Origin of the sequence: Martinezella lusitana (assembly GCF_014207095.1) — a bacterium.
Lineage (GTDB): Bacteria > Pseudomonadota > Alphaproteobacteria > Rhizobiales > Rhizobiaceae > Rhizobium > Rhizobium lusitanum_B.
Genome location: NZ_JACHBG010000006.1, coordinates 1 through 57,671, shown reverse-complemented (window position 1 = coordinate 57,671; position 57,671 = coordinate 1). Strand labels below are relative to the sequence as shown.

Annotated in this window: 45 protein-coding genes (1 of these 45 running past the window's edge); 14 read left to right on the top strand and 31 right to left on the bottom strand. The window is 59.3% G+C overall.

Annotated features, from left to right (window positions below; translation table 11 throughout):
* Positions 1-1,920 carry the 5' portion of a bifunctional aldolase/short-chain dehydrogenase gene (locus GGD46_RS14930; protein WP_184705129.1) on the bottom strand. The gene continues 138 nt to the left of window position 1, outside the view, so the window shows 1,920 of its 2,058 coding nt (coding positions 1-1,920); the start codon lies at positions 1,918-1,920; its stop codon lies off the left edge, out of view.
* A 227-nt stretch (positions 1,921-2,147) separates the two neighbouring features.
* On the opposite strand from GGD46_RS14930, the gene GGD46_RS14925 reads away from it, so the two are divergent.
* The gene (locus GGD46_RS14925; protein WP_184705127.1) at positions 2,148-3,128 is read left to right on the top strand and encodes a sugar-binding transcriptional regulator; all 981 of its coding nucleotides are present in this window, start codon (positions 2,148-2,150) and stop codon (positions 3,126-3,128) included.
* 39 nt (positions 3,129-3,167) lie between these two features.
* Here GGD46_RS14925 and GGD46_RS14920 read toward each other — a convergent pair whose 3' ends face one another.
* The 5 genes from GGD46_RS14920 to GGD46_RS14900 all read right to left on the bottom strand — a co-directional run bounded on the left by GGD46_RS14920 (position 3,168) and on the right by GGD46_RS14900 (position 8,955).
* On the bottom strand, positions 3,168-4,112 hold the full coding sequence (locus tag GGD46_RS14920; RefSeq protein ID WP_184705125.1) for a carbohydrate kinase family protein: 945 nt from the start codon (positions 4,110-4,112) through the stop codon (positions 3,168-3,170).
* 71 nt (positions 4,113-4,183) lie between these two features.
* Positions 4,184-5,215: an ABC transporter permease gene (locus GGD46_RS14915; RefSeq protein ID WP_184705122.1), complete on the bottom strand. Its 1,032-nt coding sequence runs from the start codon at positions 5,213-5,215 to the stop codon at positions 4,184-4,186.
* Positions 5,212-6,780, bottom strand: coding sequence for a sugar ABC transporter ATP-binding protein (locus GGD46_RS14910; protein ID WP_184705120.1), 1,569 nt, complete (start codon positions 6,778-6,780; stop codon positions 5,212-5,214). The genes GGD46_RS14915 and GGD46_RS14910 overlap by 4 nt, the downstream gene beginning before the upstream one ends.
* A 93-nt stretch (positions 6,781-6,873) precedes the next feature.
* On the bottom strand, positions 6,874-7,872 hold the full coding sequence (locus tag GGD46_RS14905) for an autoinducer 2 ABC transporter substrate-binding protein (protein ID WP_184705118.1): 999 nt from the start codon (positions 7,870-7,872) through the stop codon (positions 6,874-6,876).
* 93 nt (positions 7,873-7,965) lie between these two features.
* Positions 7,966-8,955, bottom strand: coding sequence for an ABC transporter permease (locus GGD46_RS14900; RefSeq protein WP_409527685.1), 990 nt, complete (start codon positions 8,953-8,955; stop codon positions 7,966-7,968).
* Positions 8,956-9,508: 553 nt separating this feature from the next.
* Between GGD46_RS14900 and GGD46_RS14895 the strand changes: the two genes are divergently transcribed.
* Positions 9,509-10,264, top strand: coding sequence for a sterol desaturase family protein (locus GGD46_RS14895; protein WP_184705116.1), 756 nt, complete (start codon positions 9,509-9,511; stop codon positions 10,262-10,264).
* A gap of 58 nt (positions 10,265-10,322) precedes the next feature.
* On the opposite strand, the gene phnX is transcribed toward GGD46_RS14895, so the two are convergent.
* From phnX to GGD46_RS14880, 3 genes are all read right to left on the bottom strand, one after another.
* Entirely contained in the window at positions 10,323-11,126 is an 804-nt protein-coding gene (phnX, locus tag GGD46_RS14890) for a phosphonoacetaldehyde hydrolase (protein WP_184705114.1), read from the bottom strand.
* Complete coding sequence (locus GGD46_RS14885; protein ID WP_184705596.1) at positions 11,123-12,277, bottom strand: TIGR03364 family FAD-dependent oxidoreductase; 1,155 nt, start codon at positions 12,275-12,277, stop codon at positions 11,123-11,125. Before GGD46_RS14885 ends, phnX begins: the two co-directional genes overlap by 4 nt.
* Before the next feature lie 119 nt (positions 12,278-12,396).
* On the bottom strand, positions 12,397-13,299 hold the full coding sequence (locus GGD46_RS14880) for a LysR family transcriptional regulator (RefSeq protein WP_184705112.1): 903 nt from the start codon (positions 13,297-13,299) through the stop codon (positions 12,397-12,399).
* A gap of 327 nt (positions 13,300-13,626) precedes the next feature.
* On the opposite strand from GGD46_RS14880, the gene GGD46_RS14875 reads away from it, so the two are divergent.
* From GGD46_RS14875 to GGD46_RS14865, 3 genes are all read left to right on the top strand, one after another.
* Positions 13,627-14,952 (top strand): MFS transporter, encoded by a 1,326-nt coding sequence (locus GGD46_RS14875; RefSeq protein ID WP_184705110.1) that lies wholly within the window; start codon positions 13,627-13,629, stop codon positions 14,950-14,952.
* A 242-nt stretch (positions 14,953-15,194) separates the two neighbouring features.
* Positions 15,195-16,412 (top strand): lipase family protein, encoded by a 1,218-nt coding sequence (locus GGD46_RS14870; RefSeq protein ID WP_184705108.1) that lies wholly within the window; start codon positions 15,195-15,197, stop codon positions 16,410-16,412.
* Between the two features lie 112 nt (positions 16,413-16,524).
* A complete protein-coding gene (locus GGD46_RS14865) occupies positions 16,525-17,151 on the top strand; it encodes a LysE family translocator (protein ID WP_184705106.1) in 627 nt (208 codons plus the stop codon).
* A 6-nt stretch (positions 17,152-17,157) separates the two neighbouring features.
* On the opposite strand, the gene GGD46_RS14860 is transcribed toward GGD46_RS14865, so the two are convergent.
* On the bottom strand, positions 17,158-17,964 hold the full coding sequence (locus GGD46_RS14860; RefSeq protein ID WP_184705104.1) for an AraC family transcriptional regulator: 807 nt from the start codon (positions 17,962-17,964) through the stop codon (positions 17,158-17,160).
* Between the two features lie 79 nt (positions 17,965-18,043).
* On the opposite strand from GGD46_RS14860, the gene GGD46_RS14855 reads away from it, so the two are divergent.
* A complete protein-coding gene (locus tag GGD46_RS14855; protein ID WP_409527684.1) occupies positions 18,044-19,255 on the top strand; it encodes an MFS transporter in 1,212 nt (403 codons plus the stop codon).
* Between the two features lie 51 nt (positions 19,256-19,306).
* On the opposite strand, the gene GGD46_RS14850 is transcribed toward GGD46_RS14855, so the two are convergent.
* A complete protein-coding gene (locus GGD46_RS14850) occupies positions 19,307-19,987 on the bottom strand; it encodes a GNAT family N-acetyltransferase (protein WP_184705102.1) in 681 nt (226 codons plus the stop codon).
* Positions 19,984-20,478: a MarR family winged helix-turn-helix transcriptional regulator gene (locus tag GGD46_RS14845; RefSeq protein WP_184705099.1), complete on the bottom strand. Its 495-nt coding sequence runs from the start codon at positions 20,476-20,478 to the stop codon at positions 19,984-19,986. The genes GGD46_RS14850 and GGD46_RS14845 overlap by 4 nt, the downstream gene beginning before the upstream one ends.
* A gap of 793 nt (positions 20,479-21,271) precedes the next feature.
* Here GGD46_RS14845 and GGD46_RS14840 point away from each other — a divergent pair.
* Positions 21,272-21,913, top strand: a complete 642-nt coding sequence (locus GGD46_RS14840; RefSeq protein ID WP_184705097.1) for a transglutaminase-like cysteine peptidase — start codon at positions 21,272-21,274, stop codon at positions 21,911-21,913.
* A 104-nt stretch (positions 21,914-22,017) separates the two neighbouring features.
* Here GGD46_RS14840 and GGD46_RS14835 read toward each other — a convergent pair whose 3' ends face one another.
* The 4 genes from GGD46_RS14835 to GGD46_RS34250 all read right to left on the bottom strand — a co-directional run bounded on the left by GGD46_RS14835 (position 22,018) and on the right by GGD46_RS34250 (position 23,997).
* Positions 22,018-22,362: a type II toxin-antitoxin system RelE/ParE family toxin gene (locus GGD46_RS14835; protein ID WP_184705095.1), complete on the bottom strand. Its 345-nt coding sequence runs from the start codon at positions 22,360-22,362 to the stop codon at positions 22,018-22,020.
* Complete coding sequence (locus GGD46_RS14830) at positions 22,349-22,624, bottom strand: type II toxin-antitoxin system ParD family antitoxin (RefSeq protein ID WP_184705093.1); 276 nt, start codon at positions 22,622-22,624, stop codon at positions 22,349-22,351. Before GGD46_RS14830 ends, GGD46_RS14835 begins: the two co-directional genes overlap by 14 nt.
* A gap of 252 nt (positions 22,625-22,876) precedes the next feature.
* The gene (locus tag GGD46_RS14825) at positions 22,877-23,287 is read right to left on the bottom strand and encodes a hypothetical protein (protein WP_184705091.1); all 411 of its coding nucleotides are present in this window, start codon (positions 23,285-23,287) and stop codon (positions 22,877-22,879) included.
* Between the two features lie 575 nt (positions 23,288-23,862).
* Positions 23,863-23,997 carry a hypothetical protein gene (locus GGD46_RS34250; RefSeq protein ID WP_281414640.1) on the bottom strand — a complete coding sequence of 45 codons (135 nt, stop codon included), beginning with the start codon at positions 23,995-23,997 and terminating at the stop codon, positions 23,863-23,865.
* Between the two features lie 36 nt (positions 23,998-24,033).
* On the opposite strand from GGD46_RS34250, the gene GGD46_RS14820 reads away from it, so the two are divergent.
* Positions 24,034-24,843, top strand: coding sequence for a WecB/TagA/CpsF family glycosyltransferase (locus GGD46_RS14820; protein ID WP_184705089.1), 810 nt, complete (start codon positions 24,034-24,036; stop codon positions 24,841-24,843).
* Complete coding sequence (locus tag GGD46_RS14815; protein ID WP_184705087.1) at positions 24,840-26,072, top strand: FAD-dependent oxidoreductase; 1,233 nt, start codon at positions 24,840-24,842, stop codon at positions 26,070-26,072. Before GGD46_RS14820 ends, GGD46_RS14815 begins: the two co-directional genes overlap by 4 nt.
* Before the next feature lie 54 nt (positions 26,073-26,126).
* Here GGD46_RS14815 and GGD46_RS14810 read toward each other — a convergent pair whose 3' ends face one another.
* From GGD46_RS14810 to GGD46_RS14795, 4 genes are all read right to left on the bottom strand, one after another.
* Positions 26,127-27,011, bottom strand: coding sequence for a hypothetical protein (locus tag GGD46_RS14810; RefSeq protein WP_313206299.1), 885 nt, complete (start codon positions 27,009-27,011; stop codon positions 26,127-26,129).
* Positions 27,012-27,107: 96 nt separating this feature from the next.
* Complete coding sequence (locus tag GGD46_RS14805; protein ID WP_184705085.1) at positions 27,108-28,661, bottom strand: hypothetical protein; 1,554 nt, start codon at positions 28,659-28,661, stop codon at positions 27,108-27,110.
* A 1-nt stretch (position 28,662) separates the two neighbouring features.
* The gene (locus tag GGD46_RS14800; RefSeq protein WP_184705083.1) at positions 28,663-29,796 is read right to left on the bottom strand and encodes a glycoside hydrolase family 5 protein; all 1,134 of its coding nucleotides are present in this window, start codon (positions 29,794-29,796) and stop codon (positions 28,663-28,665) included.
* 2 nt (positions 29,797-29,798) lie between these two features.
* Positions 29,799-31,964 carry a GumC family protein gene (locus GGD46_RS14795; RefSeq protein WP_184705082.1) on the bottom strand — a complete coding sequence of 722 codons (2,166 nt, stop codon included), beginning with the start codon at positions 31,962-31,964 and terminating at the stop codon, positions 29,799-29,801.
* A 238-nt stretch (positions 31,965-32,202) separates the two neighbouring features.
* On the opposite strand from GGD46_RS14795, the gene GGD46_RS14790 reads away from it, so the two are divergent.
* Entirely contained in the window at positions 32,203-33,615 is a 1,413-nt protein-coding gene (locus tag GGD46_RS14790) for a lipopolysaccharide biosynthesis protein (protein WP_246806317.1), read from the top strand.
* Positions 33,612-34,754, top strand: a complete 1,143-nt coding sequence (locus GGD46_RS14785) for a glycosyltransferase family 4 protein (RefSeq protein WP_184705080.1) — start codon at positions 33,612-33,614, stop codon at positions 34,752-34,754. Before GGD46_RS14790 ends, GGD46_RS14785 begins: the two co-directional genes overlap by 4 nt.
* Here the strand turns inward: GGD46_RS14785 and GGD46_RS14780 are convergent.
* The 8 genes from GGD46_RS14780 to GGD46_RS14745 form a co-directional block, all read right to left on the bottom strand.
* Positions 34,707-36,176: a hypothetical protein gene (locus GGD46_RS14780; protein WP_184705078.1), complete on the bottom strand. Its 1,470-nt coding sequence runs from the start codon at positions 36,174-36,176 to the stop codon at positions 34,707-34,709. The two genes, GGD46_RS14785 and GGD46_RS14780, sit on opposite strands and share 48 nt — an antisense overlap.
* Positions 36,177-36,287: 111 nt before the next feature.
* Complete coding sequence (locus tag GGD46_RS14775; protein WP_184705076.1) at positions 36,288-37,490, bottom strand: ABC transporter permease; 1,203 nt, start codon at positions 37,488-37,490, stop codon at positions 36,288-36,290.
* 4 nt (positions 37,491-37,494) lie between these two features.
* The gene (locus tag GGD46_RS14770) at positions 37,495-38,637 is read right to left on the bottom strand and encodes an ABC transporter permease (protein WP_184705074.1); all 1,143 of its coding nucleotides are present in this window, start codon (positions 38,635-38,637) and stop codon (positions 37,495-37,497) included.
* Positions 38,637-39,344 carry an ABC transporter ATP-binding protein gene (locus GGD46_RS14765; RefSeq protein ID WP_184705072.1) on the bottom strand — a complete coding sequence of 236 codons (708 nt, stop codon included), beginning with the start codon at positions 39,342-39,344 and terminating at the stop codon, positions 38,637-38,639. Before GGD46_RS14765 ends, GGD46_RS14770 begins: the two co-directional genes overlap by 1 nt.
* The gene (locus GGD46_RS14760; RefSeq protein WP_246806316.1) at positions 39,341-40,267 is read right to left on the bottom strand and encodes an efflux RND transporter periplasmic adaptor subunit; all 927 of its coding nucleotides are present in this window, start codon (positions 40,265-40,267) and stop codon (positions 39,341-39,343) included. The genes GGD46_RS14765 and GGD46_RS14760 overlap by 4 nt, the downstream gene beginning before the upstream one ends.
* Positions 40,268-40,560: 293 nt before the next feature.
* A complete protein-coding gene (locus GGD46_RS14755; protein WP_184705068.1) occupies positions 40,561-41,592 on the bottom strand; it encodes a helix-turn-helix domain-containing protein in 1,032 nt (343 codons plus the stop codon).
* Between the two features lie 191 nt (positions 41,593-41,783).
* Positions 41,784-43,241 (bottom strand): HAMP domain-containing sensor histidine kinase, encoded by a 1,458-nt coding sequence (locus GGD46_RS14750; protein WP_184705066.1) that lies wholly within the window; start codon positions 43,239-43,241, stop codon positions 41,784-41,786.
* On the bottom strand, positions 43,238-43,912 hold the full coding sequence (locus GGD46_RS14745; protein ID WP_184705064.1) for a response regulator transcription factor: 675 nt from the start codon (positions 43,910-43,912) through the stop codon (positions 43,238-43,240). The genes GGD46_RS14750 and GGD46_RS14745 overlap by 4 nt, the downstream gene beginning before the upstream one ends.
* Before the next feature lie 322 nt (positions 43,913-44,234).
* On the opposite strand from GGD46_RS14745, the gene GGD46_RS14740 reads away from it, so the two are divergent.
* Positions 44,235-45,008: a L,D-transpeptidase gene (locus GGD46_RS14740; protein WP_184705062.1), complete on the top strand. Its 774-nt coding sequence runs from the start codon at positions 44,235-44,237 to the stop codon at positions 45,006-45,008.
* A gap of 169 nt (positions 45,009-45,177) precedes the next feature.
* Here GGD46_RS14740 and greA read toward each other — a convergent pair whose 3' ends face one another.
* Positions 45,178-45,660: a transcription elongation factor GreA gene (gene greA / locus GGD46_RS14735; RefSeq protein WP_184705060.1), complete on the bottom strand. Its 483-nt coding sequence runs from the start codon at positions 45,658-45,660 to the stop codon at positions 45,178-45,180.
* 150 nt (positions 45,661-45,810) lie between these two features.
* On the opposite strand from greA, the gene GGD46_RS14730 reads away from it, so the two are divergent.
* Both GGD46_RS14730 and GGD46_RS14725 read left to right on the top strand, forming a co-directional pair.
* Positions 45,811-46,269, top strand: a complete 459-nt coding sequence (locus GGD46_RS14730; RefSeq protein ID WP_184705058.1) for a DUF1801 domain-containing protein — start codon at positions 45,811-45,813, stop codon at positions 46,267-46,269.
* Positions 46,270-46,402: 133 nt separating this feature from the next.
* Positions 46,403-48,055, top strand: coding sequence for an alpha/beta hydrolase (locus tag GGD46_RS14725; RefSeq protein ID WP_184705056.1), 1,653 nt, complete (start codon positions 46,403-46,405; stop codon positions 48,053-48,055).
* A 184-nt stretch (positions 48,056-48,239) separates the two neighbouring features.
* On the opposite strand, the gene GGD46_RS14720 is transcribed toward GGD46_RS14725, so the two are convergent.
* Together GGD46_RS14720 and GGD46_RS14715 are read right to left on the bottom strand one after the other, a co-directional pair.
* Positions 48,240-56,744, bottom strand: a complete 8,505-nt coding sequence (locus tag GGD46_RS14720) for a GH36-type glycosyl hydrolase domain-containing protein (RefSeq protein ID WP_184705054.1) — start codon at positions 56,742-56,744, stop codon at positions 48,240-48,242.
* Between the two features lie 348 nt (positions 56,745-57,092).
* On the bottom strand, positions 57,093-57,671 hold a 579-nt coding region (locus GGD46_RS14715), incomplete at its 5' end, for a dihydrodipicolinate synthase family protein (RefSeq protein ID WP_184705052.1).

Sequence of the window (57,671 nt, the reverse complement as noted above, 5' to 3'; positions counted from 1 at the left end):
ATAGACGTCAGGTGTCACACCCCGCGCCCGCGCTCGTTCCTCGACCATTTCATCCGTCATCAGCCCGGTCCTTATCCGATCCGGATTGACCGCGTTGACCGTGATGCCGTCGCCGGCATGTTCCAGTGCATATTGCCGCATCAGCGCCATCAGCGCCGCTTTCGACGTCCCATACGGGCCAAAGTCCGGCCCCGGGTTTACGGCCTGCTTGCTGACATTGAAGACGAGCGAACCGCCCGTGCCCTGACGCTGCATCACCTTGACCGCCGCACGGGCGATATAATGGTGGCTCCAGAAGTTTAGGTCGAAAGCTGCTTTGAACAAGGCGTCGTCCACCGCCGTCAACGCGCCCTGGAAAGCGGCGCCGGCATTTGACACCAGGATATCGACGCCGCCGAACTCTGCGGCTATCCGGGCAAGTGCGCTTTCCGCCGCTGAAGGATCCGTCAAATCGCACGCGACAGCGAATGCGCCCAAGCGTTTGGCCTCAGCTGCGACCCGTTCGCCGTCGATATCGATCAAGGCAACTTCAGCACCCTGGCTTTTCAGAAGCGCGGCTATGGCAAGGCCAAGGCCGCCTGCGCCGCCCGTCACCGCCGCCACCTGCCGCGTCAGCGGCTTTTCCGTCTGCTTGCTAAGCTTCACCTGCTCCAGAGACCAATATTCGATATCGAACAGATCTTCTTCCGAAAGCGCCTCGAAACGGTCAATACCCTCGGCGCCACGAATGACCTCGATGGTCGCTTCAGCAACATCGGCGCAAATGCGTGCCGACTTCTGCGTCGCAGCCGCGGCGAACAGACCGATACCGTCCACATAGAAAACGCGCGGCATGGGGTCGAGCATCGTCTTACCGCCGCCGACGCGGGCGTTGTTGCGCTCGAAATAGGCTTTGTAGTCTGCGGCATAGGAGGCCACTGCTGCCTTGACCGTTGCGACCCAGCCTTCGATATCGTCCGCCCTCGGCGGCGGAAGAGCAATGCCGTAGCGCTTGATGTGGATAACATGCTCCGGCGTCGCATTTCCGCGACGAACGAGATCGGCCACATTGGGGGCACCGCAGAAATCGAGAATATCATCGTTCGAACGATGCTCGATCACAAAGCGACGCGGACGCCCCTCACCCTTGCCGGGAAGCGCTATCGCACCGCGCAGGATGGGGGCGATGTCCGAAACAGACGCGAGGTTCGTGCCCGGCTGCCCGGCGCTTGCCGTTCCGAAGGGACGGGGCCGTCCTTCCGCGATGCGCTTCTCGGCCCGATCGATCGCCGCGATCATATTCTCATAGGCTTCGCGCGGATCATCCGACCAAGTGAAGATACCATGCTTCAGCAAGATCATTCCCGCCGCATCCGGCCGAGCGGAAAATGCCTTCAAACACGCCTTCGACAGATCGAAGCCGGGCATAACATAAGGCACGATGATCATTTCCGGGAAAAGCTCTCGAATGATCTCCTCGCCGCGGGGCTGGTTGGTCAGCGCCACAATGGCATTCGCATGCGTATGGTCGACATGCTTGAAAGGCAGAATGGCGTGAAGGATGGCCTCGACAGACGGATTGGGTGACGCCGGATCAAGCAAGAGCCGACGCTGCAACATCACCATGTCGTCGTCCGAGAGGGACTCGTACCTCACCATGGCTTTCAACGGTTCAAGATGCAGCGCCGGCAAGCCGGCAGGTTCGATCTTGCCCATATCCCAGCCGCTCCCCTTTACACAAAGCACCTCAACGGCGCTGCCGTCATGATCGACCAACGTCGTCTTGACCGAGGTGTTGCCGCCGCCATGCAGCACGAGTTTGGGCTCAGAGCCAAGCAGGCGCGTTGTGTAGGTGCGAATGGCAACATCGCGACCGATCCCGGCTTTCTCATAGGCGCCGACAATCGTAGCGAAGTCCGCTTCTGACCATTTAGATTTCATCTGCCATTTCCTTAGCTGACAAGCTGCGGCCGCCGCACGCAGACATGAGGATACATTCACAGAAAATCCTAATTTTCCTGTGGTATAACAAAGACTTCCAGAGGTTCCCCCTCGCGTCTGAAACAATTGACACCATTGATTGACATTCGTCAACATCAATGAGCGACTTGTTGATTAAAAGCTTTTTCTGTGCAACTCAGGCACATCGCAGACATCAGGAATCGAGTATGACCTCGGACGATTTGACGCCGTCTACGCATGCCATCCCAGCAGAGTTCGACGACGCCATCGTCTGGGCGGCCTGGCTCTATTACGAGAACCAGCTCACACAGAATGAGATAGCGGCGATGATCGGCGTTTCGCGCGCCACCATCGTCAATTATCTGCAGGAGGCACGGCAGAAGGGCGTCGTCAGGATCCTGATGAACCCCGAAATCGTCACCCGCACCAATATAGCCCGCAAGCTGGCGGCCAAGTTCAGCCTGGCGGAAGCGCTTGTCATTCCGACGGAAAAATCCGCCACGCCGGATGCGCGCCTGAAAGCTCTGGGAGCGGGCGGAGCGCGGCTGATCGAGCGCATGGTTTCGCCCGGGGATACGATCTGCGTTTCGTGGGGACGCACCGTTCTGGCGATTGCGGACGCGATTGCCTTGCCCCGGCCGCTGGAGGGGCTTTCCGTGGTTCAGGTGACGGGCTCGTCAAGCGGGACTCGCGAATTTTCAGCGGAGCTTTGTGCGTCGATCATGGCCCGTAACATGGGTGCCGCCAGCGTCAACATGATGGCGCCTACCGTGCTGAGCACACCTGAACTTCGCGATGCCTTGATGGGCGAACCGGTGCTCAAGCGCCAGTTCGAGCGGATCGGCAAGGCCGATATGATCGTCTTCGGCGTCGGCGGCCTTGCCGCTGAAAGCACGATGCGCCTTGCCGATGTGACCAGCGACGAAGAGATCGACGCCTATGCACAGGAAGGCGCGGTTGCGGTGCTGATCTGCCGCTTCCTCGATCAGCATGGCAAGCAAATCGTTCGTGATTTCGACAAGCGCGTCATCGGTATAGAGCTGGATGGGCTGCGCAGCCTACCGCGCAGGCTCTGCGTCGCAGGTGGCGCACAGAAGGTGGACGCGATCCGTGCCGTTCTCGCCGGCGGATATGCGACTCATCTCGTGACCGACATAGAGGTCGCAGAGCAGCTGCTGGCCGAATGAAAAGGCCGGGCCGGAAGACCCGGCCCGCACCGCCTTCGATCAGCGCTTGATGGGCGCCGTATTCATGAACGCCAGCGTATCTTCGAACGAGCGGATGCCTGCATCCGAGCCTAGACCCGTCGCAACAAGCGCGGCCGATGCCTGCGCGAAGTTCAAAGCGGTTTTCAGGTCCATCTTGCGATGCAATGCGGTGATGAAACCAGCGTCGAATGCGTCGCCGCATCCCGTTGTGTCCACCACCTCGATCTGGAACGCCGGCTGCCGTACGATCTCGCCGGAAGCATCGGCAAAGCATACGCCGTCGCCGCCAAGCGTGAAGACGCAATGCTTGACGCCACGATCCAGGAAGAAGCGGCTGGCGCCCTCGACATCCGACGCCCCCGAAATCTGGCGCGCTTCTTCGATAGAGGGCATGAAATAGTCGATATGCGGAAATAGAGGCGCGATCAGATCGAGCGTGCCGTCATTCGCTCCCAGCAGGTCGAATGTCGTCGTACGCCCCCGCGCCTTGGCCTCGGCAAGCAACTTGCGACTTGGCTCGCCATCAAGCTTTGCCAGCAACCCTGTACCGCCCAGGTGAATGATCGGCGGCGCCAGCACCGCATCGAGGGCACTATCGGCAATCTCGAAATGATCGGACGCGCCACGGGCATGAAGCGCGGGACGATCGCCGTTGCGGCGGATATTGAGAATGGTCGACGACGTCGGCACGCCCTTCAGCCGCTGCATCTGCGCGGTATCGATGCCGAAGCGCTGAAGTGTCGCGAGCACGAAATCGGCTTTCTCATCATCGCCAACGGCGCCGACAGCGAGGCAGTTCAGACCAAGCTTAGCGAGATCCACAACGGTTCCACCCGCCGTGCCCGCAACAGTCAGCCTGATTTCGTCGATGAACTCGACATTGCCGCCCGGCGGAATGGCATCGACCGGCCGACCAAGCACGTCAAGAATATAGAGCCCGACGACCGATACATCATGAGACATGGAAACCTCCCAAAGAACTGCACTTAGCTATGGCGCGCCAACTTATGTGACGCTGCACGACAGATGTTTAACTAGCTGCGCTCGCGCAGGGCGAATGTCGCCCCAGCCAGCAGGATGAAGATGCCGATGATGGCAAGCTGCAACGTGCTTGGAATGCCGACGAAGATCAACACGTTGCTGACCAGCGTTATGAGGAGCACTCCCAACAGCGTCCCTATCACCGACCCGGAGCCACCGGTGATGCGCGCGCCACCCAGCACGACGGCGGCAATGATTTCAAGCTCCATACCGGCCAGATCGAAAGGATTGGCGAGACGGTTGCTCGAGACATGAATCACGCCGGCGATACCCGCGAGCAAACCGGCATAAGCAAATACGAAGATCCGCACTCGAAAGAGATTGATGCCAAGACGCTCGGCAATCGACGGATTACCGCCAACGGCGAAGATGGCACGTCCCATCAGGGTACGCTCGAGAATGAACCATGTCACAAAGGCGGCCGCAACCAGAACCAGGACAGAGGCGGGCAGCACGGATACAACGCCATTCGATGCATGATGTGTAAAGAGCGAGGCTTTACCGAAGGCATCCATCGCGGACGGAATATTCATAAACAATGCTGTGCCGACAAAGGTCAGTAGAAAGCTGCGGATGACATATTGCGTGCCGATGGTGACAATCAGCGACGGCGCCTGCAGCTTCTGTACCAGAACACCGTTGAGCGCTCCGAAAGCCGCGCCCCCGAGAGCCGCGAGAATGAGCACGATCGTCATCGGCGTTTCCGGAAACCAGTCCGTGACGAGCATGGTCAGCACGTACATCACAAAAGCCGCAATCGCCGTAAACGAAACGTCGATCCCGCCTGAGGCCAGAACCACCAGCACGCCCATGGCAAACAGCCCGCGCACCACCGAAGCCCGCAGAATGTCGACAACATTGCTCATCTGAAGAAAATCGGGATTGGCCGCGATCACGATAAGGCAGGTAGCGACGGTTAGAAGCAGTGTGAAGAGCTCCGGCCGGCGCCCCATCAAATCCCACAGGCGAGGCCTCAACCCTTTGCGCTGCCGGCTGAAATTGGTCGCGGATGCGATCTCGCTCATTGCGCGATCTCCTTCGAAGTGCTGGCCATGGATTGATAGATTGCGTCTTCAGTCAGCCCATCAGCTTTGTGGGCTGCCACGACGCGGCCCTGACGCATAACGAGAATGCGATCGCAGTTCTGAAGCAGCTCCGGCAGATCGTCGCTGATGATGATGACGCCCATACCATCGTCAGCCAGCCGCTGAATGATGCGGAAGATCGTATCCTTCGATCCGACATCCACGCCAACGGTTGGACCGTGCAGGATGAGCAGCTTGGGATTGATCGTCAGCCAACGGCCGATCAGGACACGCTGCTGATTTCCGCCGGAGAGCGACTGGACCGGAATGGTAACGTCGGGCGCGACGATCTGGAGATCGCTGACGCTTTCCTCCGCGCGCTTGCGCGCCCTGCGGGGACTGATCATCCCGAATGCGTTGCGCAGGCGATCGAGGATGGGGAGCGTGATGTTGTCCTGTATCGGCTTTTCCAGAAACAAGCCTTCGGTGAGCCTGTCTTCCGGCACATAGCCGATGCCGTGCTGGATCGCCTCGGCAGTCGACCGCGGCGAAATTTCCTCACCGTTCAGACGGATCCTGCCGCTCAACGCCGGCTTGACCCCGGCGAGCGCCAGCGCCAGCTCGTTCCGGCCGGAGTCGAGCAGCCCGGTAACACCCAATATCTCACCTTTTTTCAAGCTGAGTGAAACATCTTGGAATGCATGGCCACCATCGAGTTTCTCGACATCAAGCATCACCTCATCCAGTTTCGGATCGGTGCGATACCTGGTCTCGCTGATCTCGCGGCCGGTCATCCAGCGGCTGAATTCCGCCTTGCTGTGAGCGGCGACATCGAGTTCGGCCACCTTCAGGCCGTCGCGCATGATAATCGCCCGGCCACCGAGTGACTTGCATTCGTCGAGCTTGTGCGTGACGAAAAGCACGGCCACGCCCTTGCCGCGCATTCTTTCGACGACCTTCAGCAGATTGTCGACCTCCTGGCGTGTAAGCGACGTCGTCGGCTCATCCATGATGACCAGCCGCGCCTCCGAAGCGACGGTGCGGGCAATTGCGATCAGCTGGCGCGTGGCAAGCGGCAAGGTATCGGTGCGGCGCGTCAGGAAGGCGCGGTCGGTCGGCAGATGCACTTCGGCAAGGGCTCGGCGTGCCGTTTCATGAAGTGCCGCGACATCCAGTCTGCGAGCCAGGCGGCCCGAGGCTTCGACGAGCTGTTCTGTGAACGCGACATTCTCTGCAACCGAGAGATTGGGAAGAAGCGACAGGTCCTGATAAACCGTCTCGATGCCGGCGCGCAATGCGCCGATAGCACCCAAGTCGCCGGCTTGTTCGCCGGTTGGTTGGCCATCGATCAGAATTTGTCCTTCATCGGCAAGCTGTGCACCCGAAAGGATCTTGATGAGCGTGCTCTTGCCACAGCCATTCTCACCCATCAGGTGGTAGATCTGTCCGGCCTCGATGACGAGGCTGACGTCCTTCAACGCCTTGACGCCACCAAAGGATTTCCTGACGTTTCGGGCCTCGAGAAACGGCGGCGGGGCATTAGGCAGGGCATCGGTCGTGCTCATGATGAATTCCTGAAGCTCTCAGTCCTTTTCTTCCGGAGGCGGTGGTGGTGCACACACCCCCGGAAGACGGCCTGACGAGTTATGCTCTCTCTATCAGAACGGGAACTTCTTGTAGTTGGACTTGTCGGCATCCACCCAGGCCTGACCCTGAATGACGATACCCTTGCCCGGTCCCTTGATGACGGTCATCTTCTCATAGCCCGGCACGCCGAGGTTCGCGCCGTCCTTGATCTCTTCGCCCTTCAGAACCATGTCCGCGACCTTGTTCATGACATAGCCGGCGTCCTTCGGATCCCAGAAGAAGATCTGGTTGACGGCACCGCTTTCCAGGTAGGGTCCGGTATCCTTCGGCAGGCCGAGGCCGTAAACGCAGGTCTTGCCCTGCAGGCCCGCTTCCTCGACGGCGCGGCCGATGCCGATGACGTCGATGGCCGACGATCCCTGGAAGCCCTTGATGTCAGGGTATTTGCGCAGGATTTCCTTAGCCTTTTCATAGGCGCGGTTGGCATCGTTGAAGGACTCGTTCTTTGCAGAGACGAGCTCCATGCCCGGATTTTTCTTGGCGTTCTCGGCCGCCGCATCGACCCACTGATTATGCGTCAGGCTGCCGAGCGACCCGACGAAGGTCGTCCATTTGCCCGATTTGCCCATGCATTCCGAGAGTTTCTCGTTGATGCGCGCACCGAAGGCCTTGTTGTCGAAGGCTTCGATATCGACATCCGTGTTTACCAGGCTGTCACCCTCATGCGTGATGACCTTGATGCCGCGCTGGGATGCACGTCGCAAAACGCCTTCCAGTGCGGACGGGTCCATCGGAACAACGGCGATTGCCGAAACATTCTTTGCAACGAGGTCCTCGACCAGGCGTGTCTGCTGGGCGGCGTCTGCCTTGCCCGGGCCAATCTGGCTGGTGCTGACGCTGGCATTGTCCTTGCCGTAGTTATCGACGCCTTCATTCATGCGAATGAACCAGTTTTCCCCGGTGACCTTGACCACCGTCACGATGGACGGCTTGTCTTTGGCAATTGCCACACCTGCAACGACCGCGGCCGCCAGCACCGTGCAAGCTGCGAGTTTCGAAATTCTGCTCATATGTTTCCTCCTTTGATACAAGCAAATTGCGCTTTGATGATTGATTTGACCGACTGCCAAGACCGCCAGGTTCAAGGTCGGCAATAGATGCCGCTATCGCCGTTTCGGCTGCAGCCAGTAGCCGAGATGGACCCGTGCCGATGCCAGCAAGGCCAATAGCAGGACACCCCAGGCGAGATCGCGGAAGAAGTTCGAGATATTCATGAAATTGAAGAGGCTCGAGAGAATTTGCAGTGCCGTTGCAGCGAGCAACACGCAGATCACTTTTCCATAGCCACCTTCCGGCTTCACTCCACCGAGAACGGCAATCAGAATGGCGATCAGAACATACGAGCCACCATAATCCCATTTCACTGATGAGTTACGTGCTGCGATGATAATACCGGCAACCGATGCAAGTACACCACAAAGCGTATAGGTAACAAGCAGCATACGCTTCTCGTTGATGCCGCCATACCGCGCAGCTTTTGCATTGCTTCCAAGCAGCATCAGCTTCACACCGAATGGCGTGTATTTCAAAAGAAATGCAAGAACGGCAGCGATCGCGAGAAACAAGGCAAAGCACATCGGAATTCCGAGGACAGGCATGTTTCCAAAATTATCGAGCGGTTCGATATAACCCATGCTGACCGCGGAGCCGTTGGTCAAGAAAACCGCTATACCTGTGAACAGGAGCTGCGTGCCCAATGTCGCAATCAACGGCGTTAAGCGCGCATACGCAATGACAATTCCGTTCATTAATCCGCCTGCGATGCCGACGACCAATGATAAGCCAGCAAAAGCCCAGGCAAATAGAAGCGGACTCTCGGAAACCGGAATAAACTGACGAGTTATGAGAAATGCAATGATGCCTGCAAGATTCGCCAGCGCAATACCGGAGAGATCGATACCGCCATTACCGGAAATCATGGCCAGCATAACACCCAAGGCAAGTAGCCCCAGCTCAGGCACTTGAGACGCCATAGACTGCAGATTGTAGCTATCCAAAAATGTCGCACCGGCCAACATTCCGCCGGCAACGAGAACAGCACAATTTATCAGCGCCAGAAAGAGCGTCTGGCGATCCAGTTTAGATGGCGACACGTCTTTTCCCTCCCACGCGATGAGATGCTTTAGCACCTCATTCAGGTCCGCCGCCCCCGCGGCAGGTCGGCAATTTGATTATTGCCAGCCGTTATTGACATTTGTCAGAATGAACTGTCGCTTGTCAATAAGTTTCACGCGGCGGTCATCAAAACTTTGCGTGACCGCCGTGAAAAGCACGGCGAGAGGGCGCTCGGGCATGCGCGTAACCGCCGAGAATCTCGCTTTCAAGCAGGTTCGATCCGCGTCGGCTCTGTCGTATCGCGCCCCGCCCATTACGACAGGCCGCCCCTGGAAACCAGCAAGGCCAGCGTGTCGGAGAACCGACCGGCAAGCTCAGGCCTTAACCAAATTTTAACCTTTAAATTGAAGCGAGATCGGCCCTAATGTAGAGAGGGCGAGGTAATTTGTGTTTTTGCCGGATCGCCAATTGAATACCGATATAATATATCAAATCCAGGCTTTTATCGAAGAATACGCGGGGAAAATTCTTCCTGTCGCGCTGATATTGCTTGCCGCTGAGTTTATTTTCCCAAAGTCCAAATATACCTATATGTCCCACATCCGTGGCGCTGTTTTCTGCGTCGCCAACATCGTCATTACGAAAGTCAGCCTCACGCTGTTCTACAGATTGTGGGAGGAAATCGGCATCAGGCCGGTGTTCCACATCGACCTGAGATTCCTATCGGAGTTTTCCGACGTCTGGCTGCTGAAGGCCTTCGGCGGGATCGTCGCTTCCCTGATCGTGCTACAGGCCAGCGAGTTTTTCTATTATTGGTTTCATCGGCTTCAACACAGCAACAGGTTCTTCTGGCGCTTTCACGCCGAACACCATTCGCTGGAAGAGATGAGCGCCTTCAACAGCAACCATCACTTCAGCGAGGAGATATTCCGGATCCCTTTCCTGATCATCCCGGTCTCGCTTCTCTTCAGTTTCGAGCAGGGATATGTGCCGTGGATCTGGGTTTTCCTCGTGCGCTGGCAGGGCTATTTCGAGCACAGCTCGACGCGCCTGCACCTCGGTTGGGTGCGATATCTGTTTCCCGACAACCGCTTTCATCGCATCCATCATTCGGTCGAGCGGCAGCACTTCAACAGGAATTTCGGCAGCGGATCGGCGATCTGGGATATATTGTTCGGAACGGCATATTATCCGAAGGCCGACGAATGGCCTGATGTCGGCCTGCCGAACGTCCGCGAGCCGCAGAATTTCAAGGAGTTTCTGTTCCGGCCGTTTCGGAGCAGAAAGATACAGCTTCATCCGACCTCGACAGCAGAAGAGATAAGCTTCAATCCCGCCGGCGAATGATCCCTATCCGGCGCATCCGTTAGGACACGTTACGGCCGGAAACCGGATGCGGATACGATCAGGGACGTTCCTCGGCCGTCAACCGGCGCTCGATATCATCAATGACCGTCAGCAAATCGGCAACCGTATCGACGATGTAATGAGCGCCGTGCTTCTTGAGCTCCGCGGACGCTCGCTCGCGAACCGCTGCAAGCGCCTCGGGCGCCATGGCAGCGACCTCCGCCGGCGTAAGGCCCGCTTCGTTGCCGCTCAAGGCGACACCGACCGTCCAGCAGCCGGCCGCAACACCTTCGTCAATGCCGACGCCGGTGTCGTCGACCTTGACGACAGCGCTGGCAGGCCAGACATCGAGATCCAGAAAGCACTTGTACATATTCATCGGCGTCGGCCGGCCATGCGGCAGATCGCCGGCGCAGACGAGATTATCGACCTCATAGCCCTGCTCTTTTGCAAGCGGCAGAACGCGCGCCATGATCGAGCGGGTATAGCCCGTCGTCGAGCCGATCTTCAATCCGCGCTGGCGCAATGTGCCCACCACTTCCTTGGTGCCAGGCACCAGATCGGCAAATTTATGCACCACCTCCTCGTTCATCGGAACAAAGACTTCGTAGACGGCATCGACATCTGCGGCCGTCGGCGCCTTGCCGTGACGTGCGGCCCATAGCTCGCGAATACGAGGCTGCTTCAGCATCGCATCGATATGGTCCCATTTCGGGCGGCCCATCGGCTCACGCGCTTCCGCGATGGTAACCTCGATGCCGAAGCGGCTGAACGCCTCGACAAAGACGCCCATGGGAGCGAAGGAGCCAAAATCGATGACGGTTCCCGCCCAGTCGAAGACCACGGCCTTGAGTTGGCTCATTGGCCTATCTCCCATGAACGCGACGTTGAACCATAAAGATCGTCGATAACCTGCTCGCCGAGCGCGAAACCGGTCGACGCGCCTGTGCCGCCCGTCACCATGACCAAGCGAATATGATCGGCAGGGCGCTCCACAAGCACCGTCCGTTCCTTGGAAGAGGCGTAGGTGCCGATCCAGCGATTGACGACATGACGCTCCGGAAGGTCGAACACACGATCGAATTCATCGAGAATGAGCTGATCGAACCGGTCGCTGGCAAACGGTTGCTGCGCGTTGCCGTAGACGTGACTGTCGCCGACGACAAGCGAACCATCGGCCGATTGAACCGCAATGAGGTGAATGCCGGCGGCGCGGCTTTCGGCCTCTTCGTTATCCAGTCGCCTTCCAAGCGCTTCGGCTTCCGGCAGGGCGGAGAAGCCTTCATAGCGCGCAAAACTCATGTCCGACATGACAGCAGCGCCAAATCGGCTAGCTCTGTTCGGTGCGACACGCAACATCTGCAGCGTGCAGATGGTGAGCGCGTGCTTGCCGATCACATCCGGGAAGAGTGTGGAAAAGTCATCGCCGGGGCACACGACAACCGCCTCCACCTCGATCGGTCCGTGGCTCGTTTCGATCCGCGTTCCATCAATCGAGCGCACCGCCGTATTCCAATGAAAGTCGACCTTGTGCCTGGCTTCAAGCCAGGCGGCAAGCTTCGGCAGCGCTTCCGAAGATTCGACGCGCAGTTCATGTGGGCTGTAAAGGACCGACTGAACGTCACCAAGGCGCAGGCTCGGCACGATTTCGCACGCTTCGGCTTTCGTTATCTGGCGGCACTTCTCTCCCATCGAGGTCGCGAGAAAGGCTTCGACCACCGCGGTGGCTTCACTCCGGCGCGCCGGCATGACCAGACCACGATGCACGACCGCAATACCCGCTTCATCGACAATTTCGGCCCAGACATCGCGGGCCCGCATGGCGCGCTCCCAATGCGCACCCGCTTTCTGCCCTGAAACGGTAATGAAGCCGAAATTGCGGATGGATGCGCCAATAGCCTTGGCATTGCGCTCGATGACAACAACCTTCTTGCCCTGCCGCACGGCTGCCAACGCAGCGCCCAGGCCGACAATGCCGGCGCCGACAACCGCGAGATCATATCCACCCGTCATCATTCTACCCTTTCTCAGCCTGCCTCTGTTCCGGCTGCGGCTTATAGGGCAGAACATAACGAAATCATATGACAGAATTATAAATTACATAAAATCATATGATTTAGCTATAGTTTGCATCAATTGAACGGCAGAACACCGTCCATCTCAAGCGCATGGTCCTTCGCAACCTCGAAGAATGCCTGGATCGCCGCGTGGTCGCGGCATTCCGGCAAGGTGACGAGATAGTGGCCGATCGCCAGTTCCGGTTCGACGAGCGGGACGACATCGATATGATCGTCGGAGCGGACTTCGCCTTCGATGGAGATTGCCAAACCGATACCGGCGGCAGCGGCGGCGTAGGCAACATCGAGTGTCGCCACCTCGAGAACAGGCTTCAGCCGTACACCCTCCTTGGCGGCGGCCGCCTCCAGTAACGTGCGTGTGCCGGAGGATTTGTTCCAGAGCACCATGTCCTGGCCGTCAAGATCGGCGAGCGTCAATCGGCCCTTCTCCAGCATCGGGTCTCCCTTACGGCCGTAGATCGCTACACGGGATTGATGCAGAAGAAGCGACGAGAGGCGGCTGTCGGGCGCGACCTGGGAGATCGCGGCAACATCCAGCTCACCGCGCAATACCGCATCGGCAAGCTCGAGCGACGGTCCGCCGCGCGTCGTCAGACGCAGAGCGGGATATTGCCGGACGAATGCCGTCAGGATCGGCATGATGAGCCGATGGGCGCTGAAACCGATCGAGACCGTGCCGGTGTTCAGCGACGTCGTGTCGGCGATGACACGGTCGACCTCACCGAGGCATTTCAGCGTCACCCTGATCTTGGCGATCAGATCCAGCGCCGATGGTGCGATACTGACATTGTGACCGTCGCGGATGAAGATGCGGGTGCGGCACAATTCCTCGAAGGATTGAATTTGCGTGGAGACCGAAGGCTGGCTGATTCCCAGATCTTCGGCTGCCCGCGAGAACTTTCCCGTGCGCGCCAACGCCTCGACGGCTCTCATCTGCGCAAGCGTAACAGATGGCATTTACGACGATCCTACCCTGAAATTGCAGCGATACTCTTCAATAGGTCGCCAGCCCCACCGTGGCAACTTGCTTCCATCGACGACAGACCATGCGAGCGGCCGGCCATGCGAGCCTCTCTTGCCCCTACGGATGCATGCCATGACGCCGCTCACGCGGTTTCCCAGCGCGACTATTGACATCTTCATACATGAATATAGTCTGCGTATATGCATAGATGGCCACCCGGTCATCTGAGAGTGAGCCGGAAAGAGAGAGCCGGCGAGGACGGGGGCAAGATCGAGCGGAGTACCTGCCGCCTCGGGAGACCATCGTTCGGGAGGAGTGAAATGACTGACGATAATCCGGCGGTGCAAAGCGCCGTACGCAAGGCGACCATTCGCCTTCTGCCCTTTCTGGGCCTGATGCTGATCCTGAATTTTCTCGATCGCTCCAATGTCGGCTTCGCCAAGACGGCCTATCAGGCCGATACCGGCATTTCGGATGCAGCCTACGCCTTCGGCGCCGGCATTCTCTATCTGGGCTATGCGACATTCGAGGTGCCGAGCAATCTGATCATGCAGCGCGTCGGCGCGCGCCTTTGGCTCAGCCGGATCATGATCACCTGGGGGATCGTCTCCGCCTGTATGGTCTTTGCCCATACGGCGACCAGCTATTACATCGTCCGTTTCCTGCTCGGCGTTTGCGAGGCAGGCTTCTATCCCGGTGTCCTGCTCTATCTCACCTATTGGTTCCCGGCCAAACAGCGGGCGCGGGCCACCGGCCTATTCTATCTGGGCGTGCCCTTGTCGCTGGTGATCGGCGCACCGCTCTCCGGCTGGCTGCTGACCCATCATGACGTGCTCGGCCTCACCAACTGGCAATGGATGTTTGCCGTGGAAGGCCTGGCGGCGACAGTTGTCGGCATTTTTGCACTCTTCTTCCTGACGAGCCGCCCGCGCGAGGCGAAATGGCTGACAGATGAGGAGAAAAACGCACTGACCGCTGTCATCGAGGCGGAAGAGCGTGGCAAACTCTCCGAGGTGAAGCACTCCGTCTTCAGCGTTCTGAAGGACTGGCGCGTACTCGCCTTCATCGGCATTTATCTCTTCATCCAGATCGGCGTCGGCCCGATAACCTTCTACCTCCCTGCCAGATTGGCGCAAGCCATGGGCGGCGGCATCAATACCTGGGTGGGGGTGCTGCTGGGCCTTCCCTGGTTCTGCGCCCTCATCGCTACGCGCATCTTCACCGTCTATGCCGACAAGCACGACAATCATCGCATCGTCTGCATTTCCATGCTGACCATCGGCACCCTTGCGCTTGCCACCATCGGCCTGACCATGAACCCCTGGGTGATGGTGATTGCCGCCTGTATCGCAGTGCCGGGACTTGCCTCTTCACAGCCGGTGTTCTGGAGCCTGCCGACCCGCTATCTGGGTGGCGTTGGCGCTGCCAGCGGCATTGCCTTTATCGTCTCGCTCGGTAATCTCGGCAGCTTCGCCTCACCGCAGATTAAGGCCTATGTCGATGCCACCACCGGCAATGGTGACGTCGGCTTTTATATCCTCGCCGGCTGCTGCTTCCTATCGGTCATCCTGCTCGTTGCGCTTGGTTCGCATCGCCGCTGGATCGCCGATGCCGAACCCACGGTCGGCGGGAGCCGTTCGCGCTGAACTGCGACGCTGTAAAGCAACTGGGTCCCGCCTTGCACTCCTCTCAACGAAGAAGAGCCCCAAGCGGGATCGAAGTTCTTTGTCTGCCTTGAAATCAGTTATATGTTGCGGCGCAATAGCCTCATTTCATAACCATTTGTTTATATCCAACACAAAACATATCATTTGTCCCACTTCCCATCGGCCACCTAGGTTGCTGCACGCGGCGGTTCAACTGTCGCAAAATACCTTGGGAGGAAGGAATGGAGTTTTCATCCAGAAAGGTGCTGGCAACGGCACTGCTTTTGCTATCCGTGAATTTTACAGCGACCCATGTATCCGCTCAAAGTTCTTCGCCAGCTAACAAGGACGTGCCGCAGGGATCGGCATTCTGGGACGAGATACCGACCCAGGTTCCCGATGGCGCCAAGCCCGGAGAGATCTATTGGGCCAAGCAGCGTCTGGACGCACCTAAGGGATCGAAGGGCTGGGACGTCATTTATGTGACCGCCGGCATTGGCGAAAAACTGACTTATGTTTCCGGCGAAATCTATCTGCCCGACCAGGCTCCTGCCGGTCAACGCCGGCTCGTCCTCTGGAATCATGAAACCGCCGGCATGGAGGATAGCTGCGCGCCATCGCGGCGAAGTCTGGTGGACAAATGGGGAGTTCGCATCCCGGCGATAGAAGATCTGCTGAAGAAGGGTTTTGCGGTCGTGACGAGCGACTATCAGGGTCTCGGCACGCCGGGCGCGACGGCCTATCTGAACGGAGCGGCACAGGCGCAGGCGTCGCTGGACGCCGTCAGATTTGCCCAGACGTTTCCGGGCGCAAATGTCGGACCAAAGTTCACCGCCTATGGCTGGTCGCAAGGCGGCCAAACCTCCCTGTGGCTTGCCCATCTGCAGGAAAGCTACGCACCCGAGCTCCAGCTGCTCGGCGTGGGCGAGATTGCTCCGGCGTCCCGGCATTGGGATCTGACCGAATATGACCTGACGACGACCATTACCGGCGGCTATTACATCTCGCGCATGGTCGGGCTGCATGTCGGCCATCCCGAGCTGAAACTGCGCGACGTGCTCTCCGTCGACGGCCTCGAAATGCTGGAAAACCTCAGCGCCGGCTGCTGGACGATCGCCGACAAGACGCAGGGCAAACCGACCACGCTCTTTGCAAATCAGGAAGGATTGAAGCCCGGCAAACCCTGGCGAGAACTGCTCGAAAAGAACGATGCCTTCCTGCCGGTCAAGAATGTGCCTTTCGTCTTTTTCCAGGGCGACAAGGACGATGCGGTGCCGGTGCAATTGACCCGCAAGGTCGCGGCCGACCTGTGCCAGCAGAGAGTCCCGGTCGACTACAGGGAAAGCCAGGGATTGGATCATGAAACAATCGTCCCTATCGCTGCAGCCGCACTGCCGGCCTGGTTCGAAGATCGGTTCAAGGGAAGTCCGGCGCAGAAGGCCTGCCCCAAACCGAATTGATGGATGAAAGGCCCATCGCCAACCATCGGCCGCTGCTTGCGAGCTCCTGCATTCGCCAGTAACCTATGCAGGAGCGCCACCCTTTGCCGGCGCGATGCCGAAAGGAAAATCGATGATCAGCCTCGGTGTTTTGACAACCTATACTGCAGTCGTACTGGGGCTGATGATCATTCCAGGGCCGGCCACTCTTCTGACATTGGCGCGAGCCGTCAGCGGCGGCAGGCGCACGGGGCTTGCAACAGGGCTGGGGATTGCCGCTGGCGATCTCTTCCACACGATGATGGCGACGTTCGGGCTATCAGCGCTGCTGGCAACATCGGCACTGGCATTCGAGATCGTCAAATATGCGGGCGTTATCTATCTGATCTACCTCGGCTTCAAGGCATTTGTAGAAAAAGCCGAGAGTCTGGAGATGCCGACTGCGCAGGTAATAACGCCGATCCGTGCATTTCGGCAGGGGTTCTTTACAGAAATACTCAATCCCAAAACCGCCCTGTTCTTTCTGGCTTTCCTGCCGCAGTTCATCCACCCGGAGAACGGATCGGTCATCGCGCAGTTTGCTGTGCTGGGCGCCATCTTCGTCGGCCTCAGTATCTCTGTCACGTCGCTGCTGGCCGTTGGAGCCGGCTCGATCGGCGGCTGGCTGCGCCAAAACCGTAGAGTTGGCCGGTGGCAGGGGAAGGTCGTCGGAATGATTTATGTCGCCCTTGGCCTGAGGCTTGCGCTTCAACAACAGTGATGCGGTTCAGCGACGGTCGTCCCGCTGCGTCTCCTGCAATGCTTGCCTGCGGGCGATTTCGCGCGGCGCATAGCCGAAAGCCCGCTTGAACATCGATGTAAAAGCGGCAGGGTTCCGGTAACCCAGATCCAGGGCAATCGTGGTGACAGGCGTGCCAGCGACAAGGCGCGGAAGTGCAGCGTGCAGACAAGCCTGCTGCCGCCATTCGACGAAACTCAATCCCGTTTCAAGGCGAAACATCCGCGTGAACGCGCGGCGGCTCATGCTTAGATGGCTCGCCCAGTGGTCAATCGTATCGTGCGCAGTGGGATGCAGAAGGAAATCCTGGCATCGTTGCACCAGCACAGGGCTCCGCGGCAATGGCAGGGAAAGCGGCAGCGGCCTCAATCGCGCCAGTTCGTGGAGAAGCAACGCCATCAACGCCCCCGACCGGTCCGTCCGATCATACTCGACGGGGATGTCGACGGCTTCTGCAATCAAGGCCCGAAGCAGCGGCGATATCTCCACGACCTGACAGTGATCCGGCATCGTTTCGATGGCGTGCGGCTCGATGTAGATGCTACGCATGCTGACATTGCCGAGCATGCGGACGCTGTGTGTTATGCCGGGAGGAATCCACATGCCCCGCTCCGGCGGCATGACGAGGGTGCCGCTGGGCGTGGTCGCCAGAACCACACCCGAATAACCATAGAGCAACTGCGCCCGGCGATGCTGATGCGGCTCGACACGGTGCCCGTCCTTATACTCATTGCCGAGTGCAACAAGCGGCCGCTCGACATCGATGAATGGATCAATCCGGCTGTTCCTGACCATTTTGGCCCAGTCTCGTAATAATTGCGCCTAATCGCGGTGGCGGGCGCCCTGTTCTTTCAATATCAGCGCGGATAACGAATTGAAAGCGAGTGCCATGAGCCAGGTCATGAACGCGCCCCGCGCGGCGACTACGATATACCCGATCCTCCTCGTTGCCAGTCTCGGCCACTTCATCAACGACGTGACGCAGTCCCTGCTGCCGGCGAGCTATCCGGTGCTGAAAGCGGGCTTCGCACTAAGCTTCGCCCAACTCGGCGTACTCACATTCGTTTATCAAGTGACGGCCTCGATCCTGCAGCCATTCGTCGGATGGTACACCGACGGCAAGCCGCAGCCCTACTCGCTTCCCTTCGGCATGGCCTGCAGCTGCGCCGGCATGGTGACGCTCGGCTTTGCGCCGAACTATTGGGTTCTGGTGCTGGGCGCAGTCCTTCTCGGGTTCGGTTCCTCGATCTTCCATCCGGAAGCGTCGCGCATCGCCCGGCTGGCGTCCGGCGGCAAGCATGGCTTTGCGCAATCGGTGTTTCAGGTCGGCGGCAATTTCGGCACGTCGCTCGGCCCGTTGCTGGCGGCGTTCTTCATCCTGCCGCATGGGCAGCGGGGCATGGCATTCCTTGCCATCCTCGCCTTCCTCGGCATTCTCATCCTGAGCGGCCTAGGGCGCTGGTATCAAATGAACGGGCAAAGCCTTCGCGCGCCGGCCAAATCCGGCAAGAAGCACAAGGCGCTCTCTCTGTCGCGCACCCGCGTCGGCATCGCAATCGCTGTGCTGATCGCATTGATCTTCTCGAAGTATTTCTATCTTGCGAGCTTCACCAGCTACTATAATTTCTACCTGATGGAACGGTTCGGGCTTTCTGAACGGTCCGCGCAGCTCTGCCAGTTCGTCTTCTTCGCTGCAGTCGCTTTCGGCACCATGATCGGCGGCCCGGTGGGAGATCGCATCGGACGCAAGAAGGTTATCTGGACCTCGATCCTCGGCATATTGCCGTTCACGCTTGTGCTGCCCCATGCCAGCCTCGAGGTCACCGTGATCCTCAGCGCCATCATCGGCACCGTCATCGCCTCGGCGTTCTCGGCAATTGTGGTCTATGCGCAGGAGCTGATGCCCGGCCGCGTCGGCATGGTCTCGGGCCTGTTCTTCGGCTTCGCCTTCGGCATGGGCGGCATCGGGGCTGCAGCCCTTGGCGTCCTGGCCGACCGGACCAGCATCGAGTTCGTGTTCGAACTCTGCGCATTCCTGCCGCTGATCGGGCTTTTGACGATCCTGTTGCCGAACGTCGAGGACTGAACGCATCAAGGCCGCTGAAACGACCGATCTCTGTGAAGAGAGGATATCGCTTCAGCGGTCACCTCTGACGATCCGGAAGTTCATTTCGGCGCGCAGGCCAAAGCCGAGGGCGCTATAGAGCGAGATGGCCGAACTGTTTGCGGCATAGGCATGCAGATATGCGGTTTCGTCCCTTGCCGAGATTTCTCCCGCAACAAACCGGAACAACAGCTTGCCGAAGCCTTGCCCCTGGAAATCGGGGTGAGTGCAGAGGCCGCTGAGTTCAGTAAAGCCGGTTTGGCGCATACGCTGGCCGGCCATTGCAACCAGCCGGCCATCGATCTTCATGCCCCAGAAGGCACCCAGGTTCTGGGCGCGTAACGTGAATGGACCCGGTTTGGTCAAGGCAGCAAGCGCAAGCATGTCTTCAGCGTCGGCCTCCGTCAGCGGTACGATACGGCTGTCAACAATCCGCTGATAGGGCCTTTCAGCAATCATCTGCACGAGCCTGGCGTCGGAGAGGATCATCAATCCCGGTGGAGTGTCGAACGGCCCAGTCTCGACAAGCGCGGCGGCCTCACCCAAAGCAAGCAGATCCTCAAGAGCTTCGAGGCTTGCGGCGGAGCTATCGGCGGAAGCCGCGAAAGGCACGATCGAGGGAGGATAGCGCAGAGCTTGGTTGCCGCCCTCGGCCAGCGCAGCATGGACGGTTCGGAGGGCGTTCCAGACCGGGCGATCAAGAATATGGCTCATGATTTCCGCTCCTTGTTCGGGTTGGCCCGCTTGGCAAGCGGCATGGCGGCAAGCCCATCCTCGATATTGGCGAGGTGTTGCAGGATCGGCCCTGAGAAATCATCGCAAAGCTCGGCCACAGCCTGCTCGACGCGCGGCCAGACCGATTGCCTGGAATAATCCACCAGTTCCTGTCCCTTCGATGTCAGTGAAACCAGCCTTCGGCGCTGGTCTTCCGGCGAAGTTCTTATGTCAACGTAATCCATCTCCAGCAATTGGGAGACGGTGCGCGTAGCGCCCGGTTGCGCGATACCGACGGCCTGGGCAAGTTCGCCGACCGTCAGCGGACCTGCACGGTCGAGCGCCGCCAGAAACGGATATTGCGCAGCCTGAAGGGAGACGCCAAGCTCCTCCATGATTTGCTGTGTATCGGCCTGCAAGCGTTCGCCAATACGGCGAAGACGGCTGCCCAGACAAAGAAAGCCGAGTGATTTGACGATATCCTCAACCAAAACAGCGCTCCGCAAATATATAACACGTTATATATCATGTTATATAAAAACCATCTGGCTTCTGTCAACGCCGTTCTGAGGTCGGTGATGTCTGTATAATTTCATCGAGTGGTCCTGCGGTCTCCCCGCAGGATGGGACGATATTGCCGACCGCTTACCTTGCCGGGACGACTTCCTGCGGAGCGATTCCAGAAAAAGCGGAAGCGCTCCAGCGCCATCCGAATTCGCCTGATGAAGAAAACAGGACCGGCCCGCGAAAGGGGGTTCGCTCCTCGTATTGGAACGCTTTCGCGCCCGGCCCTGCATTCCTGGCAGGCCGCACCTGCTGGAAGCGGGGCTTTTGCTCGCCGATTGCGGCGAGAGATTGGCTGCTGGCAAGGAAATTCCAAACGTCCGAGACTGACGACCCCTCAGCTTGTTTCAAGGTTCGGATCGAGCAATGCCTACGAGGATCGCCTGAGTGAACCGCCTTTGACGCTAAGCCTGTCGTGTAGTCGGATCCCTAGCGCCTAGGTGTAGCAAGGTTCTGGTTTGCCTCCTCCTCGTCGCTATTCAATGCGGACACTGCGACCTCAATGATCGCATCGTTCGCCGCCCGAAGGCTGCCTTCGAACAGAGGCCGCACCTCAAGAGGCCATGTCGACATTCCCCTATCCGGCTGCAGGAATTGCCATGCTCCCGATGTTAACCATCTATTAAGATTTGCGGCCGTTCCACGACGAGTCAAATTGACTTCGGAAAGCTCAAAATTTAACGATTCGTTAACACTGTTCCTTTGGGCAAAGGCGTTTGTATGTTTTGCGTCGTCCGGTCGACCAGCCTGCTTTCCGCAGCCAAGAGCATTCTTTCAGCTTTGATTTTTGCGACAACTGTCCTTGCCTGGGAAATGGGGGCCTCGGCGGCACCAAGCCCGGTGATGTCGACGGGCTCGATCACCTCACAGCCAATCGGACACTACGATTTCTGCCAGCGCCGCCCGGATGAGTGCTCGATCCATCCGAGCGATCTGCGCCCCATCAGTATCAACCAGAAGACCTGGGAGGAGATCGTCGAGGTCAACACCTCCGTCAATAGATGGGTCAAGCCGGTCAGCGATTTCGACCACTACGGCGTGGTGCAATACTGGAACTATCCGGACGACGGCATGGGCAATTGCGAACATTATGCTCTCGAGAAGCGTCGCGAACTGATGAAGAAGGGCATATCGCCCGCCAACCTGTTGATCACGGTCGTTCGTCTGCCGGATGGAGAAGGTCACGCCGTCGTCACGGTACGCACGGATCGGGGCGACTTCATCCTCGACAACCTCACCGATCAGGTCAAAAACTGGACGCAAACGCCCTATCATTACCTGAAGCGGCAGGCGACCAACGACACCGGCCGTTGGGTCGACATCATCCAGAAGCCGACCGTTGTGGCGAGCATGACCAACTGAGAACATGCCTCGCAAGACTGCGCAGCGGTTTTGAGAGGCACATTCAGGATCAAAAGCTGATGCGAAGGAAGCGACGCCTTGAGATTGCGAGCCGCTTCAGGCATCTATTCCTCCAGCATGCGTGCCAGCATATGCCTGATATGATCCTGACCACCGAAGAAAATGGCAGCGACGACGATCACCTGCCGCTCTTCATCCGGTAGGAACCAAATAGCGGCCCGATCGCGCCGCAGGAAGCGGATGCCGGGATGAATATCCGGCCGCAACGTGCCGATGTAAGGCGTCTCCACCAGTCGGTCTATGTCGATGCGAAGCTGGCGAACTCGGTCGGCCGCGCGTGCCCAAGCTTCCTCCGAAGCATCTCCGAGGCCGCCATAGGCCGCCAGCAGGTGATCGAAGATCAGATCGAAATCGCGGAAGGCGGCGCGGGAATACTCAACCGTCCACACGCAAGGCTCGCCGCTTTCGCTCAAGCATATTCTCGATACTCTCTTCCATATCGGCGGCCGAGACTTTCGGACCCTCCAATCGCCGCTTGATCAGGGCGCGAAGGGCGTCCGTTTCTGCAGCTTCCGCCTCGGTCTTCTGGCGCAAGAGCTCCAGGCCCTGTTGCAGAACCGAGCTCAGGCTCGAGTAACGCCCGGTCTCCACGAGCGACCGAGCGAAAGCATCTTGCTGTTCGGTCAGGGAGATCGATGATTTGACACTCATAGGGCAAGCTCCTTTGCTGCATAAAATGCTACTCAGTCGCATACAAGTCAAGCTGGCCGATTTTCCGGGGCCCCTTACACGCTTGATCTGGCCCGCAGGGCGGAAGGTGCCTCCCCTGGACTCGTCACACGGCTGGTCGAAGCGCTTCACCTTGCCGAGTGGGACGCCGACGCTTCGCTCACGAATATCGACATGCCTTTCCGCTCGGCCTGCACGGCCCCAATAAGGGATCGGACGAAGCGGATGCGTTCATCACAACGCCTGCGGGATATATGGTTGTCGCGTCGCTTGCGGGATGGCTGGCAATGTCGTCTCAGGGAATTCGAAAGGCTGGACGATTGGGAGACTGCCACTGCAAGCGGCTCCGATGCTACTCGTGCGCTGCTCGCGTTCTGGATAGAGCATCGCCTGGCCGTCCTCATCCTCCTGCGCGGCCCCCGCGGAACGCGTTTCGAGCGTATGAGGACCGTGATGATCCATGAAATGGAACGACTGGCCTGCGCCCATACGGAGAAACGAGGAGGAGGCAGCGCTCTTTCCTCTCCCGCAAGATTTGTTTTGCATAGGATTTTCGCCTGCACAGTCGACTTGATCGCCGATATTCTTGAAGAGCATCAGAATCCGATAGCCATCCAGCAGGCCGTCGCCGTCTTCTGGCGCCATCAGCTTGCCGGATTGCAGGCTTTGCTAAATCCTTCCTGAAACGGAAACTCCCTTCGCTCGGCATTTGCGCCTTCGAAGCTTCGAAAGCTGGCGCTGTTCCCGCATAGACGCGCAACGGCGTTGCATCTGGAGTTGCGTGAAACGGTCGGCAAGAACGATACGAAGACTCCAGAGGTGAGTGGCCCCAGGTGCCGCAAGATTGCCGCCTTGGTTGTATCGATCACTCGATCGTCGGATTAGCGAGGGCCGGCCTCGCATAGTTTATCCCGTTCTGGCCAACGCTTGGACCTCACGCTGTTTGAATCTAGCACGCAGCGCCTTGATAGCTGAAAGCAGCAGCACGGCAACCTAACATTGCTCGGCAAGCGCAGCCAATTCACGTCAATACGCAAGCCTGCTTCTGCGCCGCACGACGCTGAAACTTAAGTATTTGTATTCAATTCATAATTTTCCAGACTACTTGCAGAGGGCACTGCCTGCAACATAAGTATATGCGCAGATTCTTTCGTTAGAAGTTTATACATTAACTAAATACTAATAAACAACTTAACTTCCGTCCGAATATTAGATACCCATTACTCAAGCAAGAGGTAATGGTCGTGGACGATATTGATACAAACTTTCCAAAACACAGGAATGGCGCCGCCGCAACCGTTGATGGCATTGAGATTTCGCGCCTCGATGCCGATCAAGCACTCATCAAAGGCCATGCCTCCCCAGAAACCGCTTCTAACATGGAAGGCAAAATGCAAACTGGAGATGCAAATCAATATGGATCGGCCTATCCATTGCGACAGGGGGCCTTCGCCTTCCCAAGCGTGCTGATAGGGGGATTGCCCATCACCGTCGTCGACCGGCGCAGTGCCGCTTCGCTTATGATCGAGGTCGCGCGACATCGCCGTAGCGATAATCGGCCGCACTATTTCACCTCCGCCAACGGCGAGGTTGTCGCGCGTGTTCATGCGGACGAAGAGATTGCCAGGCTCTTCCGCGAGGCCGATCAGATCCTTGCCGATGGGCAACCGCTTGTCATGGCGTCGCGATGGCTCTGCAGCGTGAGCCTGCCTGAGCGCGTGGCAACGACGGACCTGTTCCATGACGTAGCCGCCCTCGCAGAGCAGGAAGGCATTAGTTTCTATCTGCTGGGAGCGACGGAAGCGGAGAACCAAAAGGCTGTGACCGCCACGCGCGAGAGCTATCCGAACCTGCACATCGCCGGCCATTGCCATGGTTATCTCTCCGGGGAGGAACTCGAAAGGAAGCTCGACGAAATCAATGCGCTTGCCCCCGATATATTGTGGCTCGGACTTGGCGTTCCGCGCGAGCAGATCTTCGTACACGACTTTGCCGCGCGGCTTGCAAATGTCGGCGTCATCAAGACATCCGGTGGTCTTTTCGATCATCTGGCGCAGAAAACCAGACGAGCGCCGATATGGGTTCAGAAAGCCGGCTTCGAGTGGTGCTGGCGTGTGCTGATGGAGCCGCGCAGACTTTTCTGGCGGTACTTCACGACCAATCCCTATGCCATTTACGCGATCCTGAGGTTCTCGAAATGACCATCAAGCAATCCTTTGAACGACTTGCCACTGAAACCGATACGGACATAGCCATCGTCGGCGGAGGGCTCTCCGGAACGCTCGCTGCCACCATACTTGGCCACGCCGGCTATCGCGTGACGCTGATCGACCGCCATCGCACCGTCCCCGAGGAATTCCGCGTGGAAAAGATGAGCGGCGGCCAGATCGATACGCTGCAACGGCTTCGCCTCCTCGGGCCTGTCTCCGCCGCAGCTGTTGCGTTTGATGAAGTCATCCACATGCGCAAGGGACGCATGCTGGACCGGACGAACGATCGTCAGTTTGGCTTCCTTTACAACAGGCTCGTTTCCGCCCTCCGTGCCGCCTTGCCTGCAAATGTAAACTTCGTCGTCGGCCAGGTGAGTGGGGTGCAAACGGGCGCAACGCGGCAGCGCATTGCAATTCTTGGACAAGATGAGATGACGGCGAGGCTTTTGGTGCTCGCTACCGGTATGGGCGACATATTGCGCCGGGACCTTGGAATTTCGCACAGATCGGTCGCCGAGAAGCGCTCGTTCGCCTTCGGTTTCAATCTTCGCCCGGTTGGAGCGAAGAGCCTCCGCCATATGGCTCTCACCTATCATGGGACCTCTGATGGCATCGATCACATGAACCTGTTTCCCGTCCCCGGCGGAACTCGCGCCAATCTCTTCGTGTTCCGCGATCCGCGCGATCCGTGGATCAAGTCGCTTCATGAGAACCCGAAGGACACGCTTGCGGCTATCTTCCCGTCTCTGATTGAGACTGCCGGTGACTTCGACATCGTCGGTAAAGTCGACAGCTGGCTCACAGACATCACCATTGCCGAGAATTGCCGGCAAGACGGCGTCGTCCTGATCGGGGATGCCTTTCAGTCCTCCTGTCCGGCAACCGGGATCGGGGTCAGCCGCTTGCTGACGGATGTAGAGCGCCTGTGCACGGCCTACATCCCGCAATGGATGGCCGAAACCGCCTTCGATCGCGCCAAGATCGCCGCCTATTACGACGATCCTCAAAAACAGGAAAGCGATGCCCTCGCGCTGCAATTGGCCTTGCACGGTCGCAATCTCGCAACAAACACCGATTTGCGCTGGCGTACGCGCCGCCAGATCCATTTCATGCGGCGCCGTGCAGTGCATGCGCTTGAGAAGCTGAGCCCTGCGCTTGCAACGAAATTATATCGTCTTGCAGCGAGATATGTGAAATCCCCGGCCCGTTCGCCAGCTTAATAGAAACGCCTGCAATGTCTGACGCGCAGCGAAGCACAGCTAAGAGAACTGCCTTCAGAAGCCGAATATGACCACCTCGGTAAAGGTCAGATCGCCGAGCGGAGGTGGCTTCGGACCTTTGAAGTATTTCGCGCCGCTTCCGGCAAAATACCGGCCGATCAGGCCGGGTACAGGCCCATTGGCATCGACGACGCAGAGCAGCGCGCCCTTGCGCAGCAGGTAGCGACCGAGCACCCCCGCGCACTGGCTGAGTTCTTCCAGCGAGCGGCAATAGATAACCTGGCCACAGGGAACGATGCCGTGGAACACACGGCGTGTCATGAAGACGAAAGGAAATGCCCTCCCCTCGCCAACGCAGATCACGGATAAGCAATCGAGCGCCGCATGCTGGAGCAGAATATCTTGATCGCCCTGCGAAAGCATGGCCATCTCAGGCAGGTCGGCGCGAGCTTCAAGCACGCGGTAACCGCGTCGCGCCGAACCGAGCAATGGGAAAAAGCCGAGCTGCCCCTCCGAATAGCGGCGGAAGCCAAGCGCTTCGTTGACTTTTTCTGTTCCCGGCGCCGGCGATACGTTGATGTAGGTAACGTTCTTCTTTCTCAGCACCGCGATCACCATCTTGCCGGCGAAGGCGCGGTATTCCGGATCGACGGACCAGCTGGAGAGATTACAGCGGATCTCCTCGCCCTCCTGTCCCTGATGCAGGAAATAGAGCGCCAGCAAGACACCGACGATCCGCCCTGACATATCCAGCACAAAGCCGTATTTCGGTAGATCGGGAACGACGGGCCTCTTTTCCATGCGAGCGACGGCCCTTTCCCAGTAGCTGCGTGGCCGCGTCGGGAAATTTCTGCCGAGGCATTCGATGATGCCATCCCAATCGCTGTCTTCGATCGGTCTGCAAGTAAGTCCGGGGGGGTAAGCACCTAAAACAGCCACGATAAACTCCGGAGTAGTGCCGATACTGTGGTCTATTGCCCAATCTATAGGAGATATTACTACATCATCATTAACAAATATTTGTTGGAGCGCGGTTCAGCGAGGCGGTTGCGTTGTCGCCGTGCCGTGTCGCGCATGCGTGCCCCGCGCCAGCGCGAGGGCGCGCCATCGCGTACCAAACGAAACGCCAACCAGAAGAAGGCAGAAGCCGAGCGCGAGAGGTGAAAAGAATGCCTCTTCCTGCAATACGGCATTCGATGTGATCGTGACGATGGCGACGAAGGCGAAAAGAAAGTCCGGATCACCCGTCGCGATGAGCTGGCGGCGCGCAGACATCGCGAGCGCCACCAGAAAGCCGAAGAAAACAATGCTGCCGACCCCCATTTGATAGAGCATGACGCCGATGGCGCTCTCGACCGGGATCGAGGCGACGCCTTCGCCCTGGGCTCTATCCCAATCCAAATTAAGGCTGGTGCTCGACAGATTGCCGCCGATCCCCAGCCCCTGTCCGAAGGGATTGTGCAGGAATTCGCGGACACCGGCGATCAGGCCCAGAACGTGATAGTCGCCATGCGTCGCACCAAAAACGATGGCCACGACGGTCCAGACCACAGCCAATACGACCACCGTCATGAGCGTCAGCTCCGCCCGCGACGGACGAAACATCAGCTGCGCGCCAAACGCAACGAGCAACATGAAAGTGGCGCCCTTGGAGCCGATGACCAGCAACAGCGGCAGCGCGACGATAGGCACTACCCAACGCCCCCTGAAGAGAAGCCAGGCGGACATGATGCTGAGGCCATAAGCATAGCTGATCGGATGGAAATTCGGGCCGCCGTTGCGGAAGATCGGCGGAAACAACTCGCTCAGTAGCTTGATGTTGAAGAAGGTCGTCATCATCGTATCTTCCAGACCGCGGAGCACGAAGCCCGTTTCCCTGAGCCTCTTTTCCCAAATGCCCGACTCGATCTGCGCCTTGAGGCCTCGCTGCACGTAGAGATCTCCATGGAACAGGCTCAGGAAATCCATCCGGAAGATCTGCTCGAGATATCCATAGGCAATAGCGCCGACGCAGAGCCAGAAGATGGCCTTGCGCAAATCGATCGGATAGAGGCTGGCCGCCAGGATTGCGATGTGGAAGCAGGCAAGCGGCGTGAGTGTGTTACGGAAATAGATGACGGCATCTTTCGGGCCTCCGTGGACAGCGCCAAGCGCAAAATAAAAGGAGACTGTCGCACACAGGGCAAAGCTGAATAGCAGCCAGGGACGCAACTCGGTCAATGTACGGACGCGATATTGGAACGATGCGGCGAGGAAGATGCCGAAAGCCGTCATCAGAATAACGAAATTGGCGCCTCGCAACGCGTCGAATGTATTGTGGTCCGGCACGAAAGGCGTGAACCACGCGACCACGAGATTTTGGTAGAGAAAGGAGCAGGCGATCACCACTGGTATGCAGCCGGGCGACGCGACCGACAGCACCAGAGTGAGGAGAAAGGTCGCAGCCACTCCGAACGGTGTCCACACCGCGAAGGCGGAAACCGATGCAACGACGGCAAGCAGCGCAATGAACAGATGAAACAGGGCATCCGAGCGCAACGATCTCACACCACCTGTTTCGAAACCGGTATGGCCGCCCGCAATGCTCACCTCAGCCTCCGCCGTCGCTGCCGAGAAGCGCCGCCGTCATCAGCGGGTCGAAGCCATCGGCGCTCCGCCTGCTTTGAATGAAGCCGAATCCCTGATCCAGCTCCCAATGGACCCAGCCGACCTGATGGACCTCCGCCGCACGCCGCACCGCCCGGACCCATGCAACACGGCTTTCAGCTCCGACACAGAAGTTCAGCACGCCGAACTCGTTCATGATCACCGGGCATTCATGCGCCTCGGACCAACGTTTGAGCCCTGCAAATTCGGCTGATATTGCGGCCTCCGTCCAAGGTGTCGACAGTTGCTCCTCGATGAGGGCTGCCGCCTGCTCATCACCCGCCGTCCGAAGTGCCTTGATGCGCTCTTGGACATCAGGCGTTTCCTTCGTCGCCGGAAACGGTAGGTTGGAAATTCGCGCAAGCGGAGAGGCATCCCAGGTTTCGCATTGGTGGGTGAAGGCCGTCGGTGCGTAGAAATGAATGGCCGCGATCTGGTTATCGTCCGCAAGCGGCGGTGTCTGGCCGATCTCCCAGATGCCTTGCGAAGGCGAAGGCCCCCAGACAAGCGTATGGTGCGGGCATCCGGATCGGACGATCTCCGCAAGGCGGTCGCGCAAGCCGAGCCATGCCTGGCTCTCCAGCGGCGGCTCGTTCAAGAGCTCGGGATAGACCGAAGCTGGCGACAGATCAGCAATGACGGAGCGAAGAGCGGTCCATGCCTGTGACACTCGTTCCGCTCCGGCATCAAAGTCAAGACGCAAAGCGGCATGAAGACTTTCCGAAGGATGCATGTCCACAATGACGGCGAAGCCATGCCGGACGAGATCAGCCACGCCTTCCCGAATATGACGAAGTGCCGCTGCGTCTCCATTCGCTATGAGGTCGCCGTTGACAGGCAACCGGACAGTCTCGAAGCCCATACCGCGAAGCTTTTCAAGCACAACCTCGCTCGGCGCGATACCGTCACTCCTGTCGACCCAGCCCGGCAAATTGAACCCGCGCGATGGTACCGTTCGCCGGTTCGTTGCCTGTGCCGCGGCCAATTTAGGAATGGAGAGAGCCGCAGCAACCGAGCCGCCGGCAAGCGCAAGAGCCTGTCTGCGCGAAATAGGTACTGATGTGCGGCTGGAGGCCATGTTCACCGCCTCGCGGCGATCCTGTCGCCCCGTTCCCCATCGCCAGTCGGCCGGATGGCTTGCACCATCTGGCTTTCTGCGGCGCCCGCCGGTTCCCGTGCAATCACAAGCGTCGCGCTCCGCCCGATCTGATCCGCATCGAGGCGCTGGCGAAGCATGTTGTCGACCTCGGACATATCCTCCGTGGGGCTAAGTGCAAAAAGCATAAGATCCGCCTCGGCAAAAAGGGCCGGTTCCCAATCCTCCCCAACCAGAGAAGGAGCCATCAGAAGGACGAAGTCGTAAGCCCCGGCGCCGGCCAATATGTCGTCGATCGTCAGATGCTGCCGCGATATCGAACTCCTCTCGGCGGCAACGTTATAGACGACGGTATGAAGGCCGCTCGCACCGCTGATAAAGACGCCGTTGCCACTTCGCGCCGGAGCTTCCAGTCCCGGCTGATTGCCGAATTCGACCACAAGTACATTCTGTTCGGCCTGCTGAAGACCAATGCCCACCATGGCGCCGGCGAGCCTTGCCGAAAGAGGGGTATGAAGCGAGGACATCAGCAGGACATAAGGCTTCGGATGTTCCGTCAGGTGATGGATGATGCGCCGCATCAGTTGCAGCACGTCTCGTGAGAAAGCTTCGTTGCCGGCTTGGAAGAAGCGCCGCCGCATCGCGCGGATACTCGAATATGCTCCAACACCGGTTACGCTCGGCAAATGGTATTCCCCGAAGCTGATGGGTGCCGGTTCGGAACGACCCTTCTCCTGTATGCTCTCTTTCTGCGGTTCAACCTGCTGAAGCCTGCTGCGCAGCGGGGGAGTTGGATCTCCCTCGCGTCGGCTTTTCAGCCCTCGCAACAAGGCGAGACCGCATCCGATGATGAGACCGAGCAAGGCGCTGACCGGCAATAGCAGCAGGGGCTTTGGCCAGGTCGGCTGCACCGGCGGCGCGGCGGAGCTTATCACGCGCGCCTCCTGAAGCTGGAGGCCCTGCATCTGCGAGGTTTCCTCGGCGCGCTTCAGGAAGTCGTCAAGAACGGCTCGTGCCGCCTGTGCTCTTGCCTCCAGCCGCCGTAACTGCACCTGCGCGACATCGGAGCCTTCCAACTGCTGACGCAGCGCATCGAGCTTCGCCTGAAGCGTGACGACAGTCTGCGCAGCCAGATCGGATTTTGCCTTCAGTTCCTGCGTGATACGTTGCGCCTCAACGGCCATCAGCCCCTGCATCCTGTCGAGCTCGGACCGAAGCCTTTTGATCATCGGATGGCGCGGCTGGTACATGGCTTCATAATTGGCAAGATCCGAGGCGCGCTGATTGTAGTTTTCGCGCAGCTTCACGGTTGCTTCGGAGGAAAGGATCTCCGACAGCTTGGCAAGGCCGGCGGGCGATGTGCCGGCGGCAAGCGCCTGACTATACTTGTCTTTGGCTTGATCGGCGTCGCTACGCGCGGCGATCAACTGATCGGTAAGCTTGTCGATCTGCGATTGCAGCGTGCCTCCGGCGGAAGCATCAAGAATCTTGTGTGTGACCTTAAATTCGGCAACTTCATGTTCGGAATCGCTGACGTTTTTCTGGAGGCCGCCGATCTTGTCCGCAAGGATCGAGTTCACGTCGCTGTTGGCTGTTTCGCGCTCGCCCGAAAGGCCGGTCTTATAGCGGCTGACGATGGCATTGGCGATCCGGGCCGCCTTGTCGGAGTATCGGGATACGAAGTTGATATCGATGACGTAAGTTAGCCCTGCCCGCTCGACAGTGACGTTGCGCTGAAATCGCTTGAAGATCTCATCCTTTGTGGGAGCTCGCCCCCCCAGCCCGATGAGCGACAGAAGGCCGCCACCCGAAAATTCCGGATCGCTTTCAATCTTCTCGCTTTCGAAGACTTTCATTAGCAGATCGCGGGATTCGATGACGAAGACCTGGCTTGCGATCGCCGCACTGTCGTTGCCTATTCCAGGCAGCACACTGTTCAAGTTGGTGGCATGGGAATCGCGTGGGTCGATCATGATCGAGGCTGTTGCCGTATAGCTCGGCTTGGCGACGGCAAGGTATGCAACGGTCAGCAGCAGCACTAGAAATGTGCTCGCCAACACAGTCATTCTGCGTTGCCAGAGAATAGTCCATACGGCGCCGACATCGAACAGCGGTGGAAGCGTGCGCTCGTCAATGCTAAACGGCTTCATCTAGTCCCTCTCGGCGGCGGCTTTCGGCGCATCGCACATCACTAAATGCAGTATTAGTGAATAATATTAATCATCCGTTGAGTTTACACCACAGCGTGTGATCCGGACCGGTCTTCGCAAGTAACCATGTTCCGAGTTCGCTGTGGCACGACCATAAGAACTTACGATATTAGAGATACATTCTATTCTTGGACTTTCAGGCCTTAAAGCTGAGGCCGATCGGCGCAGGATCACGATATTGGGCGACAAGACGAGCAGCGGCGAGGCTTTACCGGCCGGAGATTCCTCTCCCGCGGACAACCTGCGCTTGTCGATGGGCGCGCTCGCAAAGAGCGGTGCCGTCGCCAGCATCATCAAGCTCGTGAGCGCGGGTTTGTCGTTCCTGATGTTCGTGGCTGTTGCCATGACGACGGACGGGCGGCAATTCGGCCTCTACAGCGCCGCCTATGCCGGAGCAAGCCTTACCTCCTTCTTCTCGCTGATCGGTCAACACAGCGCAGTCTTGCGGTTCTGGCCGCAATATGCGGGAAGCGGCGACCTGCACTCCGCAAATGGCATGATGGCGCGTTCCATCCTTGTCGCCCTGGCAGGGCTCGCCGGCTTCAGCCTCGTCATCGTGGTGATCGCGTTTCTGCCCTTGGCCAGCGCTGATATGCCGGAATGGCAATCGATCTGCATAGCGGCCAGCGTCCTTGCCTTTGCCCTTGGCTGGTCGGAATTCGTTGCCTGTGCCTTGCGCGCCAAAAACGCCCTCATCTTCGCCCTGCTTCCGCGCGATGTCATATGGCGGGCCATCGCCATCCCGGTCTTCGTGCTGGCCCATTTCATGCAAGTCAAAATGAGCGCGGTTACGGCAACATACCTGACGGCCGGTCTGCTGCTTCTTTCGATCGCGCCTCAGACCATCGTCCTGCTTCGCGATACGATCCGCATGAAACGCGGCTCATTGAGTCAGGAGCAGAAGCGGGAATTCAAGACCGTTACGCTCGGCCTTTGGGGCGTCACTGCACTGCCTCCGGCTCTGAGCCAGGCAAGCACGCTGCTTGTGGCGGCAATTCTCGGCCCGGAGGCAGCCGGTGCGGTTTTCGTCGCCGACCGGACCATGCGCCTCGTGGTGCTGGCCTTAAACGGCATCAATCAGGCGCTTGCCCCGCAAATATCAGGCGCGTTCCACAATGGCGACCGGCCGCATGTCCAGCGCATCACGAGCCTTGCCGCCCTCGCCGGCTTCATCATCGCACTCTCCGTGCTGGTCGTCTTCGTCCTCTTCGGAAACCTGATCCTGTCGATTTTCAATCCTGCCTATGCGACGCCGACCATGCAGGCGACACTGATCATCTTCGGTATCGGCGCAACCGTGGGAACGGCCTGCGGTCCAACCGAAATCCTCATGCAGCTGACTGGCCTGCAGCATCAGCTCTTCAAGCTGCTCGTGGTGGTCAACGTGCTTGGGCTATGCGCGACGGCGGTTCTGACCTATCTGCTCGGACCGATCGGCGCCGCCTTGAGCATAGCCGGCACCATCATCGTCTGGTGCGTCACCGCCGTCTTCATCGCCCGGCGCAGCATCGGGATCAACCCATCAATCCTCGGTTTCTTCGCCGGTGAAGACGCGCTTGCCGCCCGCTCCTTTTTGAAAGGCCGCACATGAAGATCGTCCAGGTACAGACCCAGGCGGAGGCAGGGGGTGCACAGCGGATCTCCGACATGGTGGGCGAAGGCTTGCGCGCCCGCGGCCACCAGATCCGCACGGTGTTCATGTATCGGAAGACGGATGTCTATGACCGCGACCCTCATGCGGACTTCATCCTCACCGAACCACCGCGCGGCTTGCCTGGCCAATTGAGAGCGGCCGTCGGCCTCGCCCGCTATTTGCGGGCTGAGCGCCCGGACGCAGTTATCAGCTTCCAGCACTACGGCAATGTCTTCGGCACGATCGGCGCGCGTCTCGCCGGAACAAGCATGATCATTGCGAACCAGAGCGGAGCACCGCAAACCAGAGGGGTGCGCGGCATCCTCACTACGATCGACAAACTGATGGGCACCCTAGGCCTCTATCATGCGAATGTCGTCAACTCGCGCTGGACCGAGACACAGTTTAAGACGTTCCCCGAAGCATATCGGCGGCGGACTTCGCGGATTGACCACGGTGTTCCCGCACCATCGCACCGGATGGAGAAGACGGCTGCCCGTGTTGCCCTCGGCCTCCCCCAAGATGTCTGGCTCGCCGTTTCATCCGGGCGAATGGCGCCTTCGAAGAACCAGACCGCCCTTGTGGGGACGCTGGCGCGACTGCCCGGCATTCATCTCGCAATCGCGGGAACGGGACCGGAATGGGATGCCATCGTCGCCCTGGCGGAGAGCCATGGCGTAAAGGACAGGCTGCACCTCGTCGGCGAGGTTCCGCCCAACCGCATTTTCGAGTTTCTCGCGACCGGCGACGCGTATGCCTTTGCTTCTACCACCGAAACCTTCGGTCTTGCCGCTGTGGAGGCAGCTATCTCCGGATTGCCTGTTGTCACAAGCAATCTGCCGGTCATGCAGGAAGTGCTGACGACGGAGGATGGCGAGCCGGCGGCACTGTTCGTCGAAGCCAGCACCGATGGCATGGTGAAAGGGCTTGCCGAGATCATCGCAAAGCCTGAGCTTGCGGTCAGCCTTGCCGCCGCCGGGCAGCGACTGAAGGAGCAATACTCGCCGGCGAGAATGTGCGCAGGCTATGAAGCGCTGCTCTCGCCTCAGTCATTTTCGCACGGCCGCAATCCCATCGATCACTTCCAGTCGGCTTGAACGATTGAAGGTGTGGATTTTCGGATAGGGCCAGTCGCCAAGCGCATCGATTGGCCGAGGTGCAGTCAATCGAATGGTCTGCTCGTCCAATTCAAGCAATTCGGAAAGACCGAGCCCGCCGCCATAGCCAAGCGTGCCATCCTGCACCGGCAGGAAGATGCGGTTGCTTTCATCCCGGATGAACGCACCACCCGGCCGCGCCATGCGACGATCGATGAGGACGGGGTTCAGAGGATGCGGCTTCCACGGGCCAGCAAGCCTTTCAGCATGGAAGACCACCAGCGTATCGGAGGTGCTGCCATAACCGTCGCGGCTGGTGGCAAAGAGCCAAAGCCGCCCGCCGTGCTCCAGCAATGTCGCGTCGGAAATCTCACCATGGATGAGCACGGCTTCCGGCAACCAACGGTCGGGAAAATCACCGGAGCGGTAGAGTGTCAGCTTCCCGCTCGCACTGGCCTCGGGGAGCATCCAGATCGCGCCATCGCGCTCGAAAACCTGCGGATAGGAGAGGTGATACGGCTCCTCCAATACGCAGCGCGGCGCCTGAGGTTTCCCGTCGGAATCAAAGGCCACGACCGAAATAACGGCCTTTCGCGTTGCATGCGGATAGTCCTCAACGAACAGAAAATATCGGTCGTGCCATCGGAAGGCAAAGGGATCCGCGTAGAAGTGATCGCCTGCATCCGGCAGGACAGACCAGCCGTTTCCAAGTGCGCATGTCGCCGCCACCCCAGGCCCATCGACGAAGCGATAGCCGACACGCCAATGCGCGTGTCGGAAACGCAGCCGACGCATGGTCTCTGCGCCGAGGCGAGGCAGGGCGCGGGCCAGATAGGCAGGGGCAAAACCCCTATCAGTCTCGGTTACATTCGAAGCCGAATCCGGTCGAGGACCACCCATGGGTAGCCGACGCTCGACAAGAGCCCGAACAACCGAAACAGCAAGGGTGATGGCACGGGCAAGAACGTCCTCCACGCCAAGCGCCGTAGACTCGCGCCTGTCGACCATTGGCAGGGCCCTTCCCATGACGGACCTGCCATCAAGCACGGCCTCGATGGCAGGCAAGGCACCGGAAGCGACCGCCGTTGGCACGGCGATATCAAACGGAGAACCATCGAACCGAAGCGTGATGGTGGGGATTTCCGAAGATGGGGCGTTGCCGGCAAGATCCAGCCTCAAGTCAGCCGCATCATTGCGAAAGCTGACGGGAATCTCGGGCACCCGAGAGCCGAGACCGGGATCACGCCTACGGAAGATGCGACGCTCTAGCCTCAAGGCGGCATTGACCGTCGCGGGCCAGCCGGCCGCTTCGGCGCCATGCGAAACTGAGATATCGTATCCGGCAGCTTGAAGCCGCCGGACAATGATCTTCTGCCACAAGCGAGGAGCAGCTTTTGGAACGATGATATCGATCGATGGCATGGCGCTTCCCATCCGCGGCTGCCTCCTGCGGTCCCCACAGGCGAGATGGGGATAGCTTGGCCAAGAAAACTTACTTTCGAGTTACTCCAGGGTTGCATCGGGATGACCGGTTTACCCGCGAGTGCGCAGTGCAGCCGTGATGGGAAGACGTGCGGCGGATAGAGCAGGCAGTGCGCCACCGACGACACCGATGGCCAGGCCCAACAGACTGGCAATGACAATCACCCGATCGTCCACAGTCAGCTGAAATGCAAGGCTGGCATTGTTTGCGCCGATCGTGCTCGCTTGCCAGCCGTTGAAGAGGAGCCACGAAACGGTAACGCCGATCGCAGCCCCGATTGCCGAAAGCAGGACTGCTTCAGCCCAGGTCGCGACGAAGGCGGAAAGCCTGGTGAACCCGAGAGCTCGCACCGTGGCAATCTCGACGGTTCTGTCCGAGACCGAGCTCATCATCGTGTTGAGCGCTCCTGCTGCCGCGCCAAGCGCCATCAGCAAGGCGATCGGCCAACCGAACATGCGAATGAGCCCGGCCGTGGCGGAGGACTGAGCGGAGTAGAGATCGGCTTCGGATACTGCCACCAGGGGTGTCGCCGTGATGCCGCCGAGTGCTTTCTGGAGCTGCCTGATCGAGCCAGGTTCGACAAGCTTCAGCCTTATGCTCTGAATTTCGCCCAACCGATCGAATGCAGAACGAGCCGCATCGAGATCGGCCCACACTTCGGATTCGAATGCACTCCCGTGTGCGGAAAAGCGGCCGACCACCGTCCATGCGACCGGACCTAGTCTTATCTGCTGTCCGAGCGCGAGGGAGCTGAACTCCGTTGCGATGCGATCCCCGACGATGATTTCACGCGATCCGACGCGGGGGAATCGACCGGCTGAAAGGGTAACGCCGCCTCGCAACGATGGCCCCGTCGGATCCATGGCACGCAAAGCCAGCATCTTGGAAAACTCGGCGCCCTCTTGCCGAACTTCGACAGGAACGACGATTTCGCGGGAATAATCCAGATTGCCCGCCTCATCGCGCACAGCCCCGACGTCACCTCGCATCGCCTCCAACGTCCGGATGGCTTCTGCGGGAATATCGGAGCCCATTTCCTGATTGGTCCCACCGCCAAGAATAACGGCGATGTTGGGCGAGCCGGCGTTTCTCAAGGCCGCCTCGAAGCCGGCGGCCATGGAAAGAAAGCCGACGAGAACGCCGACGACAAGCGCAATGGACAAAGCCATAGAAATCGAAATGGCCAGACGACGTGGCAGACTGAAAATGCTGGCCCGCGTCATTACGAGTATTTGCTTGATACTGGACTGCATGGGACTACCTCGCTCTGAGTGCTTTGGTGACAGGCGCGCGCATGGCATTGATCGCCGGCAGCAATCCCGCTGCGACTCCAAGGAGCACAATGAGGCAGACCGCCTTTGCAAGCACTGCAGCCGTAAAGACCAAGCCGAGAACCGGCCCGGCCGCAATAGAGGCAAGCTTCGCCAGGAAAAGCCCGACAATGCCCCCGATGATGAAGATCAGCATCGTCTCGCTGAGAACGAGCCCCAGAATCCGCCGACGCGAGAAGCCAAGCGTCTTCAGCACACCGATTTCAAACCTGCGCTCGCGGACAGCGAAAACCATGGTGTTGATGACGATCATCAACAAGGTCGTGAAAGCCGCACCGACGACGAGGTTTATGATCAGACCGATGTCAGCATACTGGCGCAGGAAGGCCTCAAGAAATTGCTTCTCCGACTGCGTGCGCGTCGGCACTGCGGAGTTGGCGAAAAGGGCATCGATCCGGACGGCCAACTCACTTGAGGAGATGTCTGCCCGCGGCCGTACGATGAAAGCGTCCACGGTGTCGGCGTTCCGCTCACGAAGGGCGTTGATGTAGTCGTAGCGGGCGATGATGAAATAGGTATCGGCGCTTTCCGTCTCGCCGTCGAAAACGCCGACAATTTCGAAACGCCAGTCGCGAGTGCCATCTTTCGCTGCGGTTTGGAACGAGGTCAGGGTGAGGCGCTGGCCAACAGTCCAGCCTTGTGCCGTCATCAACGCCCGACCGACAAGCACCCGGTCGCGGCTGGCGGAGAGCGCCTTGACCAGATCTGGCGTCAGAGCAAGCTCCTTGCCGTTGACTTCGGCAAGCAGCTGCGGCTCGACGGCGCTGACGGCCATGACATTCTTTTCCGCGCCGACAAAACCGCGCAAGCGCGCCACATAGGCGACGGACGACACGCCGGGCACTGAGGCGATGCGCGACATGTAAGCCATCGGCAGCGACTGGTTGCGTCCCGCGGCATTCATGACGCCGAGAATATTTTCACTGGCGCCGGCCGATCCCTGCGAGCCGTTCGTGAAACTCGCCGTCAAGCCGTAAATCAGGAAAGCCACGGAAATACAGAAGATCAGCAGCACCGTACGCAGCGGCTTGCGCCACGCATTCTTTCTGGCAAGACCCAAGAAGCGCATCAGGCGACCCTCCTCTCTTCAACGAAATGCCCCTTGTCGAGATGCAACTCGTGGCGGGCATGAAGGGCGGCTTGCGGATCGTGCGTAACCATGACGATGGTCTTGCCCATCTCACGATTGAGGAAGCCGAGCATGTCGAGCACCTCATCGGCGGACTTCCTGTCGAGGTCTCCGGTCGGTTCGTCGCAAAGCAGCAGATCCGGATCGGCGATGATGGCCCGCGCAATGCCGACACGCTGTTGCTGACCGCCGGACATCGAGGCCGGATATTGCTTGCCTCGCCCCCCGAGCCCGACAAGATCCAGAACCTTCTCGACCCGGGCACGCCGTTCCCTTGCGGAAATCGGCTTGAGCAGAAGCGGCAATTCGACATTCTCGGCCGCGTTGAGCATGGGCAACAAATTATAGAACTGGAAAACAATGCCCATGTTATGCGCGCGCCAGGAGGAGCGCGCCGCCTCTCCCATCTGATCGAGCCGGGCGCTGCCGATGCGCAATTCGCCGCTGTCGGGGCGGTCGATACCCGCCAGCATGTTGAGAAGCGTCGATTTACCGGATCCGGATGGCCCCATGATCGCGACGAAGTCACCCTTCGGAATGGTCAGATCGAGACCGCTGAAGATGGGGAGCTCTTCACCGCCGATGCGGTACGCTTTCTGCACGGCGCTCAGAGCGATATATGGTTCTTGCCTGGCACTTTCGGTCATTGGCTGGTGTCTCCGGATGATTGCTGGGAGTTGGATGCAGCGATGCGGATGCGCGCTGCCATGTTCGGACGAATTCCCGCCGGCGGCGCGACCAGTGAGAAGCGAAGTGTGATCGTGCCCTTTTCGGCCGAGGCGACAGGCGCGATCCTGCTGATGTCGATAGCGAAGGGGCTTTCCGGGAATCCGTCGAGCACGGCCTCCCCGCGCATGCCGGGATGAACGGCGGCAATATTCGTCTCTGCCACATCGGCATCGATCACCATGCTGCCTGTGTCGATGAGGGTGAGGAGGCTCTGATTTTCCCGAACGCTGTCGACGCGTGCCAGCACGGTATCACCAACATGCGCGCCAAGTTTTGCAACGGTGCCGGCAAACGGCGCTCGCACCGTCAGTTCATCCAGCTGTTCCCGGGCTATCCGGATTGCAATGTCGGCCCGATTGATGTCCTGGCGTGCCTGTTCCACCGCGTTCGACGCGCTTTTCCAGGTCGTTCGGGCCGCCTCGAGATCCTTCTTGGACGCTGCCTCACGCGATGCAAGCAACTCAATACGCCGCAGCGAGGTGTCCGCCTGCGTGAGTTCGATGGCCCTGGCTGAGAGAGCGAGATCGGCGGAAACCTTTGCTGCGTCTGCCTGCTCGAGCGCAAAGCGGGCGTTCGCATCATCGAGCGTAACTAGGACCTGACCGGCTTCGACACGATCCCCCGCTTCGACCGGAATGCCGATTACCCTGCCTTCATATTTCGAAAAGACCGCGGTCGAGCGTGGCGCCACGACGTAGCCGGACCCGGTGATTTCACGGGTATTTGCTGCGGCAACCGGCTGTCCGGACTGTGCGCCGGCGCGGCCCGCCGCGATTGTCGGCGTGCTTTTAGCCTGCTCCTCCTGGAGGAGAGTGTCCGGCCCTTGCGATTGGACCACCATACCCCCAACGCTGCTTATCAAGTTCGGCCATAGGGAAAGACCAGCGAGAGGAACTGCGATCAAAGAAAATGCAGTCGAAACGAGAGCGAACCGCCGCACAACTTTTCGCGGCGGTTCGAATGAAGCGGTGCCGGCAGCTGACGCGACGGAAAGCGACTTGAGCGTTTCGGCAAGTTTGCGGTCGTGTTCGGTGATCGTGTTCATGTCGGCAACATGGCCGATCAGGCTGCCAACTCGACCTCAAACGCGTTTTTGGGCGTACTCGATCGCGATACAGCACCTTCCACGCTGTATCAGGCGCTGTTCTGCTTCCGCTCACGCCATTGCACCGGGGTCATATCGGTGACGCGACGGAACTCGCGGTTGAAGTTGGATTTCGTCTGGAAGCCCACGTCGAACATAATATCCGTCACCGGCTTCTTCGTCCCCTCGAGCAGGCTGCATGCCTCGGCCACCCGAAACTCGTTGACATATTGCGAGACGTTCTTGGCAGTCGCGCGGTTGATTGCCGCCGAAATCTGCCGGGCCGGGATACCGGCCTTGCGGGCGAGACGATCCAGATTGAGGTCTGGATCCCGGTAGACGCGTTTTGCCTCCAGTAGGGACTCTATCGCCGCTAAGGTGTCCTTGTCGCCGGTCGTATCGAATTGCGGCGCCGGCTCGGCAATGTCCGGAAAGCTGCGCCCGCGGCTGGCGACGGCACCTGCAATGGATAGGATGACCAATGCAGCCAGATTGCCAAAGGTGATCAGGGCAATGGCGTGCCTTCCCTGCGTCCAGGCGAAATCGAGAGCGACGAAAATGTCGAGCAGGGCCGACAGGAGCAAGGTGAAGGCCGCGAAAACGAGAGCGCGAAAAACCGGTGACGTGCTTTCGAAGGATGTCATCCTCAGCGCATCCGTTCCCGCGCGCATCGGCAGGAGGATCGCGATGGCATAGCCGATGAAGATCAGGGGAAGCACAACATCGATGGCATAACGCGACGTCGCCATCAGAAGAACGACTGCGACTGCCGGAAGCACATGCAATCCCATTCGCCACAGAGATATCTCGGCGCTTTTGCGCGTCAGTCTGCGCACCCCCAGATACGCCAGCGGCGGGATGAGCGCCGCGGTGACCGGCATCACATAGATGACGGTGTCAATGCCATATCCCCAACGCAGACCACCCAGGAAACTCTGAAAGGCACTGATCAATATAAGTGCCAGAAACGGCAGATTGCGCGGGACCTCCCTCAAGGAAGTCTGGTCGCTTCCCTTCGCCACGACGGCAAAAAGGGTGAGGAGCAGAATGGCGACGACAAAGGGAAGCGGGATGAAAAGCATGAGGATCTACATCAAGCGGGCAAAACGGGACAATCGACCTGAGCCATGGCTGTCATCAACGCCCTCCGCGACCTGAATCATGTTCGAGGTCGACAATATCCCCTGCCGAAACCATTCCAATGAAAATCGGGATCACGCAACCGCATTTCCCAAGACTGATTGCGGCGCCCGGTCCTTCGCCGTTCGGAGGCTCAGCGCTTGATCTTGCCGCTTCGCCGGTCTGTTTCCGCAATTAGCGACGGAGCGATCGAGCCGATCTCCAGCCGCACGCAAAAACCTGCAGTGGTATCAAAGAACAAAACTCTTCCACCGTGAATTTCGGCTGCTCTTTTGACCAGATTTAACCCCAGACCAGCTCCCGACGAGCTGGCGTTGATGCGGCGGAATGGCTCGAAAACGCGATCGCGCTCATGTGGCGGAATGCCGGGACCTTCGTCGCAGACATCGATGGTGCCCGCCGCGCCGACCCGGACGACGATTGCACCCTTGCCGCCGGAATGATCGATGGCGTTTCGAATGAGGTTCACGACAGCCATCTCGATCGTCGATGTCTGAACGACAAAGGCGGCCTCCTTCGAGCTGGGCTCGAAATCGAACTCGTAGCCGGCATCCATAGCGATTGGGGCGAGGTCGGCGGCGATGTTCTCGACCAGCATGTTCAGGTCCACGCGTTCCGCACGCAGCTCGACCACGCCGATGGCCTGCATCTCCAGAAGCTGATGGGCCACGCGCGAGAGACGATCGATGTCGCCGCGAAGCTGCTGGCTGACTTCCGCCTCCGGAAGCAGATCGGCTCGCGTTCGCGCGATCGCGATGGGCGTCCTCAGCTCGTGGGCTGCATCGGCCAGGAAGCGATTGTGGCGGTTATAGCCTTCATCCAGCTTGGCAAGAGCATGATTGAATGCATCCACCAGGGGGATGATCTCATTTGGCACCTTCGAGCGATCGAGCCTGGCCGCGCGGGTCTCAAAGTCGATCGTCTGCGCTTGCCTTGCCGTTTCAACAAGGCCGCTCAGCGAGCGACCAACCGCTCGCGGCGTTACGAGCAAGGTCGCCACGCCGGTGAGCGCCAGCATGGGAACGACGGCAATGAGAATGACAAACCCCATCGCCGGTAAGACGCTCAGCCAAGGGGTCTGCCCGTTAGCATCCTTCGCGACCTCGACACGAATATTGATCCATACGTTAAGGCCTTCGTTGGGAAAGCCGCGTTCGGTCGCTGCCACAAACTGAAGTTTGCCAATCGACGTATCCCGGTTTTCCAGCGCGGCATGGGTCCCGTTGCCGACCTCCAGCCTTGCATGATCGACGCCTCGAGGAAAAACTTCCTTCAGCTGGAACGCGGGTGCCTCTCCATACTGATATATAGCTCCGTCAGCATCGCGGATGATGAACCATAGATCGGGAGACCGACGCTTCAACTCCTTGAGCGCAGCCGAGTCAATCATCTGTAGCCGACCATCGGCATCTCTTGTCACATGCTCTGCAACGATGCGAACGGCTTGTTCGTTGGTGTCTTCCAGCTCCGGGTTGATGATCCAGACCCAGCCGACGAGAAGGACGACGAAGAGGACGAGAAGAAACGCCTGCAACGGAATCAGGCGCTTTATGAGGCCCCATCGCAAGGAGCGACTGCGCTCTATTTTCATGCCTTAGCCCGGACAAGGTAGCCGATATTTCGTACGGCCCTTATCTCGACCTCGGCTCCAGCCTGAACAAGCTTCTTTCGAATTCGCGAGATATGCGCATCCAGAGCGTTCGATCCGATTTCGTCTTCCAACGCATAGACCGCTTCGATCAAGTTCGATCTTGTCACGATCCGGTTTGGGCGACGCATCAATGCCTCCAGTACCAGATATTCCCGTCTCGGAAATTCGATTACCGAACCTGCTATAGAGACTTCATTGCTGCGGGGATCGACGCTCAGATTGTGGAAATCGAGATACTTGTCGGAAATGGTGGGACCACGCCGCTGGAGCGCCCGCAGCCGGGCGAGCAATTCCTCGATCGCGAAAGGCTTGGCGAGGTAATCATCGGCACCGCTGTCGAGGCCATCGACGCGATGATCGACACTACCGAGCGCAGTCAAAACGAGAATCGGCACCGGATGCTTGCGCTGACGAAGTGCCGCGACGAGATCCAGGCCTTCGCCGTCAGGTAGGCGGCGGTCCAGCACCAGAACGTCATAGGTGCCGACACGAGCCATCGCGTCGGCATCCGCGATTGTGCGGACATGATCGGCCAGCACGTCGCGACGCCGTAGCGCCTCAAGCAAAGCCTGAGCCATTTCAGGCTCGTCCTCAAGTAGCAAGATCCGCAATCGCTTCCCCTAAAAGAGACAGCGTCCTGCCATCCCTTTCCCCACTGACATGCCAAAGATTGCAGATACATTACATGTCGACATCCGAAATGGTGCGCAAGCAGAGATCCGACCGATTATCATGGGATAAGGCTCAGCTTTCAACAAAGGGGGCGAGGATCCCGCGCATCGCACAAGTGTTAACAATGTCACACGCTGCGTAAAAGTTGTCCGCGACTTGCTATTCCATCTCCTGCCGGTCTAATCCAGCCACAAATCGAACCTACCGGTCGAGCGAAATTCACCCCTCCGCCTTATTTGTTAACAAGTCATCACGATTCTCATGAGCCGCATTTCATCTACCCTTTCCCGCCGAACTTTCATTTTTGGTTCGCTGGCCGCATCAGCAACGCTGGCCGGCTGCTCCACCGTGCCGCAGACAGGTCCCGGCGATCAGGCGCCGCTTAAAACGCCGTTGCCAACGATCAAGCCGGTGGTCGAGCCGGAAGTCGTTGCTCCTGCGCCCGCCCCCGCGACCTCACCGGAAGTTGCCACCCGATACGCTCAACTCCAGGATGGCGGATTCACCATTCCCGCCATCCCCTATGAGAAGATCGATCCGAAATATTATCGCCAGCAGGTCGTCGACCCCACCGGCGAGCCGGCCGGCACTGTCGTCGTCGACACGGCGTCGCGCTTCCTCTACCTCGTACAGCCCGGCGGCAAGGCATTGCGTTACGGCGTGGGGATCGGACGCGAAGGCTTCGCCTGGAAGGGTGAAGGCACCATTCACTGGCGTCAGCATTGGCCGCGCTGGAAGCCGCCGACCGACATGATTGCCCGTCAGCCCGGCCTTGCAAAATTCTCCGTCGCCAATGGCGGCATGGCGCCTGGATTGAAGAATCCGCTCGGCGCCCGCGCGCTCTATATTTTCCAGGATGGCAAGGACACGCTCTACCGCCTGCACGGCACACCCGACTGGAGATCGATCGGCAAGGCAACCTCTTCCGGCTGCGTCAGATTGATCAATCAGGACGCAATCGACCTCTATGAGCGCATCCCGTATCACGCCCGAATTGTGGTCTATCAGACCCCTCTGCGCGGAACCGGGGCCTAAGCAATTCCAGAAAGGAGCGGCGGTTCTACGCCCGGAATGTGCAACAACAATGGGGTAGGGCGTTCGCAGTTCGATGAAGTGCGCAAGCCTCCATGGATGGCCGAACCATCCACTCGGCCGCCCTTCTCCCTCTTGCCTCGCTCCGTACGAAAGGCTTTGCGACGGAAGCCTATTCGATCGCAGTGATCTCCAGTTCCTCATTGCCGAGGCTGACGAAATCGCCAACGGCCTTGCCCATCAGGAGCCGTGCCACGGGAGAGACATAGGATATCGATCCGGCCTTCGGATTCGCCTCGTCCTCACCAACGATACGATATCGCTGCACCCGCCCATCCTCGCGGCTATAGGTGACCGTGCTTCCGAAGGCGACAAGGTCAGAAGACGCCGGAGCGGGCATGATCTCGGCAGTCCGAACACGTTCGACGAGATAGCGCACATCGCGCAACGGGATAGCGCCCTGCCGGCGACGCTCGTTGACATCCTCAATTCCGATGGTCGCCTCGTAGGCTTCCCGCGCCTGCTGAAGCTGCTGCTCCAGCGCCTTCAATCCCGCCTCGGTCACGAGGTTCGGATGCTCAGAAATGGTCCGGTCGGGCAGCAGGGTTTCCGCTGCCGTTTCCGCACTTTCTTCCTTCATGAACGCGGTGCTCAATTTCAAACTCCATCTCGCGCGCGACGCCCCGGCATCACCCGGGTCGAGCGCCCCGCCGATCAGAAAGCATGTTGCATCTCTGGAACGACGGGGATCAAATACCAAATATGCCTGACACAATAGACCGGATGGCGACTGCGGGGAAATGCAATGACGAACAAAACTTCCAAACCGGCGACAAAGTCAGAACCGGGTTCGACTATGGCGGAGCCAAAGTTGCTATCGGGCGGCAACCCGCAAATCGCCAAGGGGTATGGCGATGAACCGGTGCAGGCCTATATCGCTGCCATGCCAGGTTGGAAGAGCGAGGTCGGCCGAAAGCTCGACGGCTTGATCAAGCAAACCGTTCCCAATGTCCGAAAAGCGGTGAAATGGAATTCACCACTCTACGGCATCGAAGATGATGGCTGGTTCCTCGGCATTCATTGCTTTGCAAAATACATCAAGATCGCCTTCTTTCGCGGAGCATCGCTGCAACCGATCCCACCCGGTGAATCCAAAGCCGAAGATACGCGCTACCTCAATATCCGCGAAGGCGACATCATCGATGAAACCCAATTTGTCACTTGGGTAAGACAGGCGAGCGAGCTGCCCGGCGAACGTATGTAATCCATCGGCTGCCCGATCTTGTCGCCGACATTTCTTGGCATTCCCGGCATGATTGCGTAGCATCCCCCACAGCCGCGCCCATCCGTCAGGCAATTGCTGCCCGCATATTTGTAACGTAGCGCAAAGGAACGCCATGCGTCGTCTGGACAAGGAGATATTCTACTCCCTTTCGCTCCTCGGCATGGTCATGGGGCTTGTGTTTTTCGCAGCATCGCTGACGCCAAGCCTCATGCCGCGCTCCTATCTCGTCCAGGGTGCACTCTCCGGCATCAGTGCGGGCATCGGCTATATGATCGGCACCGCGCTGACCTGGCTTTGGTTCTACCTTCAGCTGCCCGCCCCGGACAGTTCGTTGAAACCGGTGCGATGGGCAATAGGGATGGCATGTCTCGCCCTCTGCCTTGCCGCGCTCTGGCATGCCACATTCTGGCAAAACTCGATCCGTCTTTTGTGGAAAATGCCGCCGATCGCCACCGCAGAGCCCTATTGGCTTGCGGCAGTGGCCGCTGTGACCTTTCTGGCGGCACTAATCTTGGGACGCTTGTTTCGCCTGGTCTGCCTGATCTTTTCAAAATGGCTTTCGCGTATGGTGCCAAGTCGGCTGTCAAAAGTCATGGGGTCCTTATTGGCTATCGCGTTGTTCTGGTCGATCGGCCAGGGAATATTGCTTCGCCTTGCGCTTGACGCGGCGGATGCCTCCTTTCAGCAGGCGGACGCACTGATCGAAACTGATCAGCCAAGCCCGCAGGAGGCGACGAAAACCGGCAGCTACGCCTCGCTCGTCGAATGGCAAGGCCTCGGCCGGCAAGGGCGGCACTTCATCGTATCCGGCCCGACGGCAAATGAGATCTCCAGCTTCTGGAACACCAAATCACGGGAGCCGCTTCGCATCTATGTCGGATTGAACAATGCCGAAACGAGCAAGGAGCGCGCTACGCTCGCCCTGAAGGAATTGATACGGCAGGGAGCTTTCGAGCGCTCGCTTCTGGTCGTGATCGTACCGACCGGGACAGGCTGGATAGACCCCGCAGCCATGGACACGCTGGAATATCTGCAACGGGGCGATGTCGCCAGCGTCGCCGTTCAATATTCTTACCTCACGAGCTGGATGTCGCTTCTGTTCGAGCCACGGGAAGGCGAGGAAACGGCCGTCGACCTCTTCGATGCCGTTTATGGCTACTGGTCCAAGCTCCCGCATGACAAGCGTCCGAAGCTCTATCTGCACGGATTGAGCCTCGGAGCGCTGAATTCGCAACTCTCGCTCGATATCTACAATGTCATCGGCGACCCGGTGAATGGCGCCTTGTGGAGCGGACCTCCCTTCCGCAGCGCCCGGTGGATGGCGGCGACCGCAGCACGAAATCCCGGCACGCCGGAATGGTTGCCGAAATTCCGCGACGGATCGGTGATCCGGTTTGCCAATCAAGAGCATCCGCCAGAGCAGTACGCCGCGCCCTGGGGGCCTCTTCGCGTGATCTATCTCCAGTACGCCAGCGACCCGGTCGTCTTCTTCGACGTATCGTCCGCCTTCCGCGAACCTGAATGGATGAAGGCGCCGCGTGGATCGGATGTTTCGCCTCAGCTCACCTGGATACCTGTGGTGACGATGCTGCAGCTGCTTTTCGACATGATGATCGCCACCACCTCACCGGTTGGCTACGGGCATATCTATGCACCGCAGCACTACATAGACGGCTGGATATCGCTGACCGACGCCTCGATCGCGCCGCAGGATGTCACACGGCTGAAATCGCTCTTCGCCTCGCGCTTCGGCATGACGCCGTGACATGTGAACAGCGGGAGGCCGGTGGCGAGCAATCGCGCTCATTCGCAATTGCTGTGTTCGTCGATTTGCTGCCCTCTAGTGCAAAAGGCCGCCAGACTAAAGCCTGGCAGCCTTTTGCGTAGTGTTTTGTTAAAGTGCGCTACGATCCCTTCAAGAACCGCTATGCGCTTTTGCTCAATATGCGTTAGTGCCCGCCGAGCCGATACCCCTCGTTAAGATAGTCGAGCGCAACGCCGTTAACAGTCACAGCATAGCGATCTCCCGCAGCGTCCTTGGAGACGGACACCTGGTACTTTCCGCTTGGCAAGTCGAGATCCGCCGAGAAATTATCCCACTTTGCCGGCAGCGCCGGCTTCACATGGAGATGACCGTTCTCGACGCGCACACCGAGGATGCCTTCGATCGCCGTGCGATAGAGCCAGCCGCCCGAGCCGGTGTACCAGCTCCAGCCGCCGCGACCCTTGAGGGCGCCTTCGCCATAGACGTCGCCGGCAATCACATAGGGCTCAACGCGGTAGACATCCGCCGCAGACTTATCGAGCGAGTGATTGATCGGGTTGAGCATCTCGAAGCAGCGCCATGCATCTTCCGAGCGGCCCATGCGCGCAAAGGCGAGCGTTGTCCACACCGCGGCGTGGGTGTACTGACCGCCATTTTCGCGAACGCCCGGAGGATATGCCTTGATGGCACCGGGGTCGTTGGCCGGGTTGGTAAAGGGAGGCGTCAGCAAGCGGATGAACCCGCCTTCCTTGTCCGCGAGCTTTTCTAGGACGGCGTTCATCGCCATCTCGCTGCGCTCCGGATTGCCTTCGCCCGACAGAACGCTCCACGACTGGGCGATGGAGTCGATCTTTGCCTGATCGGACTGGCTGGAGCCGAGCGGCGCGCCGTTGTCGAAATAGCCGCGGCGGTAGTAGTCACCATCCCAGCCGGAGGTTTCGAGCGCTTCCTTCAGCTTGATCAGATGTGCCGACCAGCGACTGACGCGCTGCGTGTCGGCACGCGCCTCGGCATAGCCGATGAACCGGCGCAGGGCGCCCGCCAAGAACCAGCCGAGCCACACGCTTTCGCCACGGCCATCGATGCCGACGCGGTCCATCTTGTCACACCAGTCGCCGCTCATCATCAGCGGCAGGCCCTTTACGCCGGTGCGCTTGATCGCCAGATCAAGGCCAAGGGCAGCATGCTCATAGAGCGATGCGTTCTCGGCGGAGACACGCGGGACGAGGAATGCGTCGTACTGGCCCGGGCTAAGCTCTGCCCCTTCGACGAAGGGCAGCATTTCGTCGAAGATCGCCGTATCGCCCGTCGCCGTGCAATATTGGTCGACCGCATAGGCGAGCCAGACCGGATCGTCCGAAATGTTCGTCCTGACGCCGGCGCCGCTGTCTGCCAGCCACCAGTGCTGGAAGTCGCCCTTGGCAAACTGGCGACGGCCGGTATTGAGGATTTGCCTGCGGGCAATGTCAGGCGAATGCAGCAGGAATGCGAGCGAATCCTGCAGCTGATCACGCAGGCCCCAGGCGCCGCTCGACTGGTAGAAGGCGGTGCGCGCCATGATGCGGCAGCTAAGCGTCTGATAAGGCAGCCAGTTGTTGACCATGAAGTCGAAGCGCTGATCAGGGGTCGAAACGCGTGCCTTGCCCGTAAACGTCTTCCAATAGCCCTTGGTGTTGCCAAGGACCTCGTCGAAGCCGACGGAGCGGATATCGGCCATAAGGGCAGCCGATTCCTCGCGCGAACCGGCATCGCCCATATAGAAGCAGATGGCACGTTCTTCGCCCGGCTCTATCGTGAGATCGAAGGCCATGGCTGCTGCCGGATCGCCATCAAGCTCGATCACGTCAGAGAGACGCGAGCCCGCGGAAACCTTGCGAGGCTGCTGGATCGTTCCGTGGCGGCCGATGAACTCGCGGCGACTGCCGGAGACGCTCGAAGGCCTTTCGCTCGCCGCAAACGACGCAACCCGCCCGCCAAAATCGACGCTGAACGGATTGTTCGCGAAGATCACACCGCTCTCACGATCGAATTCGGAGACGATGTATGGTTTGCTCTTGGTCGGATTGTTGCCGAGAATCCATTCGGCGTAGCCATAGAGGCGAAGCTTGCGTGCTTCGCTTGCGGTGTTGCGAATGCGAAGCTGCGTCAGCTTGACCGGCTTTTCCATATGGAGCGTCTGGGTGACTTCCAGCGAGATTTCGTCCTGGGTCGTGGAGAAGACCGAATAGCCCAGGCCGTGGCGAACCTCGAAGTTCGTATCCGAAGTCTGCGCCAGGGCAGCATAGGGAACGATGATCGAACCGCGATCGAGGTCCTTGATATAGAAAGCTTCGCCAGGCCTGTTGATGACCATGTCGTTGGTCCAGGGCGTCAGCTGATGGTCACGGGAGTTCTGGCTCCAGGTGAAGGCCGCACCTTCGGCCGAGACATGGAAACCGAAGTTCTCATTGGCCATGATGTTGACCCACGGATGCGGCGTCTGCTCTCCGCCCGAAAGGCGCACGACGTACTCGCTGCCATCGGCTGCAAAGCCGCCATAGCCGTTCCAGAACATCAGATCGCTGCCGTCGCCATTCGTCGGCGCAGCCTTGCTGCGCGTCATCCTCGGCACGAGCGTGGAATCGCCCCACTGGCCAAGCAGCGCCGGCGATCCTGCAACGGAGCGAGCCCGTTCCAGCTGATCGTTCAGGCTGCCGTCCCGGCCACGCAGCACGATGCGCGAGGCCGCGATGATGGCATCATAGACTTCCGGAGCGGTCATATCCTTGCGGATCACATAGATGTTGCGCTGAATGCCGGCCGCCTCGCTTGCATGGCGCGCGCCATCGCAAAGTTGGTCGATCGTACGTTGCATCTCCGAGGCGTCCTCGCCGGTACGCTCGTTGAAGATCACGAGATCGACCTCGACTCCGCGCGATTGCAGGAAGCCCTGCGCGCGCAGCAGCTCCTTGACGAGATCGGTGCCAAGCTCGTCGGTAATGCGCAAGGTCATGATCGGCGCGTCGCCGGAGAGCGTTGCTCCCCAAAGAACCGACTGAGACCGCAGGCCGGCACGAACCGTCTGCTTGTCCGCACGCAGCGACATCTCGGGATAGACGATATAGCGCGCAAAGCGCTGATAGGCCGCCGCTTCCTTCGAGTTGACACCGATCTGACGCAGCTGCTTCTGGGTGCGCGTCCAGGCCTGAACGAGGCCCTGGGCAAAGCTGTCGGGCTGACGATAGTGCTCCACCGCCGTCTCGAGTTCCGCCCTATTTCCGGCCGCGATGGTCCAAAAGACCAGGCTGACCTTCTTGCCCGCCGGAATGCGCACGACTCGGCGCAGCGAGACGCAGGCATCCATGGTGAAACCGTCCGTGCCCGAGAGCGTGGCGCCTTCATCGAAGGCGGCAGCTTCCGTCAGCGTGCGACCTCTTCCGAGGAAGCGCATGCGGTCGGTTTCGAACTGGGTCGGGCCGTCGCCACCGCTGCCGTCGACGACAAGCTGCGCGATCGCAACTTCCGGATCGGTGACGCCGCGCTTGCGGCGCTCGACGAAGATGGCGTCGCCGCGGCTAGCAATCTCGGTATGCACGAACATGCGGGCGAAGACAGGATGCCCGGTATCGACGATATCGAGCGTGGCAACCGGCTCCATATAGGAGGTGACTTCGATCACCCGGTCTTCCGTACCGGAATTGGTGATCGTCAGGCGACGGCCTTCCGCATCGTGATCGCTCGCGATGAAGACTTCCATTTCGCTCGTCAATTCACCGACGGTCTTGACGAACTCGGCCTTGTCGTCGCTGAAGGTGACGCGAACGTGCTCGTTTGCGATGGAGCGCGGCTCAGCGGTGGCGGACCACCATTCGTGCGATACCGTGTCCCGCAGGAAGACGAAGGAGCCCCAGCGGTCTTCGGTCGGATCGGCGCGCCAACGGTTAATGGACAGGTTGTTCCAGCGCGTATATCCGGCGCCGGTCGCGGTCAGCATCGTCGAATAACGACCGTTGGACAGCAGCAGCAATTCCCGCTCGCGCGATGCGGGATCCTCGACGCGACGCACTTCGGGACGCATCAGATCGCCTTGAATGGTTGCCGGAGCATCCGTCTCGTGTTTGGAAGCCATGACCGGAATGTCGCGCGGTGCCTTTTCCTGCAGTAGCAACTCGGCCGCCTCGATCACCGGGTCGGCATGGAAGAGCTCGCGTAGCAGCCCATCGAAAGCGACGTTGGCGACGGCTGCGATCGACATGCCATGGTGGTGGGCGTAGTAGTTGTAGACAACTGCACACTTCTTGCCTTCGGGCACGCGGCTCGGCGTGAAATCGACGGCATCGTGGAAGCCGTACATGCCGAGTGCGCCGACAGCTCTAAGCTTGTCGAGGTTCTCGAGTGCGGCCACCGGATTGTACTGGCTGGCGAGCAGCGAAGCATAGGGCGCGATAACGGCATTCTGGCCAAGGCCGCGCTTCAGACCGAGTGTCGGCACGCCAAAATTGCTGTACTGATAGTTCATCTGGTGGTCGCGGGCATTGAAGGCCGCTTCCGAGATACCCCAGGGGATGCCGACGCCGAGGCGCTTGGCATAATTCATCTGTTCCTGAACGATCAGATTGTTGGTCTGATTGAGGATACCGCCCTGACGCTCCTGCATGACAAGCGGCGGCATGAGATATTCGAACATCGAGCCCGACCAGGAGACCAGCGCACCGCGCGGTCCCACCGGAACGACGTGACGTCCAAGCTTGTACCAGTGCTCGGTCGGCAGGTCGCCCTTGGCGACGGCAAAGAGGCTGGTCAGGCGCGCTTCGGATGCCAGCAAATCGTAGCAGGCAGCGTCGACCTCTTCGGTTTCGACCCGGAAGCCGATCGACAGCAGACGACGCTCCGGACGGAACAGGAAGCTGAAGTCCATGGCGAAGGCGATGTCGCGAGCGCGAGCGCCGACCGCGATCAGTCTTTCGGAGATACCATCGATCTTCGCGTGATCGAGCGCATTGTCGACCAGATGAAGCTCGCAGGTCGCAACGAGCCTGCCGGCCCAATAAACGGCTTCCTCGCTCCGTGCGGTCTTGACCTCCTGGTCGAGATTGCCGGCAGCTTTGCCGATCTCACGGGCATCCTCTACCAGCCGCTCAATGGCGGCCAGCGAGAATTCCTTCTTCTGCTTGGTACTGGCGAGCGTGTTTTCGAGAGCGGCAATCCGTTCGTCGACGCGATCTCGAAGGTCGCGGCTCGTCTTGTTGTCATCCGCAAGTTCGGCAAGGACTTCGCGGAGAATGCCGACAATGTCGCCGATACCATAGAGACTGCCGTGAAGCTGAGCCGTTGGCGCCTGTGCCCAATTGCGGCAGGCGGAACCCACCGCGATCAGGTGGCCGGCGAGGTTGCCGCTATCGACCGACGAGACATATTTGCGGCCGAGCGGCTTCAGAGTATCCGTGTGATACCAGTTGAACAGGTGGCCGCGATATTTTTCAAGCTTCTCGGTGGTGTCGATCGTCTGTTCGATGCGCTTGACCGCCTCCTCGAACGAAATCCAGCCGAACTGGCGCGCCGAAATCACCGACAAGAGGTAGACGCCGATATTCGTCGGCGAGGTACGCATGGCGACGACCGCATGCGGCGTCTGCTGGACGTTATCGGGCGGCAGGTAATGCTGGCCGGGCACGACGAAATTGTCGAAGTAGCGCCAGGTCCGCCGCGCGATCTTGCGAAGCTCGCTTCTGACCTTATCGGGAACGACCAGCCGGTCTTCGGTCTCCGCCGTCTGGCTGACGATCCAGGCGATCATGGGCGAAAGCACCCAGAGAATGACGAAGGGTACACCGACCAGATAGGCGCTGTCCCCGGAATACATGGCGAAGAGCAGCGCAAGGATGGCAAGCACCGGAGCGCGCCACATGACCTTGTAGTGGCCAAGGACGGTGGTCTGCGCCGAAGCCTGGGCGCTCGCGGCGGTGCGCCATTGCAGCATCAGCTTGTGGCTGACGAAAAGACGATAGAGCGAGCGAAGGATGGCATCGGCCATGACGCATGCGCTGTCAGCAATGAAGACAACACGCAACGCGACCTGGGCGTTCGCATTCTGGATATCGGTCCAGACCATATGCAGATGCGCGCCCAGGATGATGTCGCTCGTGCGCGGGATGATGCCGTTGATCAACGACAGCGTCGGCGCCACGAACAGGCTGAAGATCAGCACGATCTGCCAGAGCAGCGCGCCGAGCGGGCTCATCCAGTACCAGCCGAGGGCGGACGCCAGGAACCAGGCGATCGGCGTCAGGGAACGACGAAGATTGTCGGCCATCTTCCAGCGGCCGAGCGCCGTCACGCCACGCTTCGGATCGAAAATATAGGGAAGCAGCTGCCAGTCGCCTCGGGCCCAGCGATGCTGGCGCGAGACTTCCACTTCGTAGCGGATCGGGAAATCCTCGACGAGCTCGCAGTCGGTTACCAGGGCGCAGCGCGCCATTGAGCCTTCGAGCAAATCATGGCTCAGCACCGAGTTTTCCGCGATCCTGCCCTTGAGCGAGGCTTCGAAAGCATCGACGTGATAGAGACCTTTGCCCGTGAAGGTGCCTTCGCCCGTGATGTCCTGATAGACGTCGGAGACGGCGAAGACATAAGGGTCGAGACCGCGATTGACCGAGAAGATGCGCTGGAAGGCGGATGCATCCTTGCCCGTTGTCAGCGACGGTGTGACGCGCGGCTGCAGGACGCTGTAGCCGTCGACCACGCGCTGGCTCTTCTCATCGAAGACCGGGCGGTTGATGGGATGATGAAGCTTGCCGACAAGCTTGGTCACGGTGTCGCGAATAATGCGCGTATCACTGTCCAAGGTCATGACGTATTTCACGTCCTGCGGCACGGTGTCGGCGCCGGGAAGGAAGGTGGTATTCGGATCGCCGCGCAGCAGCATGTTCAGCTCATGCAGCTTGCCGCGCTTGCGCTCCCAGCCCATCCAGGCACCTTCGGCCTCATTATAAAGGCGACGACGGTGCAGGAGGTAGAAGCGCTGCTTGCCGTTCTCGGCGTAGCGCGCATCCAGATTGGCCATCTGACGACGCGCATAGTCGAGAACTTCGAGATCGCGCGCATTCTGCTCTTCCTGACTATCGGGCCAGTCGGTGAGCAGCGCGTAGTAAACTTCGCCCCGCGGATTGGCGAGATAGTGAACTTCGAGATTGCGGAGCAGTTCATCCACATGCTCGCGCTTGCCGATGAGGCTTGGAATCGTCACGAGCGTGCGAGCCTCAGCCGGCAAGCCCTTCTTGAATTCGTAGCCGATCAGGCGATCGGGAGCGATGAAGAAGGTAGCGAAAAAGTTGAAGAGGCCTGTGGCACCTTCCGAGGCCGGAAGCGCGAATGCCAGCAGCAGAACGATCGTCGCAAAGAGAGGAATTCCCGTGCTGACGAAAACAGCGCCGACAGCGACGAGCGCTAGCAGCGTGAGGGCCAGGACAGGTACGGCGATCGCGAGCCAGTTCAACCGGCGGATCGCCCGCATGAACCGCACGCCGAGCGGCTTGCGGAAGCCGATCTCCGCCTCGAGCGCGGGGCGCCCTGCGCCGACCAGAAAATAGCCGACGTTGGTGGCGGCAGCCGACGCGTCCTTGCCACCGGCGCTAGCGCGCTCGGCGAGCTTGATCGCTGCTTCGGCGATATCGAGTTCGGTCTTCTCGCTGCGCTTTGCCAGCTTTTCGATCTGGCGGCGATAGGAATTGCGCGAGCCGGAGTCGAGTTCGGCATAATCGGTCTGCTTCCACAGAAGCTTGTCGATCTTGCTGACCTCTTCGACCCAGGTAGACCAATCGGTATCGTTGATCTCCCTGAGGCTCTTGATGATGCTGCCCATCAGCGTATTGGCGGCCGCAAGCCGGCTCTGCTCGATGGACATGACGGTTTCAGCGTCGGCGCCATTTGCGGCGAGCTTTGCTTCCAGCCAGCCGAGCGCGGCCTCCGTCGGCTCAAGGGCGTTGCGCAGGCGATAGTGCAGCTGGGTAACGAAGGTCGAATCGCCGAGATTTGCCGCCAACGTCTCAAGGAATTCGACCGATTTGGCGTCGCCGAGCGCAATTGCCTTACTGGCAGCGTCGTTGGCGATGCCGCGCATCTCGCGGCTCTTGTCGATCCGCGTTGCAACGCGCCTGAGATTGTCGATCAGCACGTAGCGAACGAGCGACGGCATAGCCCAAAGCTCGCCGATATGCAGGGTCTGAACGTCCTGGAAACCTTCCGTCACCGCCGCCATGCCGGGATTGCTGATATTGCTGTGGGCATGGGCCATATAGAGCCAGGCGAGCGCCAGGGTGCGGGGAATATCGACCCCGTTCAGCTTGATGGTGCGCAGCTCGCGATAGAACTTCCTCGGGAAGTCACGACGGACTTCCTGGATCGCCTCCTCGACGATGTAATGGTTGTCGAGCAGCCATTCCGTTGCCGGAGTGATGCTTTCGCCTGCATCGACATCTGCCGCTGCGGATTTATAGACCCGGAGGATCTCGCCTTCGTTCTCGCGATGCCGTTGAAAAAAATCGAAATTTTCAAAGCTCGTGACGTCAAGCTGCCGGCTCTCCGCAAATCCAGCGGCCTTTGCTCGCAACTGATCATTCGACAAAAGAGTGGCTCGGATTCCGAAATCCGGATCCGAAAGGGGCGACTTGGCCTGTGCGGTCGAACCGCCCGCTAAATTCTGAGACACCATGGCATCTGCTCTTCTGTTGAATTCATATCCGACTGAGTATCCTAACCAAACAAAATGCGCTGACGGCGCTAGAGTTGCATGTTCGGGCTCTTCATAGGCTTGTAGGGAAAATAGCTGTGTTCAGACATGAGATAGTGGAAACCGTTAACGCTTCTCAATAGCGGCTTCAAAATGAACGCGCGATTAATCAAGTTATATATTTAACAAGCAGAAATGGGGAGTTGGCATGCCTTATCTTTATGGTGGGTGATCGGGCCTCCGAAACGCAAAAGGCCCCCTTATTGGGGGCCTTTGAGTTTGGATATCAGGTCATCGGCGGGCGTCGAAAGCGGGACGCCCGCATGGGCCTCAGGCCTTGTAGGTCTGCACGGCGCCGGCAAGCTTGCTCCATTGGCCATACCAGCTGTTGAACAGCTTGAACTGCGCCTCGACATAGCCGCGCTGGCTCGCGGACAGAACATCGCTCTCGTTGAAATGCAGCGCATATTCCTCGTCGCCCTTCAGCACCATCATGTGCTTGAAGTAGAGAACCAGATCCGGACCCTCGTCGAAGGACGACAGCACCGCCAGTGCCTGTTCGAGCTCGAGCGCCCGCTGACGCGCATCGGCGTCGCCCTTGGCCGCCGCCTGGGAGAGCTTGCACAGATGGATCACTTCCTTCGGCAGCACATTGCCGATGCCGGTGATCGCCCCCGTCGCACCGCAATTGACGAAGCCGTGGAACACCGCCGTGTCGACGCCGATCATCAGCGAGACCTCGTCATCGCGGCTGGTGATGTTCTCCGCCGCATAGCGCATGTCGGCCGGACCGCCGAACTCCTTGAAGCCGACGAGATTGCCATGCTCGGCCCTCAGCGCAAAGAACAGATCGGCGCGGGTGGCAAAGCCGTAATAGGGGCTGTTGTAGATGACGGCCGGAAGATCCGG

Coding starts and splice junctions, on each gene's coding strand:
- GGD46_RS14925 (WP_184705127.1), top strand. CDS start 2,148: ATGACCTCGGACGATTTGACGCCGTCTACGCATGCCATCCCAGCAGAG.
- GGD46_RS14920 (WP_184705125.1), bottom strand. CDS start 4,112: ATGTCTCATGATGTATCGGTCGTCGGGCTCTATATTCTTGACGTGCTT.
- GGD46_RS14915 (WP_184705122.1), bottom strand. CDS start 5,215: ATGAGCGAGATCGCATCCGCGACCAATTTCAGCCGGCAGCGCAAAGGG.
- GGD46_RS14910 (WP_184705120.1), bottom strand. CDS start 6,780: ATGAGCACGACCGATGCCCTGCCTAATGCCCCGCCGCCGTTTCTCGAG.
- GGD46_RS14905 (WP_184705118.1), bottom strand. CDS start 7,872: ATGAGCAGAATTTCGAAACTCGCAGCTTGCACGGTGCTGGCGGCCGCG.
- GGD46_RS14895 (WP_184705116.1), top strand. CDS start 9,509: ATGTCCCACATCCGTGGCGCTGTTTTCTGCGTCGCCAACATCGTCATT.
- phnX (WP_184705114.1), bottom strand. CDS start 11,126: ATGAGCCAACTCAAGGCCGTGGTCTTCGACTGGGCGGGAACCGTCATC.
- GGD46_RS14885 (WP_184705596.1), bottom strand. CDS start 12,277: ATGACGGGTGGATATGATCTCGCGGTTGTCGGCGCCGGCATTGTCGGC.
- GGD46_RS14880 (WP_184705112.1), bottom strand. CDS start 13,299: ATGCCATCTGTTACGCTTGCGCAGATGAGAGCCGTCGAGGCGTTGGCG.
- GGD46_RS14875 (WP_184705110.1), top strand. CDS start 13,627: ATGACTGACGATAATCCGGCGGTGCAAAGCGCCGTACGCAAGGCGACC.
- GGD46_RS14870 (WP_184705108.1), top strand. CDS start 15,195: ATGGAGTTTTCATCCAGAAAGGTGCTGGCAACGGCACTGCTTTTGCTA.
- GGD46_RS14865 (WP_184705106.1), top strand. CDS start 16,525: ATGATCAGCCTCGGTGTTTTGACAACCTATACTGCAGTCGTACTGGGG.
- GGD46_RS14860 (WP_184705104.1), bottom strand. CDS start 17,964: ATGGTCAGGAACAGCCGGATTGATCCATTCATCGATGTCGAGCGGCCG.
- GGD46_RS14850 (WP_184705102.1), bottom strand. CDS start 19,987: ATGAGCCATATTCTTGATCGCCCGGTCTGGAACGCCCTCCGAACCGTC.
- GGD46_RS14840 (WP_184705097.1), top strand. CDS start 21,272: ATGTTTTGCGTCGTCCGGTCGACCAGCCTGCTTTCCGCAGCCAAGAGC.
- GGD46_RS14830 (WP_184705093.1), bottom strand. CDS start 22,624: ATGAGTGTCAAATCATCGATCTCCCTGACCGAACAGCAAGATGCTTTC.
- GGD46_RS14825 (WP_184705091.1), bottom strand. CDS start 23,287: ATGGCGCCAGAAGACGGCGACGGCCTGCTGGATGGCTATCGGATTCTG.
- GGD46_RS34250 (WP_281414640.1), bottom strand. CDS start 23,997: ATGGCCTTTGATGAGTGCTTGATCGGCATCGAGGCGCGAAATCTCAAT.
- GGD46_RS14820 (WP_184705089.1), top strand. CDS start 24,034: ATGCAAACTGGAGATGCAAATCAATATGGATCGGCCTATCCATTGCGA.
- GGD46_RS14815 (WP_184705087.1), top strand. CDS start 24,840: ATGACCATCAAGCAATCCTTTGAACGACTTGCCACTGAAACCGATACG.
- GGD46_RS14800 (WP_184705083.1), bottom strand. CDS start 29,796: ATGGCCTCCAGCCGCACATCAGTACCTATTTCGCGCAGACAGGCTCTT.
- GGD46_RS14795 (WP_184705082.1), bottom strand. CDS start 31,964: ATGAAGCCGTTTAGCATTGACGAGCGCACGCTTCCACCGCTGTTCGAT.
- GGD46_RS14785 (WP_184705080.1), top strand. CDS start 33,612: ATGAAGATCGTCCAGGTACAGACCCAGGCGGAGGCAGGGGGTGCACAG.
- GGD46_RS14780 (WP_184705078.1), bottom strand. CDS start 36,176: ATGCCATCGATCGATATCATCGTTCCAAAAGCTGCTCCTCGCTTGTGG.
- GGD46_RS14775 (WP_184705076.1), bottom strand. CDS start 37,490: ATGCAGTCCAGTATCAAGCAAATACTCGTAATGACGCGGGCCAGCATT.
- GGD46_RS14770 (WP_184705074.1), bottom strand. CDS start 38,637: ATGCGCTTCTTGGGTCTTGCCAGAAAGAATGCGTGGCGCAAGCCGCTG.
- GGD46_RS14765 (WP_184705072.1), bottom strand. CDS start 39,344: ATGACCGAAAGTGCCAGGCAAGAACCATATATCGCTCTGAGCGCCGTG.
- GGD46_RS14760 (WP_246806316.1), bottom strand. CDS start 40,267: ATGGTGGTCCAATCGCAAGGGCCGGACACTCTCCTCCAGGAGGAGCAG.
- GGD46_RS14755 (WP_184705068.1), bottom strand. CDS start 41,592: ATGCTTTTCATCCCGCTTCCCTTTGTCGTCGCCATTCTGCTCCTCACC.
- GGD46_RS14750 (WP_184705066.1), bottom strand. CDS start 43,241: ATGAAAATAGAGCGCAGTCGCTCCTTGCGATGGGGCCTCATAAAGCGC.
- GGD46_RS14740 (WP_184705062.1), top strand. CDS start 44,235: ATGAGCCGCATTTCATCTACCCTTTCCCGCCGAACTTTCATTTTTGGT.
- GGD46_RS14730 (WP_184705058.1), top strand. CDS start 45,811: ATGACGAACAAAACTTCCAAACCGGCGACAAAGTCAGAACCGGGTTCG.
- GGD46_RS14725 (WP_184705056.1), top strand. CDS start 46,403: ATGCGTCGTCTGGACAAGGAGATATTCTACTCCCTTTCGCTCCTCGGC.
- GGD46_RS14720 (WP_184705054.1), bottom strand. CDS start 56,744: ATGGTGTCTCAGAATTTAGCGGGCGGTTCGACCGCACAGGCCAAGTCG.